Source organism: Actinomyces sp. HMSC065F11 (genome assembly GCF_001813085.1).
GTDB classification, from domain to species: Bacteria; Actinomycetota; Actinomycetes; order Actinomycetales; family Actinomycetaceae; genus Gleimia; species Gleimia europaea.
This window is the reverse complement of the sequence record NZ_KV811484.1, coordinates 364,530-422,200: the sequence shown is the minus strand read 5'-3', so window position 1 is coordinate 422,200 and position 57,671 is coordinate 364,530. Positions and strand designations below refer to the sequence as shown.

Genomic DNA, 57,671 nt, shown 5'->3' with positions numbered 1-57,671 from the left:
ATTACAGAAATCGCCTGCGCTGCTTCATCCGGATTTGCGCAAGAAGTGGTCACTCCGAAACCAGTTCCGGACATCGTTGTAATAGACGTGCCGTCAAATGCAGGCGGGGTGGTCAATCCGACCTCAAACGATACATTATCTCTCGCGTTGATCAACTGCCATGGGCCATCGATGACCATAGCAACATTGCCATTTCTCCACTGGTCTGCGGGCCAGTTTGATGCTCCAGTTGCTGGTGGAGCCGGAGCTACTTTTTCCTTAGTGACCAGGTCTGCCACAAAGGTGAAACCCTCCACGACCTTTGGGTTGGTAAGATCAGGCTTACCGTCCTTGTCCAGGTAGTTTCCACCGATAGAAAGTACATATGGGAGCCACATATCCGGAGTTCCGTCGACCGCGTAACCGTACTTGCCGTCCTTAGTAAGAGCGTGGGCAGCCTCAAGGAATTGCTCCTTGGTCCACCCTGGTTCGGGCGCATCTAGCCCAGCTTCGTTGAACATATCGACGTTATAGAAGATGACATAGGGCCCAAGGTCGTAGGGCACCGCAAGAAGATCTCCGTCTTTTCTGAGCCCCTCGACGATCGATGCCTCATAGTCTTCGATATCTACTAATCCTGTGAGCTTGTCATCGAGCGGGACGAACAACTCGCCCACGTCTGGAACACGTTGCGCCTGTAGGCCAGCGATACAGGGTAGATCATTTCCTGCTGCTTGAGTAGTCAGCTTGTTGTAATAATCCTTGTAGGCTGTGGTCTCCAGCTTGATCTTGATGTGCGGATACTCCTTGGTCACGCGGTCGGCTAGGTTCTGCCAGACGTCGACCTCCGCCTGAGAGTCAGCGGACATCGCCCAACGAAGTTCTACTTGCTCCGCGTTGCCCGAGGCACTGCCTGATTGATTTGTTGAATTTGGATCCTGTGTGTCTCCGCTTGAGCACCCGGCAAGGGCCAGGGCGGCAACGCCTAGGGCGGCCACGCCAGGTAGAATTCTTTTGAATTTCATCTGTCCTCCTAATGACAACGCTGTCAGTGTTCATAATACTATCTGCGCATGCGAGTGCGGTCAAGAGTGATGTAGGTCACAATTGAATTTGGGCTGCCAAGGTCCCTGCATCCCGACTATTAGTAATGTTTTACTCATTTTTTATGAGTTGATACCCGGGGCAGGTCGCGGATGTTACATTATCGATGAGGAAAGATATCGTTACGACTCTTGACAACGTAGTCAATTGTTGGATCAGCTGAGGGAGGCAAGCAATGGCCATAGAACGTCGCCAACCGACCATGATCGATGTAGCCAAAGAGGCGGGAGTCTCTTTGAAAACCGTCTCTCGTGTTGTTAATGCGGAACCCGGCACCTCTGTTAACACCCAAGAGCGGGTGAAGGCCGCAATCGAGACGCTTGGGTATCGGCGCAACAATGCTGCTTCTGAACTTCGATCTGGTCGGTCTGGACTGGTCGGTTTGGTAGTCGAAGACATTTCTGAACCTTTCCAGTCGGAGCTTGCAAGATCGATCGAAGAAGTTTTGGAACGAGAAGGCCTGCTGCTCTTATCTGCCTCCACGGGGGCAGACGTTGACCGCGGACACAAGGTCTTGACTGCCTTGGCCGAAAGGAGGGTTGACGGCTTGATCATTTTTCCTTCGTTCGATGACTACTCGTTCATGGAACCCCTCTTGGGTGATTTCACTCAAGTAGTTTTCGTTGACAGGCCCCCAAAAGGTTTGGCGGGAGGATCGGTGCGTTCAGATCACCGGGGGGGCGCTTTTGCGGCTACAAGCCGCCTAATAGATCTTGGACACACTCGAATTGCGTACTTGGGAGACCCGACGTCGCTGTATACCGGAGCGGAGCGGTTCGCTGGCTATATGGAGGCTCTAATCGATCACGAGCTTCCCTTCGACCCCGCCCTAGTCCACCTCCAGAATCCCGTGGGCGGGACAGTTGGAAACGCGTTCAAAGAGATAATGAGCCTAGAAGATCCCCCAACGGCCGTTTTCACTGGAAATTCGTTGACAACGATACATCTGCTACGTCATCCGGGGTTTGAGTCGGACAAAATTGCCCACATCGCATTCGATGACCTTCTCTTGGCGGATGTCCTTGCGGTCCCTCTCACCACTGTGTCTCAAGATGTCAGTATGATAGGCGCGACCGCGGCTAATATGATCCAAGAACGTATATTCGGCAATACAGGCGACTATGAAACAGTCGTGCTGCCCACACGACTAATATTGAGGGAATCCGACTTAATTAATCTGAGAAGTTGAGCAAATTGTGGCCATCATAAAGTCTGTTGATGTACCCACGCATCGCAGAATGGTGTCCCCAGAGTACCTAATCAACCTGGTCAATTAATAAGGTGCGGCGAAAATGAGGTGGCTATCGGGGTCACTCGTGGTATAGCTAAGCCTAGCACGTGCGGGCAGTCGATAATCAGCACGGTGACAGCAAGGACCAGGGCTTGGTCGGGATGGCCGATAAGGGTCCGGGTCACTGTCGTGATCACGGCGGCAACAACCGCGAGGTAGAACAGCAATCCAGCTGCCCGATCGGCCAGTGCTTGGGCTCGAGAGCGCGACTGTTGTGCCTCTTGGACGAGCCTGCCGATTCCGGCAACAGCAGTGTCATCACCGACCGCGGTGACACTGATTCGAATAGCTGAGGTGGCGGCAAGTCGGTCAGCGCGGTGGCCAGAATGTTCAATGTTTCACGACCGACAATCTACCGGGCTATCAAACGCACCAAGCTCGACGCCTGACCCGATATTCAGTCGTGAGCATTTGTTACGGCGGAAGCAGGTCGCAAGCTGGTGATCGGTTCGTTATTATTTTGGCCGCGCATAGCGCGGCGGGGATCACGCGGCGCGTGTGGCGGCCTGGCGTGTGGAAAACCGACACTCGCCTGGTGTCGTATGTTTATCACAAGCCATGCCAACTGGCTTGCACCCAAGTGTGGACGAACATGCCGCCCACAAATGTGCACAACCCCTATTGACCACGCAAAGCGTGGCACTCCGCGAAGCATCATGGCCGAGACCTGTGCTCCCGTAGTTGTGCCCTGTCACTGCGGCTAAATACACACACGGGATCTGGCGATGCAGACTCAAATACGACCTTCTCCATCACTGCCAAAGCATTACCGGCCAAGTCGAGGCAGAGTCCAGCTGCTTAAGCATCAAAGCTACCGCCATGCACAAGACCTGCGTTCAGTGAGAAAAGTAGTTGCGAGACTCTTGAATCGCCCGTATCATGCTATACAAGGAACGTGGTTAAGCAAGGAGCGGTTATGTCTGAGTCACAGTTACGCAAGGGCGCTGTTGAGCTGGTGGTCCTTGGCTTGCTTTCGTCTCGCCCTTCTTATGGCGGGCAGCTGGTAGAACGTTTTCGCGATGAAGCGGAGTTGGAAATTTCTACAGGCACGTTATACCCGCTGCTTGCGCGCCTACGTAAATCAGGGTTGGTAGTTACCACTTGGGAGGAGTCTCCGGTAGGGCCACCGAGGAAGATTTACACGCTCGCAGAATCTGGAAAAAATCGCTTATTGCAAATGCGCGCTGAGTGGGAGGCACTTGATTGTGCTGTGAAGCGAACAACACAGGAAGGAATACGGTAATGAAGTGGTTCGGTACGGATGCCGAAGGGCAGACGCGAATTTTGGGGGTACCTGTCTCCGAAATGTGGTCGGGGCGCTCTGATGCCGCGCTGGATGGTTTTGAACCAGAGAATCCCCGTTTATTAATTCCTCGAAAATACGGGCTGGGTTGGGACTTTAACCTGGGTGCGGTTGGAGTGCGATTAGGATTACTTCGGCCCGATGATTCCCTACCGGATTTGGCCGACTACGTCCCCACACGCCTCAAGCGTGGCATCAGGCTCACCACTATTGCCGGTGGTCTTGGGGTTGCATTCTTGGCGGTACTAGTCAGTCGTGAAGAACAGGTTTTTGTCCAGCGGTCAGCATTCGGAGCGTCTCGGAAAATTATTAGTGGCAAGCAGGCTGCTCTAGCCCCAGTAGCCCTAACGGTCGTTGCAGCACTAGCCCCGAAGGTCATTCGACGCGACGATCCGGAATCTGAAGATGCCGTAAACTTGGCCAATCAGGCTGATCTGATGGGCATAGAAGCCATGTCTATAGCCTGGTTAATAGCAATGCGACGCGCTACTGGCAAGCAGAAAATGACCCGCCGGTCGATGGTACCCATTGTTGCGTTATGGCCCCTCGTTGCAGGCGCTTGCCAACTCACGTATGTAAAAACCGCATTAGCCAAGGTAGAAACCCGGCTGCACAATTCAGGAGAAAATTAATGCCCCCTTTTGACAAATTGTTAGAGTTGCCGACGCCAGCTTTAATAGGAGTTTGCATCCTTATGAGCGCGCAGCTGATAGCGATGATCTGGTCCCTGATCTTCTTGCTGCGCGATAAGAGAAGCCACATTGCCGGTTTGAATCGTCTTGTGTGGCTCTTGGTCATCATCTTTGGCCAACTGATCGGCCCAATCGCCTTTTTAGTCGTGTACTTTCACGAACAAAGACAGCTTACAGCTCAGCATGAATATGAACAGGTATCTACAGCTAAACATCACCGAGTAGATACAAGTTCAGTGGTAAACAAGCTATATCCAAAGGAATGAACATGGATTTAGCGGTATCTACTAAAGATTTGTCCAAGACTTTCGGTAAGCAAAAAGTACTAAACAACATAAATCTACAAGTTCCTACAGGCTCCTGTTATGGGTTTGTGGGAGCGAATGGGGCTGGCAAAACCACCACTATGAGGATCCTTGCAGGTTTGGCTGGGGCCAGTAGCGGTAGCGCCACCGTGCTGGGAGCTAGCAGGGGCAAACTTCCGGTAAGACCAATTCCCGGTGTGTCTTACCTGACCGATGTTCCCCAGATTAGCCCCTGGCTTAGAGCCAAGGATGCGCTCATCACTCTCGCTCGTCTTGGTGGGATCACCCCAGATCTCGCAGCCGAGAGAAGCGAGGAACTACTCAATCTGGTCAACCTTGACAAAGCGCCCGGAAGAATCGGCTCCTTTTCCAGAGGAATGAAGCAACGGATGGGAATAGCCGCAGCACTCGTTACCGCTCCGAAACTACTACTGATAGACGAACCAACCAGCGCTCTCGACCCGATCGGCCGAGCAGATGTTCTGGCGTTACTACGTGAGTTAACCGGCCAGGTAACGATAGTATTTTCCTCCCACATTCTCACTGATGTTGCGAAAGTTTCTACTCACGCGGGGATCTTGCATCGCGGTAATCTGCTTGTTCAAGGGCAGCTAGACGAACTACTCAATCAGAAAGCTAAACACGTTACGCTTGATGTCACGGTGCGTTCTGACGTTGCCACAGCCGTGTCTGAGGCTATCTATACCCTCGACCCTGGCGCAAAGATCAACCCCACCTTGACCGGCTTAGACGAACTTTTCAGCAAACTAACTAAGGATGGCGGTAAACAATCGTGAACACATCGCGTTTCAGATTGATCTGGCGCTATCAAGCTGTCTGGCTATTACGCTCCTATGGCACATGGATTACAGCCGGGATATTCGTTATCCTCGCTCTCACTCAAGGACTATTTACCCAATACACGCCGCAGATCATCAAATTTCTGGCCGGATCAGAAGCAACAGCACTAATAGGGTCCCTACCAGAACCTTCCTGGCAGCAAGCTTACGCGGGATGGATAAAAAACCTTACCCAAATTCTGACCGTAATCCTTGTTGCAATGAGCGCTTTTCGTTGCAGTGTGATTACCGGTAATGGCGACATCCCTTTTATTTTTCCCGGTAGCGTGCAACGCTCACACTACCTCATCAGCTTTGCTATCAGCAGCTGGATATCAACTATCTTCCTTTCCTTTGTCAGCGCTACATTAGCTTGGGCAGGAACATTACTGCTTTTCCCAGGTGCTAGTCCCACCCCGATCATATTGGCTAGTTTGGTTTGGGCTCTACAGATCATTCTCATTCACGCACTCCAGACTGTCGCAGCCACCGTTAAACAAGGTATCGGCATGCCACTTGCGGTCGGATTCGGGGCCTACCTCCTAATAACGATGTCAGCGATATTCATCCAGGAGGGCAACAAAACCCCGCTTGGCCTTGTCCCCATGATCAACAATCTCGCGCAAGACACACTAGAGACACCTTGGGCATGGCCAATAACCAGCAGCCTACTGCTAATCATTGCGCTACTTTTCACCGCCACCCACATTTACAACAGGGCAGAACTCGCCTAAAAGAAAACGCGGGTGACGAAATAGATCCGATTCAAAATAGGAACAGCATCAAAATTACGAGCGCGAATGAGTGTAAATGTAAAAGGCTACTATTTTCTCGCTTATTATTGGGGAGGGTAAGGAGGGCACATGAGGTTAGATAAGGTGGCCGTGGACGTAGAGGCCTTACCTTCTACCGAACCTCTGCGTATTGTGGCAAGGCACGCGCACTCAGTGTTTGCACCATTACGTTACCCTGGGGGGAAGGCGAAACTCGCCGGATTTTTCGCCGATATACTCGCTCACAACCGGCATATTAGCCGATATGTCGAGCCTTACGCCGGTGGTGCGGGAGCTGGCCTAGCTCTCTTGTTGACAGGACAGATTACCCATCTACATATAAACGATCTTGACCCGGCCGTATATTCGTTTTGGCGCTTGCTAGTAACGGACCCACAACGGCTCGTTAACTTCATTGATTCTGTCCCTCTAACCGTGCAAGAGTGGCATTGTCAGCGAGCGATTTACAAGGCTGGCTCCTCGCCTTCTGCTGAACTGGGTTTAGCATTTTTTTACTTAAATAGGACAAACCGGTCAGGAATATTAAACGCGGGCGTGATTGGAGGGAAGACCCAAACAGGAAACTACAAGATGGATGCCAGATTCAACCGGGATACTCTTGTGAAACGTGTGGAAGCGTTGATTCCCCATTTAGGAAGAATGACTGTCACAAATGAAGACGGCCGTAGCGTGATCAACGACTATGGAAATGACAAACAGACCCTGTTGTATGTTGACCCCCCTTACGTTCAGGCTGGGAAACGCTTGTATTTAAATGCGTTTGAAGATTATGACCACAAAGGGCTAGCAGCCACAATTCATGATCACCCTGATGGGAACTGGATCTTGACTTACGACGACCACCCATTGGTGCGTGAATTGTACGAGGGGGATTATTGCATCCCCTTGTCCATCAATTATTCCGCGCACAAGAAAACAAAAGCGAAAGAGATCCTGGTCGCATCAGTGAACCTGGCGCCGGTAGTAAAGGAGATTGGCCGCAATAGTGTAACTTAGCTACCAGGTCTCACCAACTACCACCCCTCTTGTATACAGCGTATTGTTGACACAAAAGTGCAAAGAGCACGGCATCATTAAATGCGCTTTTCAACGTATCTTCAGATAGATTGCGGTAAGAACCATGAGAAGCTGTGTTGCCAACTATTGTTGCGGACCTGACAAAGTTGCAATTCGTGATGGTCGATTTGGCTGAATGGAACCCTCCTAGTTTTGGAAACTGCTCGGATAGGTACCTTATAAACTCGCTATCACAGAGCCTGTCTGTAACCTGCTGAACATCTTCTTTAAGTCGTGAACGACCCTGTTGTTCCAGCTGCAATCCTTCAATATTGGACGCTCTCAGACCAGCCATAGTAAGTTCGAAGATTGGTCTAAGTGCTGGGGCTAGGACGTAGAGCTTTGTCTGTCTGCTACAAGATCCCCGCTGTGGAAGGTCCCCGTGTTTAAGGATCCCGAGGACTAGGGCATTGGCGTCCATAAAATTATTGCTATCGTCGATTCGCAGTTCTAGATGTGCGAATTTATTTCCAACATGGTTGGTGTCGTCGCGTTTGGCACCCTTCAGGCTTTGTTTTAATTGCTGTTGCAAGTCTGCATCGGCATCTTCGGGAGTAACGTTGTGGAGCTCTTTATGGTCTGCGATGTCACTATTGTGGTCATCGGATTGTTGTACGCGCGTCTGCGGTTGCGGGACTTCAGTAAGCGATGACACGTTAGAAGAGGAAACAGGAGCGGGATGATGTGGAGCCGGTTCATTGATGACCGCGCTTGACTCACCTGTGTGAGCCTTGCCAGTTCCGATAGGCTTCTCGTCGCATTCGAGATATTGCAAAACGTCCTCTAGGGCGTTTCTATCTCCGTTTAACGCTGGGTGTCGCGTGTTTAGCTTCGGATCTGCATCTGTCATCAGCGTTGCTAATCGCAGGAGCGCTTTCAGATTATTATCAGTGAGTGTGTTAGCTATCTCTGCTGTTGTTCCCTCTGGGGATAGAAGCCCGCTTGGAGCGAACTCTATTCCAACTTTGGCACGTATTTCATCTACCTTTAAGGCGTATTCGAGTGGGGATGGCTTAATCGTTTTTAATCGTTTGACCGATTCTTCATCCAAACGTCGCGCTAGCTCTTCAACTAGATGAGAAAACGATGCGGTTTGTAATAGGCGCTTGAGGCGCGAGCCTATATTATATCGCTCTTTGAGTTGTGCGATCGTAGTGCCCGCCTCAATTTGTGCGTAATAAAACTGTGCTTGCTGTTCAGTGCTCCATTGCTTTTTCGATGTTTTTGTATGAAGACGGGCGATATGTGGCTGGAGTTCTTCCTCCGAGTCAGCGACCATTACTCGGATTTGCGATGGAATACTCGCGTACCTGTCCTGATATTTGTTTTTGAGACGCTTATACCGGTGGGACTTGTCTGGCCCATATTTTTCGATCAACGTCGGATCATTCAACAGTTTGAGTGCTGTAACCCGCCGGTTACCTTCAACAACTTTGAATCTAGATCCATCAGCTACCACAAGGGGGAATTCATTATCCAGATAACCGTATTTGACAATCTCCTCTGCTAGTTCGAGTATCTTCTCATTCTCCAACATATACAGCACGGCTTGACGCTCGTCGGTTACGCGTATCGGCAGACGATAATTACGTAGGTCAAGCTCTAGTTCCTCCAGAGCTACTAACTTCACAGGCAAGGGACACCGATGCATTATTCTCCTAACGTTGGACTAAGTCTAAGCAAAACCTGTACTTATTACGCGCACTATCACCAGACTCTGCCGCGCTCGACACGAACTTCACATGTTTCGAATATAGCTATAACAGCACCTACGGATATGCGACTTTGCTCAATCACACGATGAATACTTGTTTATGGTGTGGAAGCAATCCGGGCTCACGCCTGTAATACGAGCCTAGAATCATTTCGGCGACCTCGTTAGCGGAGTTGGTTTACATCTATCCACTCTCATAAGGGGCTATCTGTCACCTGTTCTACCGCAACAAGATGCGTAGCCCAGGACCTCGCGCACCGCTTTCCGGTTCTCATCTTGATTCATTAGTCAGGCCGCTGAATCGATTTGGTTCGACATTAAATTTGTTCCTTTCAATTCACGACAGCCAAGTGTTAATGGCTTCATAACCGAGGCAAGTTGTGCGCATTAACGCCAACAACCAACAGACCAAATCAAACCAACAATGCGGCCACGCAAGCGCGCATACAAACTACTAATCGCGTCTTGGCTCAAGACGTAGCTGCACGCCGTCACACTTCAACATCGCAACGCAGGTGCAGCCTCTCCACTCTGTGCCGCCCCAACGCGTTGCGCAAATGGCGCTGGCGCAACGCAAACAGCGGACAAGTCACATCCATGTAGCTTGCAACCCACGCCAATCACGCACCCAAAGTGCAATCACGCCATGCTCTAGCGCGCGCAACAGCGTGCGTTACAGCACCTGGGTAGCGAGCTAAACGACTTGGTGCCTACCCCTTACGGCGTGGGCGGCTGGATTCCTGCTCCATTTGTCCCTAGATATGCGAAAGCCCCTGCTCTCGCAGGGGCTTTCGGCGGGTGGGCCCACCGGGAATCGAACCCGGGACCCACGGATTAAAAGTCCGTTGCTCTGCCAATTGAGCTATAGGCCCGTGCAGATCATTTTAACGCCTAGCAGGGCAACTGCCAAAACCTAAACCCATAACCGCAGCAACAAAAGAGGAGGGAGCCAGCGGCTCCCTCCTCAACAATGCGAAAACTAGTTCTTCTTAGCCGCGAAGCTCAAGTACAGGCTAATCAAGCCCATCGCAACCAGAATCGAAATGACCCACTCAAGAACAGAGCCGACGCCAATCGCACCCGCGATCCAGCCGCCAATACCTGCACCAAGTGCGCCAAGAATAATCGTCCACACAATACCCAGCGGCTGCTCACCCTTCATGAACAAGCGAGCAAGCGCGCCAATAATCGCGCCAACAACGATGTACCAAATGATAGCTCCCATTATGGAAAACCCCTTCTCAATGTCTCAACAAGCCTCGCGTACGCCAGGCCTTACACTTTCCAACCTTTCAGAAAGCGCGCCAGACTTCACGCGCTAACCCCAAATGAGCGATGATTCGCACAAAAATAGGGCAACCAAGACTACAGAAGTAATGTTTTAACCAAGCCCTGGTCAGGTTTCCTTAATGCCTGGTGCTTTCTTTTGTCCGGGCGAAGGAGGCCTGGACGCCATCCACACGGCTACTGACACGAACAACAAACCCACAACCGCGGGCCACGCGGGAAACTGCCGCAACACCACAGCCCCCACAACCAAGGAGGTTGCTGGGAGCAATGCGTTTAACAACGCGAATGTTGGCGCATCGATCCAGCTCATAATGACCTGCTCAATGGAATACGGAACCACAGTAGACAAGAACGCTACGCCCACCACCGTCCAAAAGATTTGCGCAGACTCGAACGCCGATAAGAAGTCGCCTGCAACCACGGGGAAATACACCAGCGAACCCGTGGCCGTTGCAATCGAGAGCGAAGTGAGGCCCGACCTTGCCCTCGCGATCCGGCGCCCAATGAGGATATAGCCCGCCCACAAGCCGCCCGCCAACATCGCCCACAAGAACCCGGACACTCCAGCGGAGCTAGTCCTGTCAATACCGAATCCGGAGATCAGCACCACCCCTGCGAAAGCCACCAGGCCCGCAAGTTTACTCAGCCATCCTCGCCCAAAAATCACGGCAACCACCACGGGGCCGAGGAACTCCAGCGAAACTGCAACACCCAAATCTAAACGAGCCACAGCCTCATAAAACGCTATATTCATTCCGGACATGACCACGCCAAACAGAGCTGACGCGCCCACCTCACGAAGCGTCAAATGCTCCCGCCACGGCCTGCGCCACGCCAACAAAACCAGTGCAGCAATCGTGACTCGCCACCACGCCACCGTCGTAGGCGCCATAACCGAAAACAACACCACCGCAAACGCGGCACCCGTGTACTGGGTTGTCCCGGACGCAATAAACAGCGCCGGCGCTAACGCGCGCCTTCCCGAACTATTCACCCGCAGTATGCTCAAACGAAAGCGACACGGAGTTCATGCAGTAACGCTGCCCCGTAGGAGTCTGCGGCGCATCATCAAACAGGTGCCCCAAGTGCGAATCACAATTCGCGCAACGCACCTCGGTGCGCACCATTCCATGCGAAGTGTCCTCAACATACTTCACCGCGGCGTCCTCGGACTTATAAAACGAGGGCCAACCACAGCCGGCATCAAACTTCGTCTGCGAGCGGAACAACTGCGCGCCGCAAGCGCGGCAACGGTAAATCCCTTCGCGGTCCTCATTCAACAATTCGCCAGTGAAGGGACGCTCCGTGCCCGCCTCACGCAACACGTGGTATTCCATCGGATTCAAGACCTCACGCCACTGCGCCTGCGTACGAGCCGCCGCATTCACATCAACCTTAGGAGTTTCCATAACTATTCCTGCTCCTCATCTTGAATCCGCTTCATCTCCGCCTCCACCAACTGCCGGGCGGACTCATCGCCACCAAGCTTATTGACCGCGGATTCCTCAGAAATATCACCAAGGCGAAGCGCCCGCAAAGTCTGCGTCTCAACCCGCTTGCGCTGCATTTCCTCCGAGGGGCCCTCCAGTTTTTTCGACCGCGCCTCGGCCTCTTCACTTCCCGAATACAAACGATCCCCAACCGTTGACGTCACCGCGCTATCATCCGCGCCCCGGGCATCATCATTAGCGGGAACTTCCGGGCTCGTGTCCTGCTGGATCGCAAGGAGTTCTGCGGGCGACAACACGCGCGTAGGCTCCGGCTCGGCCAGCACTTTCGTGGTCACCTTGCGATCACGCAACCGCTTGCGACGCACCTTACTAGCCCGGTTCTTCGCCGCACGCATACGAGCCTCCTGCTTTGTTTGCGCCGGCGGCTCCTCAGGGTCAGGGCGCACCGCACTCTTCTCTCCCTCACGCTCGATATCGCGCAACTCGTTAGCGAGCTCCACAATCTCACGCTCGGAGCGATCCAGGTTAACTTCAACCACGTCCTCCTTTTGCACGCGAGTGCGAGTCAGAGCGTAAGGAGCATTTTGAACCACCCAATCGATCAAATGCTCGCGCATGTAACAACGCAAATCCCACAGGTCACCAGAGTTCCTGGCCGTGAGTGCAATGCGAACGAGCATCCACCCATCCGTTGCATCCGTAACCTGCACGCTAGAGCTGCGCCTATCCCACAGATCCGTTTCTTCAAGCAGACGCTCAACTTCCCTCCGGATCAAAGGCACGGGCGCACGCCAATCCAACTTCAGCTCCACAGTGCCGGCAAGCTTCGTATTAGCGCGCGTCCAGTTCTCAAACTTATTCTGCGTGAAATGGGTGGACGGAACAATGAAGCTCCGATCATCCCACGCCGCCAGCACGACGTAGGTCAGCGTGATCTCCTCAATCGTTCCGAACTGGTCATCAACCACCACCACGTCGCCCACACGAATCGCGTCTGTAAACGTGATCTGCAAACCCGCGAACGTATTCGACAGCGAATCTTGCGCCGCAATGCCTGCGACCAAAGAAATCACACCGGCCGACGCCAAAATCGAACCCATCGCTATTCGAGCCGATGGGAATGTCAAAATCACCGCTACCGCGCCCAAAATCACGACAACCAACTGCACGATTCGGCGCAGCATCTGAGCCTGAGTAGCAAGACGGCGCGAGCCCGTTGCCTCCTTACGATGCTTCGCGACGTCCTCAATGACGTACGCACCGGCGTAACACATCCAACTGACCATCACGATTGTGATAATCAGCAGCGTGTGCTGCAGGGGCGGAATCCATGTAGCCGCATCCGTTGGGAGCACCTGCACCATGTAATTCAGGCCAACCCACGCGCCTGCCACCAAGAACAGTGCGAAGAACGGGATCTTCACACGTCTTGCAAGCCAAGCGAAGTTATCGGACTTTCGCGATACCACCCGCAGCGCGGCCCACGCCAGCATCGCTATCACCAGCGAAACCAGCACACCAACTGCCACACCCGCGAATAGTTGGAGCAGGTTCAGCGCATCCTGTACAGCTTCTTCAGCGTTACCATCCATACTTAAAGAGTAGGGGCAGGAGCGGACATTTTCTTTTCGGCGCGGCATACCCACAACAACTTGAGCGCCGGTGAGAGGCTTCACAACTTCACGCTTTGCCAATATGAAGGTAAGTCGCGTAGACTTTGACGAGTCTGATCGCACGCATTGCGAGCAGAGGCCCCCATCGTCTAGCGGCCTAGGACACCGCCCTTTCACGGCGGCGGCACGGGTTCGAATCCCGTTGGGGGTACGTTGGCCCCGTAGCGCAGTTGGTTAGCGCGCCGCCCTGTCACGGCGGAGGTCGCCGGTTCGAGCCCGGTCGGGGTCGCCACTTCTACTAAGACCCGCAAGGGTCTTTTTCATACCAAAATCGTTCTTTCCGCACCCCTCCTGAACTGTTCAAAGCACGGGCGCTACCTTGACAATTAGGGAGAGCATGCTCACACGCATAAAGTAACGCACTAATTTGGCAAGGGTTCAAAAGGTCGGTAATATGATCTTCGCACCAAGGCCCCGTAGCGCAGTTGGTTAGCGCGCCGCCCTGTCACGGCGGAGGTCGCCGGTTCGAGCCCGGTCGGGGTCGCTCGGTCAAGGAAACTTGACCAGAGCCTCTGTAGCTCAGTTGGTAGAGCGTTCGACTGAAAATCGAAAGGTCACCGGATCGACGCCGGTCGGAGGCACAGGTAACCCTCGGAAATCCGAGGGTTTTTCTGTACCTAAGCCTCTAACGCTGGTACTAAATCAGAATCAGCGTTGGTGGACATTCGCGTGCACATCGCAAACCGCGACCATTTCAACGACAATAGACACATGAGTGTACTCCAGGCCCTAACCACCCCCACCGAGCCCGCCATCATTGCCCGCGGCCTCACCAAAACCTACGGCAAAGGCAGCACCGCCGTCACCGCCCTTAAATCCGTAGACGTCACCATCGGACGCGGCGAGTTCACCGCCATCATGGGCCCATCCGGATCAGGCAAATCCACACTCATGCACTGCCTAGCCGGCCTCGACTCCATCACAAGCGGGGACGTAACCCTGGACGGCAACACGATCTCGAACATGTCCGAGCGTAAACTCACCAAATTACGACGCGAACAAATCGGGTTCATCTTCCAATCCTTCAACCTCATCCCCACACTCACCGCGCGAGAAAACATCACTCTGCCAGCCGACATCGCCAAGAAGACCGTCTCCAAAGAACGCTTCGACACCATCGTTGACGCCGTTGGCCTGCGCGACCGCCTGACCCACCGGCCCGCCGAAATGTCTGGAGGACAACAGCAACGCGTTGCCTGTGCCCGCGCCCTCATCACCGAACCAACCGTTGTGTTCGCCGATGAACCAACCGGAAACCTAGACTCCAAATCTTCCACTCAGGTACTCAATTTCCTGCGCGAAGCCGTGGACGCCTTTGAGCAAACCGTCGTCATGGTCACCCACGACCCAACCGCCGCGTCACACGCCGATCGCATCCTCTTTCTTGTAGACGGACGCATCGTTGCCGAACTGCGCCAGCCCACACCTGACGCCGTTTTGGATGCCCTGCGCGAACTCGACACCCTGCGTGAAACCGACCCGCAAGACGAGGACAACCCTGGCGCGTACCCCGTGCCGAGCGAGGATTCCACCCCCGCGCCCGAGCCTGATCCCGGCGAGCACGAAGCGGTCCTCGAAAATCAAACCACGCCTGCCAAAACCGAAAGCTTTCAAGACGCCGAACGCCAACCCGGCGAAACCCTTGACGAAGCGCTACGGCGCATTGCGCCAACCGGTGAACTCGACGCCGAAACGCAAGACCTTCTAATCCGCGCGCAAAAGCTGCTGCATGACCTTCCCGGATCCGTCATTCCCGAGGACGACCTTGAACTGACCGGCCAAATCCCCATCGTCAAACGCGTTAAACCCGAACAAAACAACGCGCAAAACGGCAAGGAGCAGGCGTGATCAAAATAGCCCTGCGTGACGTCTGGGCGCACGCCCCCCGGTTCCTCATGACAATCTTGTCAGTGGTGCTCGGCGTTGCATTCCTCTCCGGCACACTCGCCCTGCGAACCAGCCTCGAAGACACCTTTGTGCAATCCTTTGCCTCCACAACATTCGGCACCATTCAGGTGGAAGGTAACCCCATCTCCGACGACTCGAGCCAGAGCGCGCGAATCGACGTTGGTGCGGCTGACACAATCCGCGGCATAAACGGCGTTAAAGACGCCCAGCCCGTGTACATGAGTCCCATCACCGTGCTTCAAGACGGATCACCCGCCACCGGCGTAGGCACCGTCACCCTTGCCACCGGCGCTCTCAGCGGCTTCACCCCCTGGACGATTGAAGGCAAAACCCCGCGCAATGAGAACGAAATCGCGTTCGAAGCGGCCGCCTTGAAACGCTACGAAATGGGCGTTGGCGACCGGATCGAATACATCGCCGGGGGCGAAAAGCACCACGCCCAAATCGTAGGCATCGTGCACCTGGCCGCGGAAGTCTCGCCCATCAACATCATTGCTTTCGACCAGGAGACCGCGCGTTCGCTCAGTCAAACGCCCGAGCTGGTGAACGCCATCGCAGTACAAACTGAAACCGACACGGACCTGGGCGCCGCCATTCGCGACATCAAGAACAACCTTGGAGTGGACTACACCGTCAGGTCCAGCGATGACGCGATCGAGGAGGCCGCCGACAACGTCAAAGACACCCTTGGATTCGTCACCACGTTCCTGCTCGTATTCGTTGTTCTTGCTCTCGGTGTCTCCACATTCATCATCGCCAATACATTCCACATGGCCGTTAAAGCTCGGCAAAAAGAGTTTGCCTACCTGCGTGCCGTTGGGGCCTCTCCCCTACAAATCTTCCTTCAAGTTGCCATTCAAGCCCTGGTTATCGGGATCGTTGGATCCGCGCTCGGACTCGCTGCCGGCACCGGCCTACTAGCCCTCGCATCATTCGGCCTCCTCAAAGCCGGAATGGTCACCTCCCTTATCACCGCGCTGCCCCGCGACGTCATCATTACCGCGCTGATTGTGGGCATCGCAGTAACCCTTGTTGGAGCGATCCTTCCCGCCCGCGCCGCCGCACACACCCCGCCAGTAGAAGCCATGCGGGAAGTCTCCGGCGTGCGTGAAGCACCGCTTTGGCCGCGCGCTCTCATGGGCGGCGCACTCATCGCAGGCGGAGCTGTAGGCGTCTACCTTGGCGCGAAACAGGTCGTTGACTGGGCGGGCACCTCCCTAGGACTTGGCGCCGGGGCTGTAGTCATTGGCGCGCTCATTGCCTCGCCAGCCCTCGCCAAGGGGATCCTCACCCTCCCTGCCCTCGCGTTGCGCGAAACCCGGCTCGTAGCGCTGCGCATCGGCACCAAGAACGCCGTTCGCAATCCGCGACGCACCGGCGCCACCGCCGGCGCCCTCATCATCGGCATGGGCCTCGTAACCCTTGGAACCGTACTGGCATCGTCCGTGCAGGCTTCCACCACCGAAGCCATCCAATCCGAGCTACACGCCGACCTCACCATCACCCCCATCAGCCCCGGGGAATCCATCACCGATGAGGCCATCGCCAAAATCCGAGCCACCAAGGGCGTGAAATCCGTAGGGGACTCCTACACCAGCGCATTCGCGCCCACCACCGTAGATGGCGAAACCTTCCCCCTTGCGCTCACCACCGTGGACACCACCCGCCTCACCACAGACTTCAAAGTACCCATGGCCAGCGGCACCCTCCCTAACATCAACCGCGGCCAAATCCTGCTATCCAAGAACAGCGCGCAAGCACTGGGACTAACCGCTGGCGACGAGCTCACCGTCCTTGGCAACCTTGGGCCAAAAACCATAACCATCGGCGGAATCCACGACTCCACAATCCTCACCACGACCTCCCTAGTCGCACCCAATACGCTTGAGGAACTGGGCCTGACCGCACTGGGGCGTTCCTTCGTCACCGTCTTCAAAACCGACCTGCCCCTAGACGAAGTGCAAGAAAATGTTCGCGCAGCTCTCGCTGACCAACCCACCATCGCCGTATACACCAAAACCGACCTGGTCTCCGAGATCGGTAACACCATCAACACGGTGCTTGCTATCCTCTACGCCCTACTAGGCCTCTCCATCGTCGTGGCAATCGTCGGCATCATCAACACACTCGGACTGGCCGTCAACGAGCGCACCACCGAGATCGCGCTCATGCGAGCCATCGGCACCGGCAAACTCCAAATCGCCGGGACGATCATCACCGAAGCGATCCTCACCTCCCTATACGGCACCATCATCGGCATCCTCATCGGGCTTGGCACAGGCATCGGCCTGGTAGCCTACACCAAAGAAGTAGGCATCTCCGTGCTCTCAGTCCCCTGGGCAACCCTGCTTGCGCTACTCGCCGGAACCATCATCATTGGGATCCTCGCCGCCGTCGGCCCCGCACGGCGCGCTGCACGTGCACCAATTCTCGAATCCATCGCCTCCGAATGAGCATGTGAGTTTTAGCTAGAAAGCACCGCTATTTCAAGCGACCAACACCGTTTCGTGACAAACTAGGAGCAGTGTGCCCTGCGCACAAGTATTCGCAGCCAACAAGGCCGCAACACAACCGACCCACTCGAGGAGTTCAAGATGGCAGTCGACAGGTCCAAACCGGCCACGCCAGTAATTGTGGAGACAACGCAGTCTCGCCCCAACACAAGCATCGGGCAGCTAGTCAACGAACTGTCCAACCAAATCACCACCCTGATCCGCGGCGAGATCGAACTAACCAAGGTCAAAGCAACCACGCTTGCCAAGAAAGCCGGCGTTGGCGGCGTCCTCCTCGCAGGTGCGGGCGTATTCGCCCTCTACCTACTCGGATGGATCTTCCGCACCATCGAGCTTGGCTTCGCAAACGTTGTAGCCCCCTGGCTTGCAGCCCTCATTACCGCGGGCATCCTCCTGCTCATCGTTATCATCCTGGCAGCAGTTGGAGCCCTCCTCCTCAAGAAAGGCCTGGCAGACAAGCCGAACCCGGGCGACAACATGAAGCTAAACGTCGCCGCAGCAAAGAAGGGATTGAAAAAGTGAGCGAAACCCCTCGCACCGTCGAAGAGATCGAAGCTGAAATCCTGCGCACGCGCCTTGCGATGCAGTCCACCGTCAATGAGCTCAGCAGCCGCCTTAACCCGCGCGAACAAGCCAAAGCTGTTGCCACGCGCGCCGGCGAAAAAGCCGCTCAGTTTGGTCAAGATACGGCAGATGAAGCCAAAGCTGCCCTCAAGGGCGATCCGCGCGCACTAGCCAAGTTTGCATCGGTTGGCGTAGCGCTCGGCCTACTCGCCGGACTCAAGAAACTGCGCAAATAGATCCACTATTTGAAATCCAAACGCCGAACAACCGCGGAAAACCCGCAGAAAATCCCCAAGACATTTCTAGACGTTAGGATAATCTGTCCGATTTTCGTTAGAATAGGCGCTTGAAAGACCATTAGACGCTCAGGATTCCCACGGGAATCCGCAAGACACTGTGGAGGGGGTCGACGCCAATGGGGCGCGGCCGTCAGAAGGCCAAGCAAACAAAGGTGGCTCGGAAGCTAAAGTACACTTCGCCCGAGACCGACTTTGACGCTCTGCAGCGTGAACTCGCTGCTGAGCGAGGCGAATCGAACGATCCGTACGGGGATATTCCCCCGGCGACCGACGAAGACAACTGGGATGACTACGACGACTACAAATGAGTCGTAAAACCCAATACAAATAGTCAAACGAAAATCGGGAGGGCAAGCGCCCTCCCGATTCGTTATGCTTGACTGGCCTATGACCGGGGCAGTTTCTAGAGTCGGTAGCTTCCCGTCAGTAGAGCCGCTCCCGCCTGCACTCCCTTAGCGCCCTGTACCAAGCGATCCGAATCCGCTACCTGCAGCGAAGATGAAGAGAGCTCGACGTCGCCCAGCACCCACGGCTCGCTGCCAATAGCCATCAAGAATCCCAGCGCTTCATCAGCTACGGCCTCATCCACAATCGCGACCATGCCAACGCCCAAGTTGAACGTCTGCTCCATCGCGGCCCAACTTACTGCGCCCAGCTTAGAAAGCGTTGAAAATACCGGCGGCATGGCCCAAGATGAACGATCCACTCGCGCAATAAAACCAGTAGGGATAACGCGCGAAATGTTCGCACCCAAACCGCCACCCGTAATGTGGGACAAAGCCTTCACCGCGCCGCGAGGAAGCGACTCGATCATCGCTAACATCTGCTTCGTGTACAAGCGCGTGGGCTCAAGAAGCTCCTCGCCGAGCGTGCGGCCAAACTCCGGCACTTCCCGATCAAGCTTCCACGTAGAATCAGCCACAATCTTGCGAACCAGCGAATAGCCATTCGAATGCAAGCCCGAAGACGAAATACCAATCAAGACATCGCCAACCGTCACGCGGTGAGCGCCAAGCATCTCGTCGGCATCAACCACGCCCGTTGCGGCTCCCGCAATGTCGTAGTCGTCCGGATCCATCAAACCGGGATGCTCCGCGGTCTCGCCACCAATCAAGGGGCAATCCACCTGCGCACAAGCCTGCGCCACGCCGCGCACAATATCTGCAATCTTCTGCGGCTCCACACGGCCCGTTGCAATGTAATCCGTCATCAGCAACGGCCTCGCACCCATCACCACCAGGTCATCCACAACCATCGCCACAAGATCCTGACCGATCGTGTCATGGATCCCCATTGCCTGCGCGATCGCGATCTTTGTTCCAACGCCGTCCGTAGACGAGGCGAGCAGGGGCCTCTTCATCCCCTTCAACGCCGACGCGTCGATCATCCCGGCGAAACCACCCGATTCTCCAAACACCGTGGCGTTATGCGACTTTGCAACAGCGGCCTTCATCAGCTCAACCGCGCGGTCACCCGCCTCAATATCAACACCCGCAGCAGCGTAATCAACCATCAAAACCTCACTTAGTCACGCCAGGTGTACCCGGAATCGGAGTTCCCGGCGGAACCGGCACCGGATACTGTCCATTAAAACAAGCTAAACACAAGCTATCGGCCGGCTGTCCCGACGCGGCAACCATGTCTTCCAGCGACAAATACCCTAAAGAATCCGCGCCGATCCACTCACAAATCGCGTCCACGTCCATAACCGAAGAAATCAGTTCCGCCCGCGTTGGGAAATCAATCCCAAAGAAACACGGCCAACCCACCGGCGGCGATGAAATACGCACGTGAATCTCACTTGCCCCGGCCTCGCGAAGCATCCTCACAATCTGCCTTTGCGTATTACCCCGCACAATCGAATCATCCACCACAACCAGGCGCTTGCCCTGCACAATGTCGCGCAACGGATTCAACTTGAGCCGAATACCGCGCTGGCGCAAACTCTGCGTAGGTTGAATAAACGTGCGGCCCACGTAACTGTTCTTCACAAAACCCTGCGCGTAGGGGATACCGGACTGTTGCGCGTAGCCAATCGCTGCAGGCGTGCCAGACTCTGGCGTTGCAATCACATAATCGGCATCCACAGGATGCTCACGAGCCAGCGCCGCGCCCATCTCTTGACGCGCCAAACTAATGGACCTGCCCGCAATCCTCGTATCCGGCCTAGCGATATACACGTACTCAAACACGCAGCCGTGCGGAGTAGCCTTACCGAACTTAAACGAGCGCATACCGTCCGAATCAATCGCGATCAGCTCACCCGGCTCCACCTCGCGAATAAACGACGCGCCCACAATATCGAGCGCAGCTGTCTCGGACGCAAGCACCCAACCCGTATCCAAACGGCCCAAAACCAGCGGGCGCAAACCGTGCGGATCACGCGCGCCATACAGCGTGCGCTCATCCATAAACACCATCGAGAAACCACCCTGAAGACGCGGCAACACGTTCTTCGCCGCCTCAATCAGCGAACCGCGTTCAGTTTGCAGCCCCTCCCCCAGATGCTGTTCACAGCCCTTCTCAGTGCCATAACCACCCAGTAGCGCCGTAATAATCTGCGTGCCCGTCGCGTCATCGTCAATCGGGCGATGCGAAACCTTATTTGCCAAATCGCGCAACTGGGACGCATTCGTCACGTTTCCGTTATTACCGAGCGCAATCGAACCCGTAGCAGTAGGCCCCAACATCGGCTGCGAATGCTTCCACTCAGCCGCCGCCTTCGTTGCGTACCGCACGTGCCCAATAGCCATATGCCCCTCAAGCGTTGAAAGAGCCTCGTCATTAAACACCTGCGAAACGAGCCCCATGTCCTTATAAACCATGATGCTCTTACCATCGGAAGCAGCAATACCCGCCGACTGCTGACCTCTATGCTGGAGGGCGTACAACCCGAAATACGTTAAGCGAGATACTTCCTCGCCCGGCGCCCACACCCCAAAAACGCCACATTCATCTTTAGGTTTATCCGAATCAGAAAAGTCTGCATCCAGCAGTTCATCTTCACGCACGCCCTCATCATTACACATTCACAAAACCAGTTGCGGGGCGCTTCAAAAAATGGACTCAACCGGCCTCAGTTGTGGACGAATCCAAATCTGGATAATCCTTTGGCCTAGCAAAACCATCGCGCGAACGCGGGTGCTTAATCGCGATTGCCTCCGCCTGCTCGTTATCAACCAGCAACTCATCAACCACCAGGTCAGCTGCCTCAAACTCCTGATTGCGATACGTTGCGCGCGCCATCAACTGCGCACCGATCGGCGACGACACCGTCTGCAACGCGACAATAAGCAAGGCTGCAGCAACCCACTGCCACGAACGCATAGACACAGCTGCACCCGTAGCCATCAAGAACACGCCCAACCACTGGGTTTTTGCCGAAGCGTGCATGCGTGAATACGTATCGCGCAAACGGAGCAACCCCACGCCGCTCACCAACATGAACGAAGCACCGCCGAGCAGAAGCAATGCGCCCAGCAGATCCCACACGGCCTCGAGACTAATCATGCTTCTCACTCGCCTTCTTCGACGCCTTCTTCGCGCGCTCGCCCGCATCGGCGATGCTCTTAGCCGACTGTTTCGAAGCCTGCGCCTCGCGGGCCGCCTTGATTGCCTCACGCTCCTCCGCGTGTAGCTCGCTTTGCGCCTCACGCATCAAACGCGCCTCCTGCGCGCGCAATTGCTCCGGCGTAGTAGCGGCGTCCGTAGTATCGCGCGGGCGCTCCGAAAAACGTCCCAGCGTTACCGAATACATGAATCCAACCATCGAGAACATGATGGCGAGCACCAGCACATCCGTGCGATCCGTTCGCACCGCAAGCACCAGCGTTATTCCTGCAGCCGCCACCGCAAGCACATCCGAGGCAACCGCCCGATCCATAATGCTCGGCCCCAATGTCAGCCGCACCAGAGTCATAAACGCGGTTGCAATCATCGCCATCAGAGCAACAAACAAAATCACCGTTATCAAAGTGCTCACAGCTTCACCCCCACGGTGTCCAACGTCTGCGCAGAAGCCAGTGCCTTCAACACGCGTTCCTCCTGCGCCAGCGAAGCCGCCCTCACGCCTTCAACGCCGCCCTGGGCCTCAAGATCGAACACGTGTAGGTAAATGATGCCCTCGCGACGCTTCAACTCAACCACGATTGTGCCCGGCACCAAATTGATCATCGCCGCGGTAACCGCCATCGTAATATCCGCGCTACTGCGCAAATCGATTCGCACAACCCCGCACTCATAATCGCGACCCGTCACAACTACGCTTGCAACGTGAACTGCCGCCTTCACCATGTCCACCAAGAACACGCCAGCAAGAATCAAACCCTGGCGAAGCCGAAAGTTTGCGAAAAACCGCGAGCGCGGCAAAGGGAAAATCAGCTGGATAAAGAGCGCTACCAGCAGGCCGCTCAGCAACACCAGTGGATCGAAATTCGCGAACAGTAGCGTCCACAAGACCAGCAACCATAGCGTCATAGAAAGCGACAGCCGCTTTGACGCGAAAGCTTTCACCCTACTCATTTGCCAGCCCCGTCCTCGGGAACGCCGCCGAATAATCTCGCGCCAACTTCATACCTAAAATGTGGCTCTGAATGTGCTCATTATTCTCGTCAAGAATGAACGGAGCATGCCACTGGTAACGCCATAGCTCCTGTCCGGTCTGGCGCTTCTCTGGCTCCAGCTCGCGCCCGTCACGGCTGTAATCCCGAATCAAATCCTCCTGCGCCGACTTCGCATAATCTTGCAAAATCTTTGGCGCATCCGCGGCGGCGAACTTCGACTTACCTGCCCCGCGGCCATCGTCTTGCAATACCGCGTGCAAGTAGGCGGAGCGCTCCATCTGATCAAGCGCAGCATTCGAAGCATACGCGTAGATCGGACCCGCCCCCGCAGTCATCGCAAACATAACCAAAATCAGCGAGGCCGCCGAAGCATACATCAAGCGCGTAACAGCCGACCCCTCCATCTCTCTTCGGGTACGAGAGTGGACCTGCATGCGGTCATCTGAATCCGCAATCCGCGAGATTGCCTCGGCAGCGCGTAGCGTTGCCCTCTGATACCTAGCCCCACGCACTTGAGCAAAATCAGTATCCGTCACGTGCGTATCAGACTTGGGCTGCCAAAACGCGAAATTCCACACCTTGATAAGCGCATACAGTGTCAGGAACGACGTGATAATTCCGGCGGCGAGGAGCGCGTAGCCTTCCCACTGGCCCTGCAACACCGACGACTGCGCAAGCCCCACCTTGCCAATGAAACCCGTAAACGGAGGAACACCAACGAGATTCAGCCCCGCAATCATGAACATGATCGCAAGCATCGGATGAGTTTTTGCCAAACCCCCAAGAGCGCGCAAAGACGTGGTGCCCTCGTGACGCTCAATCAGCCCAATAATCAAGAACAGCGTGGTCTGAACCAAAATGTGGTTAGCCGCGTAGAAGATCGCCGCCGCAAGCCCCACCTTGTTCACCACAGCAAGGCCCCAAATCATGAAGCCAATGTGAGAGACCAACACAAACGACAGCAAACGCCTCATATCGTGCTGCGCGATCGCACCCAAAATACCGACGATCATCGTCGCTATACCCACAACTGTTAGGAGTACCGACACGCCCTCGCCGGGGAACAACAACACCTGCAAACGAATCAGCGCGTAAATGCCGACCTTGGTTAGCAAACCCGCAAACACAGCGGTTACCGGCGCCGGAGCCGTCGGGTACGAATTGGGAAGCCAAGCAGCAAGCGGGAACACTGCCGCCTTAATTCCAAACGCCACCAGCAAAACCAGCTGGATAGTAAGTGCAACACTTGGATCAATCTCTCGAAGACGCGTGGAAAGCTGCGCCATATTAACAGTGCCCGTAGCCGCATACGTCAGGCCAATACCAATCAGGAACAGCACCGACGAAACCAGCGAAACCACCACGTAAACCGTGCCCGCACGAATACGACCTCGCGTACCACCAATCGTGATCAACACAAACGAGGCGGCAAGAAGAATCTCAAAACCCACGTACAGGTTGAAAAGATCACCCGTTAGGAACGAGTTTGAAACGCCCGCAATCAAAATCAAATACGTGGGGTGGTAGATCGCAACCGGCACATCCGGATCTTCATCCGCAAGATTCTGCGCCAGCGAATACACAAGCACCGCGAGCGTCACAATCTGCGAAACCACAAGCATCAGCGAGGACAACCGGTCTGCCACCAGCGTGATACCCACAGGCGCCGCCCACGAACCCACGTCGAGCACCACCGGACCGGAGTTTGCCGCTACCGCCAGCATGACGCCAACCACCAGCACCGTTGTCAGCGTCACCAGCGAAATCAGCTGCTGCAACTTCGGGCGGCGCACAAACACAAGGGCAAAGCCCGCCGCCAATAGCGGCAGCAGTACGGGGATAGGGAGCATCCAGTTCATCGGGCACCCTCCCCTCGGCTAGGCCCGTCCTCGGGCTCCGGCGCGGAATCCTCTACGGCCTCCGCATCGTAGAAGCGATGCGGATCTTCCTCACCGGTAACCTCATCTACCCCGTAGTCATCCACACGGTCCTTCGCCAACCTGCGCGCAAGCCGGCGATCCTCAACATCATCAACAACCTCGTCATGGCCAGACAAACGCCACGACCGGTACGCGAGCGCCATGCCAAACGCGGTAGTACCCAGGCCAATCACAATCGCGGTCAGCATCATCGCCTGCGGAAGCGGATCAGCCATGATCGTTGGATCCACGTCCTCACCAAGCAAAGCCGGACGCGCTGAACGGCCACTCGCCGCGAGGAACAGCACGTTCACGCCGTGCCCCATCAGCGCCAAACCAATCAGGATGCGCGTTAGCGTGCGCTCCATAACCAGGTAAGCGCCCACCGCAACCAGCACGCCCGCAAGAATCACCACAACCAGGGAAGGAGTACTCACTTTGGCTCCCTCCTCACGTCGCTAAGCGCGCCCGCAGGCATCTTGTTCTTCACCTGCGCCTGCTCGGCCTCCGCGCGATCCTTATCCACCTGGCCACCAAGGGCCGTCACCAAATCCAAAACAACCGCCACAACCAGTAGGTACACGCCCACGTCCACAATCAGTGCCGACGTGAAGTGGACATTGCCGAGCACGCCGAAACTGAGGTCAATCTCCGTAGACTCCAAAACCGTGTTTCCATATGCCAGCGGCATCACCGCACCAACCGTTGCAGTGAACAGGCCAAAGCCCAGCAGCGCACCTGGATTCACGCGGCTGGCCTCACGCAGCTCGAACCGGCCTCCTGCCATATAACGCAACGTGAACGCAATGCCCGCGAGGACACCGCCCGCAAAACCGCCACCCGGATTGTTGTGACCCACCCAGAGCAACCACAGGGAAGCAACCAGCATCGTGGGGAACAAAACCCGCGTGCCAACCTCAAGAAGCAGCGAGCGCGAACGCGCCGACAGCATCGAAATTGCCGGCAACCACGCGCCGGGCGTCTTAGGCCTCTCGCGCTCCAACGTTGAGCTACGACGCACCAGATAAATCATCGACGCCACGCCCGTAGCGGTCACTAGAAGGACCGAAAGCTCACCAACCGTATCCCACGCGCGCGTGTCCACCAAGATCACGTTCACCACGTTCTTACCTGCACCAAACGAGTAAGCTTCCGCAGGGATCAAGTTAGAAATAGGTTCCGCAACGCGAGCCTGAGTAGCCACGATAGTTGCGCCCGTGACCACGATTCCTAAAACGCCGGCCAAACCTATGCGCGCCCAACGGGAAATCGCGAACGAACGCACCGAGAAGTTCTGCGGCAAGGAACGCAACACCAGAACGAACACAACCAGGGAGACAACCTCGACCAGCATTTGCGTAAGCGCCAAATCCGGGGCGCCATACGTCATGTAAAGCAGCGAAATCGCGGTGCCCACCACGCCGAGCGCCAACACCGCGTTAATACGCGAACGCGACCTCGCCGCCACAAACGCAGCCACACCCGCGAGCGCCACAATTCCGACCTGCGTAGCCGAATCCCATAAACGCAGATTGAGTTCGGATTGGCCGACCTCGACCAGGCCAAAACCAACTGCCGCTGCGAATACAGCGAAGATCGTGGTTATATCCCACGGCAAAGAACCGCGGTGGAACAAAGAGGTGATGAGCGATGCGAAGTGTTCCAACTCCAGCATTAGCCACCTGTAGATTTCGCTAATATGCAGGTGTTTAGGAGCCAAACGCCTCTGAATACGCGCAATGCGGGGGCGCTGCCATGCCATCCACACACCTCCGGCCAGAATCACTGCCGTGATCAGTGCGGGCCCGGGCCCGGACCAGAGCGCGATGTGTGGCTCGCCCACTCCTCCCTCGGTAATGTACTCCGTCAAAGTTTGGAGCCACGCCGGCTGGATTGCGACGAAGGAAGCCACCGCCAACCCCACCACCGGGATCAGCGTGAGGGCGGGTAGCTGCGAGTTATCCATCTCAATCTTGATGCGTTTGCGTCCAAATGCTCCCCACCAGTAGCGCCACGAGTACGCGACAGTAAGCACCGAACCGAGCGTCAAAATCACCAAGGCAGTAACATCAAGGCTCGCTCCTGCCGAATGGGGTGCGATGCTCGCGGCCCAACCCGCACCAGTTCCCTCAAACAAACTGGTAATAAACGCCTCTTTACCCAAGAAACCCAGCAGAGGCGGCACGCCAGCCATTGAAAGCGCGAGCACCGCGGCGGACGTTGCCAGCACCGGCTGATGCTTGTACAGACAGTTAAGCTCACGCAAATCGCGCGTGCCCGTGGCCTTCTCTACCAAACCAACGCTCATGAACAACGCCGACTTAAATACGGCGTGCGCCACCAACATCGCAATGCCCGCCGCGTAAGTTGCGGCCGTGCCGTAAGCCATTGCCGCGCTCATCAAACCCAGCTGAGACACCGTGCCATAGGCCAGCACCAGCTTCAGATCGAACTGCCGCAACGCGCGATACGAGCCAAGGAGCATAGTGGCAAGACCGAGCGCCACTATTATCGGGGACCAGCCCGGCACATTTGTAAAGCCCGGCGTCAAACGCGCAATCAAATACACGCCGGCCTTCACCATCGCAGCCGCGTGCAAGTACGCAGACACAGGCGTGGGGGCTGCCATCGCGCCCGGGAGCCAAAAATGATGCGGCACCAATGCCGACTTGGTGCTCGCACCCAAAATGATCAGCAAGGCAGCCACAATCACCTGTGCCGAACCGACATCGAGCACACCAGTGCGAGCATTTTCTACCAGCACGTGAACCGCGTAAGAGCCACCCGGGGCCTCTGCCACCATCACAAAACCGGCAAACATCGCGAGGCCGCCAAAGCCGGTGACTTGAATAGATTGGCGGGCAGCCGCACGAGCGGGACGATTATCAAAATGGTGACCGATCAGCAGGTAAGAAAATACCGTGGTCAGTTCCCAAAACAAATAAATAATAAGCAAATGGTCAGCCGTCACAAGGCCGAGCATCGCCGCCGCGAACGCTGTGAAAATCGCAGAGAACCGGCCCAAACTAGCGGCATTAGAACTGAAATAGCGAGCCGCATACAGCATCACCAGCGTGCCAACGCCACTCACAATCAGCGTCATCAACCACGACAGTGGATCCAGCCTGAACACCACTGCCAAAGAGAGCTCGCCCACCCAATTCCACACAAACTGCGGAGGAGAAGTGAACACCTCCCTCGTGTACGAAAGCGCCCACACCACCGCACTAAGCGGCGCCAAAGCGGTTAGGAACAGGACATTTCGCCCCAACTTTCGCCCGAGCAACGGGGCAAGACAAGCCGCCAACGCATGAAGAAGCAAAATCGTGACCAAAACTGTCCTCACTCGCAACGAAAGCGGCTAACTGGCTTATAGCCAGAATCAGACTAGCGAATTTTTGAGACGGCGGCGCAATAAAGCGATAATACGGACATGCCCTAAACCGTGAAGGAGCGAAGGCCATGACCCCTGCAACCTTGCGCGTAACCCTTTTTGCGATCGCCGTCATCGCGACCATCGTCGCGATCTTGACCTTCGTTCGCGCCCTCATAGTCATGTACCAGCGCGTTGCCACCGGTCAGAGCGCACCCGGCCGTCTCCGCCCGATTGGCCCGCGCCTGTGGATGACCATCAAAACCGTGCTGAGCCACCGCGAGTTCCGTGGCCGGCCCGGCGTTCGCATCGCGCACTGGTTCGTCATGCTCTCCTTCCCTATCCTGGCGCTCACTCTTGCTACCGGCATGGGTAAACTTCGCGCGCCCTCATTCTCCTTGGGCTCAATCGACCATTTTCCCCTGTGGGAATGGATCGTTGAACTATTCGCATGGACCAGTCTCATTGGCATCATCGGCCTTATCACCTTGCGTCTTGTGTCCGGCTCCGGCCGTAACAACGAAGCAGAAGGTGAAACCCGCACCGGCCAAGCCACCTCACTAGCATCGAGGTTCCTTGGATCCACGCGCTGGCAGGCATACTTCGTTGAGTTCGTAGTGCTGACCGTGGTGCTCGCAGTGATTGGCCTGCGCGCCCTCGACTACGCGGCAGCAATCAACGGCGTAACCGACGAAGGCGGCCAACTAATCCTGAACCCCGCCTATGCCACGGCCCTGCACTACCCCACCACCGCATGGCTCGGAAACGCCCTGGCCGGCATGTCCAGCGCCGCCCTCCTCAACTCGATAGCCGTACTGTCATTCCTCAAAGTCATGATCTCCATGGCGTGGATGACCGTGGTTGGCGTGCAGACCAGCATGGGTGTGGCATGGCACCGCTTCCTCGCTCTCATCAATATTTATGCGCGCCGCAACGTCGACGGTTCCAAAACCCTGGGTGCGGCTTCGCCACTCACTGTGGAGGGGGCTCCGCTTCTGAGCGAAGAACAGCTTGATGAGCTAGATGATGACGCGACGCTCGGCACCGGCACTCTTGCAGACCTAACGTGGAAGCAGCGCCTAGACTTCATGACCTGCACCGAGTGCGGCCGCTGCCAAGAGCTTTGCCCCGCGTGGAATACCGGCAAACCCCTATCTCCGAAGCTTCTCACCCTGTCCCTGCGCGACCACGTGGCCGCCGTCGAACAGATGGAAGCCCTCGGAGACAAGGCCTACACCAAAGATAAGGAAGGCAACGTCCTCGTCGATTCAAATGTTCCTAACACCGCGCACACCCCCGACGTTTTAGAAGCCCTAATCGCGTCTGGAAACACGGGCGAAACCGGCGTTTCAATGGAAGCCGGCCCGCTGGTTGGCGACGTAGTTTGCGAGGACGCGCTGTGGGACTGCACGATGTGCGGCGCGTGCGTGGACCAGTGCCCCGTTGACATTGAGCACCTGGACACGATCTTGGGAATGCGTCGCCACCAGGTGCTGATGGAGTCCGCCTTCCCCCGCGAACTAGCGCGCCCGTTCCGTTCGCTGGAGACGAAGGCCAACCCGTACAACCAGGCGCCGCGCAAGCGCCTGGAATGGGCTAAGGACCTAGAGTTCGACGTGCCCGTCATAGGTGAGGACGTGGAGGACGCCAGCGAAGTTGACTGGGTGTTCTGGGTTGGTTGCGCGGGCGCCTACGACGATCAGGCGAAGAAAACAACGCGGGCAATCGCAGAGCTGCTGCACGTTGCGGGCGTGAAGTTCGCGGTGCTGGGTAACGCGGAGACGTGTACGGGCGATCCGGCGCGCAGGGCCGGCAACGAGCTGTTGTTCCAAATGCTCGCGCAGCAGGCTATCGAGACGCTGAACGAATCGAACGTGAAAAAAATCGTGGTCTCTTGCGCGCACTGCTTTAACACGATCGCTAACGAATACCCCGAACTTGGCGGCACATTCGAAGTTGTACACCACACGCAACTGTTGAACCGCCTGGTTCGCGAAGGCGCCCTCACTCCCATGCCGCCAAAGCCGGGCGAAGAAAGCCGCAAAATCACCTATCACGATCCATGCTTCTTGGGTCGCCACAACCAGATTTACGAGGCGCCGCGCACTCTGCTCGGCTCTGACCCCGCTCTTGAGGTTATAGAAATGCCGCGTTCGGGCGAGCGCGCAATGTGTTGCGGTGCGGGCGGCGCCAGGGCATGGATGGAAGAAACCCGGGGCGTGCGTATCTCGCAGGCGCGCGTGGACGAGGCCGGGCAGACGGGCGCAGAGGTTATTGCAACGGCATGCCCGTTCTGCTCACAAATGCTGGGCTCCACGCCCACTCCCGCAGGCGCGCAGCAGGGCATTGAGATCAAGGACGTTGCCGTACTGATGCTAGATGCCGTGCGCAGGGGCGAAACCGAAGAGGCGGCCAAGTAGCCTCGCCCGCGAGCGCCCCTATTCGTGAACGCCCCTACTCTGGGTCGGAGATCAAGAACTGGTCTTCGTCCAGCATGTATCCGGCAGTAGACCTTGCGATAAGGCTGGCGATCAGCTCAATCTGGTCTTTGACGCGGTTGCGTTCAAAGCGTAGCGCGCGGCCGGGCCGCATAAGTTTATCCCGGTAAACCTCGGGCATGATCCAGCGGACCCCGTACTCGATGGCGCTGCCCTGCGGCCACTGCTCGAAGCGCAGAACGGAGGGCGTGAAATCCGCGGGAGCAACGGTAATGTGCACTCGCGAGGTGTTCCCCACGGATGCGATCAGCGAGTAACCGCGCACAACAAATCCCTCGGCCGCAGCCTTCCTGTCGGCTTTCTGCGCGATTTCAGCGATGCGCACCAACTCGTCTTCAGGAATGTTGATCTTTTTCGCGATTTCTTCCCGCGTTTGCACGCGCTGCGCCGAATCGATGGGCGCCAGCTTCGCTTCTTCCAACCCGTTCACGATGTCGGGCAGATACGGACGTAGCAGCGCGGTGAGGTCTTCCTCATCCACCCACCTGGGCGCGTAAACCATCATGTCCACCGCACTGTCCGCGTCAGGTTCTATGTTGATTCGCGAGGGAGCGGCGTTCACAGCTCCGGCAAGGCGTCTGGCGATGCGGATAAGGCCGGCTAGAACTTCGAACTCTTTACCCGCCGGCATGCCGTCTGGGAAGGCGCGCGCGAGCGGGTCCGTGTGCATGAGGAAGTCCGGGGCAGCACTGGTGCGAACAGCGGGCACATCTACGATCCACGCCTGCTCCATGCGGGCGGGCGTGTTAAGCAGTGCGCGTTCTGTTTTGGTGATGCGCCAGGGGCCTGACAGGGTGGCACCTTCGGTGAGGCGGAGCAGGCCGGGCGCAAGCCAGCCGGCATCCTCGGAAATAGAAACGGCTAGGGCCTCAAGCTCGCGCGGGTCCACGTCATCCCCGGTGACCAGAAGGTGTTTGCCTTCCGCGTCTTTGGGGCTCAGGATTTTGGCGTCCTCGAACGTGATAACAGGCATGTCAACGGATGCGCCGTGTTCTACGGCGTTGAGCTCGCCCGCCGCCGTGACGGTTAGGGCGCGGGCCCGCGTGGCGTTCACTTGGGTGGCGAGGTCTGGCATTGCCTGCGTGGCAAGGGAATCCGCCGACGTGGGTGTGGTTTCGCGCGGAAGCGTGTTGGATTGGTTTAGTTGCGCGAGCCGCTCGGCGATTGGGACACGCTCAGACTTGCTCATAGAACCTGCACATCTCCTTCAATGTGAGGGCTTTGCGCAATCTGCACGCGTTCGAAGTTTTGATGCGACCGGGAGGCGGTGGGGCCGCGCTGGCCCTGGTAGCGTGATCCGCGCGCGCCCTTGCCGTATGGGGCTTCGGCCGGCGAAGACAGTTGGAAGAAGCAGAGTTGGCCAACCTTCATGCCCGGGTAGAGCAGGATCGGCATGGTTGCAGTGTTAGATAGTTCCAGGGTGACGTGCCCGGTGAAGCCGGGGTCGATGAACCCTGCTGTGGAGTGCGTTAGCAACCCCAGGCGGCCAAGTGATGATTTGCCTTCGAGACGTGCGGCGATGTCATCGGCAAGCGTGACCTGCTCGTAGGTTGCGCCAAGTACGAATTCTCCGGGGTGGAGCACAAAGGGCTCGTTACCCACGTCCACGAGGCTGGTGAGCTCCGATTGGTCTGCGGCCGGGTCGATTACCGGGTACTTGTGGTTGTTGAACAGCCTGAAGTAGCGGTCCAGCCGAACGTCGATGGAGGCTGGTTGCACCATGTTTGGATCCCACGGGTCGAGGGCAATTTTGCCGGCGTCAATGCGGGCTCGAATGTCACGATCACTTAGCAGCATGCCTTCATTTTCCCATGAAAACGAGGCGGCGTGGTAGCGCTTAGATCTTCTGCGTCTTTTACAGGGTGGAACTAAGATAGATGGTGTGTATTTCGTTACAGTCTGACTTGAAGGAAGGGGTAGACGATGACCGAGTACGCTGGCCAGTTTGATGATCAGGGCAAGAAGCCTTACGTGATCGATATTGAGAAGGAAACTCTTGATAATACGAATTTCCGCACAACCATGTGGACGGGTGAGCACATTCAGCTGACCGTCATGGAGATTCCGGTTGGCGGCGACATTGGCCTTGAGGTTCACGAGGACACGGACCAGTTCCTGCGTATCGAGCAGGGTAAGGGCCGCTGCGAGATGGGCCCGTCCAAGGATGACCTGAACTTCGTGAAGGAAGTTGAGGACGACTTCGCGATTTTTGTTCCGGCAGGAGCTTGGCACAACGTGACAAACATTGGCGAGGAGCCGTTGAAGCTGTACACCATTTATGGCCCGGCAGATCATTTGCCCGGTACGGTGCACAAGACGCAGGCGGATGCCGAGGCGGATCCGCACGAGCACTGAGCCGAGGCGCTTGCTAGAGCGGCTACTAGCCAAAACGGTGAGGGGCTTTAGGCAGGCGCTTAACTAAACAAATAGTGGGTGCGATGGGCATTTGCCCATCGCACCCACTATTTGACCGGTGTTAGTGCGTTCTGCGCACCACCACGATTCCAGCTGCTAGCAACACCAGCGCGGCAATGCCGAGCGGCAACGTAGCATTTGAAACGCCCGTCTTAGACAGTCCAGTTCCTGGTTTACCAGTGGTTCGCGAGGGCGAGCTAGGCGGCGTTGTCTTACCCGGCTCACTGGGCTCACTTGGTTCACTTGGCTCAGACGGCTTGGTAGGCTCTTCTGGCTTGACCTCATTTGGAACCTCGAACGGATTGTCGAATGACCCCTCACCCTTTACCTGTGTCAAACCAGATTCCACTGTGTAGGGTTTTTCTACAATCCCAATAACGATAGGTTGTGAAAGCTTCACAAAACCTTCGGGAGCTTTCAGCTCCGTGATCTCAACGGTCTTTTCTGGCAGGTTCACTGCATAGACCATACCGTCACCATCACTGACCGTTGTAACGGTGTTGCCCTCCGCATCCTCGTAGCTGAATACTGCTCCAGAGAGAGCGGTGCCCTTGTTGTCCACCTTCTTCAAAGCGACGTATGGCATGCCTTTCAAAGTGGCAAACGCAGCATACTTTTGCGCGTCAATACTGCCTTCGCCGCTTGCTTCCGGCGTGACGTTGCTTGCCAACGCCTTCACCTTGTTCACAATCTTCTCTGCGTCCGGGTTTACTATGCGCAACATGGTTGGGTATTCAACCTTGTAGGCATACGGCTTAGTTTCAGCCGGCGTGTTCGGTAGCTTGAAGAGGATCTTATGCGTGGCGGCATCATACGAAATTCCGACCTCGCCATCCTTAGGATCTCCCTTGACAAGCTTCACAACGGCCGAGTCCTCTTTGCCGTCCTCTGCCTTGGTCAAGTTCTTGTAGTCGCCGTTTTCTAGCAACTCGTTTGACCTTCTCACCTTGAAATCATCAAGATTCGGCTGGCCCTCCTCGTCAAGCGAGATCGCGATGTTCTTATCGAGCTCATCTTCGATTACAACATCCTTGAAATCTTGATCAAACGGCTTGTAAGTGAACGTCCAATCTAGCTTAGAACCGTTCACCTTCGGATCTTCCTTAGTGAGCAAATACGGTTTGATCTTCAAATCAGCACCATCATTGGCCAGGTTCTTGTCATCAGCCTTGAGAGAAACCTTATTCCGGTATGTTTCAAACTTAGACTGTGCGGCATTCTTAACAAGCGTGCTAAAGACTTCCTCATTCATCTGCGCCTTGACGATAATGAAATAAGGAGTGCCGTCATATTCAGAGAAGTTCCAAGTGAGTTTGTCTTTATCAAACGTCACTTTCGCTTCGTCTGCCGTCACCTTCTTTTTAGCCCTAGCCGATGGCATAAAGGTTACAAAATCAGTGCTATCAGCTACCGTTACGCCACCGTGGTCGATGAAGCCAGGGGTAATCGGATCTGCCTCGTAGATCGCGAAATAATCTGACCCACCCTTAGTCAGTGGCACAAGTGACAAGCCCTCAGGCAACACGTCTGTGACCGACCAGTTCTTTGAAACCCATTTGTCTGAGGCTCCCACCGATTTTGCATACTCGGAGAACTTGAGGCCCGTCGGGTTAACATCGATCCGGAACAGCGCGGTCCGATCTTTGTAGTTAAAGGTCTTTGTCTCATCAACCAATGGAATACCGGTTATATAGTCACGATAGCTGCTGTTCCAACCGTTCTTGGAAACGTTATCTATGTTGTTCAGATCCGTATCGGACTCAATCGTGTACTTATCAAGTAGCCGACCTTCAAGCTCGTACTTGGCCGAAGACTTCAAAGCCTTCAAAGAATCACCCTTGCCGGTTACCAAAGCAGCGGTGTTCTTGTACGTCTTTGAATAGGAGCCGGATTCACCCATTAGGTCCAGCAAATCACGCACGTGGGTTTTTAGCTTGAAGGTGTACGACTTCACCTCGGTGAAACCACTGATTTGAACCAGCTCGCCAATCTGCTTCCCGCCTTCATTCAAGAGTGGGAACGTCTTTGCCGCTAGGTTATCGCCCTCCCCGGGTTCGAGTGAACCGTCCAGATAACTCTGGTTGAAGTTAACGAAAGGCTCTCCCTTATCACCCTTCAAGAGCGCCTCTAGAGTTCCCTCTGGCAGAGCAACGTCTTTAACGTTTAACCCTGTTTCATTCTTATAATCTTTTTCTGAGCCGTAGTAGAACAGCTCATAGACGTAGCGGTGTTCAGACGGGAATATCTTGGAGAAGTCGGTCGTGATACTCCAAGGAATATTCCCCTGGTTCAAGACATCATTCTCGTACGTCTTCAACGCTTTCTTGGTGATAGTTGCTTCACCGCTGTAAACCGGCGGGGTCACCGGGAAGATCACGTCACCACAGGTATGAATCTCCGCGTCGTTTTGAAGCTTTCCGACCTCATCGTCCTTATCAAAAATAAGTTTTACCGTAAAACGGTACTGCCCATTAAGGTCTTTAACGAACATCCAGTGGTTTTGCAGCTCTTTATACTTTGACTCTGGGGTAGCTTCTCGGGTTCCTGCATGCCAGCCAAGACCGAGATCGTACACTTCGTTTGTGTATTTTGACGTGTCAGGACAGGGCGCATTCTTGTCAGCAGGAAAACCTGGGAAATCCTTGGCGGCGTCCTCGCTCAAAGTTTCGATGTTCTCCTTGGGCACAGTCTTCCATTCGCTATCTTTGCCGGAAAGGCTGTGCTCGACCGTTAGCTCTTGACGTATCGGAGCTTTCTGGCTGTCTAACTCCGTACTGAGGATATCGCCAATCCATGCTGGCCCGTAGTCGAAGTACGGCGTTCCGGCCAGAATAGTCCAGATCATCGCCTTCTCGCCCGTGTCTTTATTTACCTCAACTCCCGAAAAACTCTTGGAGATTTTTGGTTTTTGGTAGACCGGGACCTTTGCTTCAGCGGTCTTCAAATCTTCGTGCGAGTAGGAAAGGTTAGCCAAGTTTTTGACTTCAGGAGTCTTAGGGTCTGCAACCTTAGTCTTAAATGTTACGGTCGCCTTGGGCTGGCCAAAATCTTCAGGGAACTCGTAGGTAAGAGTCTTCGCCTCAAAGACGGGAGCCTGTTTCGCCCCGTTTACTGTGAACGAGTCCTGGACGTACTCGCCAACTTCGCTTAAATCGTCGGTGAACTTCTCGCCAGCGAGGTTCTTGCCAGTGTTCGACTTCTTGTTTACCTCAACCGTCCAAAGGATTTCATCGCGTTTGGCCGGATCTACTATTCCGCCCTTCTTAGTGAAGTCGTAGCTGATCTCTTCAACAACCTTGGGAAGCTTGTATTCCTTGTCGAAAATTTTCACTACATCCTGCTGCGAGCCCGGCTCACTTCCTTCACCAGCGGCAGCTGAAAACTCGCCCGTAAAGGTGACGGCAACGTCTCTGCGGCCGTCCGTTTCATAATTGAACTCGTCGCTGTGGAAATCCATCCTAGCGGTGACACTCCGGTCACTACCCTGGGTGAGAGTAATAGTGCCGATTTGTTTTTCGTCATCTTCAGTGCCCGGCGCCTTAATACGAACGGGAACTTTCGTTCCGGAGGGATCTTTCGGCTTAAAGTTCTTGCCCAGGTTGAAAACTGCAAAGTCACCGTCGTCGATTTGCGTGTCTTCGGTAAGTCCGTTCGCAAGCGCCGGAGTATTGAGTTGCTCATTTTTTATGACGGAGAATTTGAAATCCATCTGGATTTCAAAAGGTTTCTCAGGATCAATGGTGTCACCCAGCTCCTTGCCGTCTTGCGTAACGACTTTGCTAGTCACCGTAACGGCACTGGTCTTATCCTTTCCGTCTGCTGCATTAGCCATCGAGGATCCAGGGATAAGAAGCCCCGACAACCCCAGCAATATAGACATAACGATAAAACCCAATAAGATTCTGGATCGGCGTAACAACATGTCTCCTCCACACCGCCAATAGCGTCCTGGCGTCAGAATATGCACCTTCGCGTAGTCTATTCCTCATTCTTTTTGCGCGGGGCAAAATGCGCGACATTGGTCCTAAATTACTCACCTTTTGGAAACGAACGTTTAACTCGCGTGGCTCCTCCGGCATTTCGCCACTATCTACCGGTGAACTAACGCCTCTGCGACCACAAACCGCGCTGGTAAACTCAAGCGCAAGATAACGAGATGGCCCGGTTCTGGCTTTGAAAGGCAGATCATGACAAACGAAATCCTCTCGCAAACTTCCACTAGAGCATCGGGCGATGGAGCCGGTCTGAATCCGAAACTCGCTGAACTCGCTGGAATAGCGGCAGCCAAAGGAGCCACGCTCCTGCGTAACAACGCAGTTTTGCCCTTGGAGGAAGGCAAGCCGCTGGCAGTTTTTGGGCGCGTGGCCCGCGATTGGATTGCGGTGGGCTACGGCTCAGGCGGCGACGTGAACCCACCCTACGTTACGAATCTGACGGACTCGCTGCGCGAACTCGGAGTTGCTGTGGATGCTGACCTGGCCGGCCAGTATGAGCAGTGGTGCGCGGCAAACCCCGTAGATCCGGGCGAAGAGTGGGGGAAGTGGCCGCTCTCGTTTGACGAGATGCCCATGCCGGATACGGACATTGAGGCCGCCGCATCGCGCTGCGACACGGCCCTGGTGGTTATAGGGCGCGCAGCCGGTGAGGACTGCGACTCTTTGCTACAGGAGGGCTCCTACTACCTCACTAATGACGAGAGATCCCTACTAGAGCGGGTGAATAAGGCGTTCGCTCGTACCGTTGCAATCGTCGTGACCGGCAACGTCATGGACTTGGCGTGGGCGGAAGAGCAAGACGTTGATGGCCTGCTACTGGCGTGGGCTGGCGGGCAAGAAGGGGCGCGCGCAATCGCGAGAATCTTGGTTGGCGAGCTGGAGCCGGCCGGGCGCCTAACCGACACGATCGCATACCGCTACGAGGACTACCCCAGCCACGAACACTTTGGCGATCTGGATGCGAACACCTACGTTGAGGACATTTACGTTGGCTACCGCTACTTTGAAACGTTTGCCAAAGAAAAAGTGCAGTACCCGTTTGGATTCGGCCTGGGTTATTCAACGCATGAGTATTCCGGCCAAACCATTCAGATTTGCGACGAGGGCGTGAGCGTATCCGCAACCGTTACGAACACTGGATCAGCGAGGTCCTGTGCGGTGGCGCAACTGTACGTGCGCAAACCGGGCCTATTGAACGGGGCGCCCGAGCGGGAACTCGTAGGATTTTGGCGCTCCCCTGACCTCGCTCCGGGCGAGAGCGCGCAGTTCACCATCACCGCGGCGCTACGCAACCTCACGGTTTACGATGACCAGGCGGACCGGGACACCAGCCACTGTTGGGTTTTGGAGGAAGGCAACTACGCCCTCTTCCTCGGAAATGATGTGCGTGAGGCGCGCGAGATCGGCAACGTGCAGTTTGACCGAAACGTTTTGGAGCGGTTGGAGCAGGCCGCGGCTCCCGTCGTTGCGTTTGACCGCTACGTTCGCGAGGCGGGCTCGGATTCTGTGAAGCTCGCGCCTGTTCCGATGAGCGAAGTTGATTTGGCCGGGCGCGTCACGCAGCGTTTACCGAAGTCCTCTGGCAATCCCGCGAGCGCCGAAAATGCGCGTTTCGAAGACGTCTTGGCCGGGCGCGTTTCTACCGCTGCTTTTGCGGCGTCGCTGTCTAATCGAGACCTCGCTGATCTGACTTACGGTGACGTGACCATGAACTCGCCGCTGGGAGCGCCGGGCAACGCGGGGGCTTTAGGCGGAGTGACGCAGGCTTTGCGCGCTAAGGGGGTTCCTCCCGCAATCACCACGGACGGCCCGTCCGGGCTGCGTTTGAATGCGGCCGCCACGCTTCTTCCATGCGGGACGGCACTGGCCTCCACTTGGGATCCGCAGCTGATTGAGCAAATGGCGGCTTTGCATGGGGAAGAAATGGCTCGGCTGGGCTCCGACATCATTTTGAGCCCAGGTATGAACATTCACCGCGATCCGCTGTGCGGGCGAAACTTTGAATACTATTCGGAAGACCCACTGATCACGGGCAGCTTTGGCGCCGCGATTGTGCGGGGTATCCAAAGTCGGGGACGCAGCGCATGTCCGAAGCATTTTGCGGTCAATAACCAAGAAACTAACCGCATTTACAACGATTCGCGCGTGTCCGAACGCGCGCTGCGCGAAATCTATTTGCGCGGTTTTGAGATGGTGGTGAAGGACGCCAGCCCGCATTTCATCATGACGTCCTACAACAAGATCAATGGGGTGTGGGGCCACTACCACTACGACCTGGTGCAGACCGTACTTTTCGGCGAATGGGGTTACCGCGGTGCGGTGATGACGGACTGGTGGATGCGGATGGCTCCGGACCCGAACTTTGCGGGCGTGTACGATTCGGCGTATCGCGTGCGGGCGGGCGTGGACGTGCTGATGCCTGGAGGCGACGTGCACCAAGGCACCACTCGGGAAGACTCCGTATTCGAATGCTTGGAGACCGGCACCTTGACGCGCGGCGAGGCTGAACGTAGCGCGGTGCGAGTGCTCGACTTCCTCAAAATGCGATACGCAACCCTGAGCGCAAAATAGAAAACGTTGTGCCGGCCCCCGGAAGTAGGGCCGGCACAACGTTTATACGTGTTACGTCAACACGTAAACACTAGCGTTCAAGCATTTTGCGTAGAGTCCCCACGGTAACAAGTTGCTCATCGAGAATTTCGGGAGAACCCTTAAGAAGTTTTGCGGGCTCTTCCTTACTTCCCAAGCAGGACACAATCGCGGTTGCACCTTCGAAATCCTCGTTATGAGAGTAGTGCGATGGTGTAATAAGCACCTTGCAGCCCGCTCGAGTGCCAGCCAGGCAACCAATCCTCGTGTCTTCGACAACCACCACGTCTTCTGGGTTGAGTCCCAACTCGCCAAGTGCGTACAAGTACAACTCAGGATCAGGCTTAGAATTCGTGACATGCTCACCGCCGAACACCCGAATTTTTGCAGCCATCTCTTCGCCTACAACGTGTAGCAGAACCTTCTCTACGGATGCCACAGCCGAAGATGACACCACAGCCACCGTAAGATCGTTCTCAAGTGCTTCTTGAATCAGTCGCCTAACACCTGGGCGGGCAGGCAGCTTCCCAGAATCTACTATTTCGATAAACGACTCGGACTTGGACTTATGCAAAGAATTTACATAGTCCTGTCGCTCAGCTTCAGACTCCGGCAGGTCAGGGAAATCCCAATCTCGCTGATCCAGATAGTTGCGAATGCGGTTCTTTCCACCCCCGATTTTCACATACTCAGCGTATTCTTCAGGCTGCCACCTAAATGGAAGCCCGAATTTCTCAAACGTGTTGTTAAACGCAACCCGGTGTCCATCGCGTTCTGTCTCGGCTAGAACACCGTCGCAGTCAAACAAAATTCCTTTAAGCGTAGCCATCACGCACGTCCTTTAGATTGAAAGATCCTCATATACCGTTTAGCCATGTCTCTAACCGCATCGTGTTGCGCCTGAATCAAGGCCAAAGGTTCCTTAGATTTCCAACTATCGATGCCGATCGACCCACAACTAGGATCAAAATTCTCGGTTACAAACCTCTGAACTGCCTCAATGTAAGCAACCTTCAAATCTGTTGAAATGTTGATCTTAGAAACACCGGCCTCAATAAACGTGGCGAAATCTGCGTCACTAAGCCCAGTGCCCCCGTGCAAAACGATCGGAATATCAGTACGAGCTGCAAATTCTCCCGCGCGCTCAGGCTGGAGTACCGGATCGGACTTATACAGCCCGTGAGCCGTACCCAACTGCGGAGCGAGCAGATCGGCTCCAGTGCGTTTTGCAATATCAACTAGTTCATCGACTGTGCATGAGCGGAGCACCTCATCAGTGCCCACGCCGTCCTCGACACCTAGGATGTTCTCGACTTCAATCTCTACCGTTGCACCGCGTTCATGAGCATAAGAACAGATTTCACTCAAAACCGGTTCCACTTGCTCATCGGGAAGAGCAGAGACATCCATCAACACTGACGACCATCCGGCATCAATTACCTCTTTGCAAAGGTCAATATCCGGACAATGATCTAGATGCAAAACCACCGGAACCGATACTCCAGCAGAAGCATTTTCAGCTGCGCTCGTTATCTGTTGCAAGCCCCACTGCCGAACTGTCTTTACCGACAATTGCAGAATAACCGCCGATTTACACTCTTGCGCCGCGTCAACGACAGCGCGGAGAGAATTCTCATCAACCACGTTAATAGCAGGAACTGCGTAGCCGCCTTCGCGCGCCGAGTTACACACCTCGAGCAGTGATGAAAACTTCACAACAAACCTCCTTGTTTGACGCCTCTCAAGCGAGGCTCCTCCTAAAACAGATTACCGTCCAGGGAGTCGTAGCATTCAACAAATTTTTCGAATGCCTTATCGTACTCAGCGGCAACATCAGGGTTCGGCTCATAGCGCGCCGAAACCTTAACAGCACGTTCCGCAGCATCCTCGCAATCCTCATATGCGCCCACGCCCACGCCGGCGTACATAGCAGCACCGAGGCAACCCGCTTGATTCGAACTCAGAATCTCGATCGGATGCCCCAACGAGTCTGCAAGCATCTGGCTCCAGAATTCTGAGTTTGCAGCACCACCGACCAGGCGAATAGTGCCCACTTCAACTCCAGCAGCTTCCTGCGCGTTCAGGATGTCTCTCATCTCGAAACAAATTCCCTCTAGGACCGCGCGCGCAATGTCGTTCTTATTCGTCGAAAGCGACATACCAAATAGGTTGGCGCGAGCATCAGAGTTCTGACGAGCACCTGCCGCACCCGCAAGGTACGGGAGGAACGTAACGCCGGACGCGCCAATAGGCGAGCGCGACGCCTCACGAGTCAACAGGTCATACGGATCAATTCCAACAACCTGACCAGAAGCGGTCTCAAGCTGACAGAAAGTATCCCTGTACCAGCGGAACGCCGAGGCAGAAGTGTTAGAGAACGCTTCAATTGTCCAGTTCGGCATACCGTGGTTGGGCTTCACAATGAGTTTGCGCTTTGGATCGCGCATTGGCTTGTCCATCACCACGTAACAAGAGCCAAACGTTCCCATAACCATGGCGGTGTCCCCGCCCTTGATGGCACCAGCTCCGAAAGTACAGCAGTTTTGGTCGTGCCCGCCTACACACAGGGCTACCCCGTCGGGCAATCCTGCCCTAAGCGCAATGTCACCGGTAACAGTGCCTACGACTTGTCCTGGAACCTTGGATAGCTTCGCACGCTTCTCTAGGGGAATTCCCACCAAATCGTGAATAGGCTTTGACCACTCAGCCTCATTCACATCCAGCATGCCTTCGCGCGATGCGGATGACAGGTCCGTCCAGTAATCCTCAGCACCCCAAATTTTGAGCAAGTACTCTTGCTCTGATAGAAGCCAGCGGGCGCGCTCAAAGTTCTCCGGCTCGTTATCCCTCAGCCAAGCCCATTTAGGCGCAGCAGAGTTCGTGTTGAGCGGGTCACCAGTCTCCTGGTAGTACTTTTCGCTTCCATAGGCCTCGCGCAACTCCTTAATGTACGGCGCTCCGCGTAGATCTTGCCAGGACACGAAGTCCCTCATCAAGAAGCCTTCTTCATCAAGCATCGTCAGAAGTGGGGCTTGCGAGGAGAATGCCACTGCAGCGATGCGCTCACGTTTGACTCCCGATTTTTTGATCGCAACACGACAGGAATCTACAAGTGGCGGAATAATGTCGTCGTATGTTTGCTCTACCCACCCCTCTTTCGGGAATCGAGAGGGGTACTCCCGATAGTCAGAGCCCAAGGCATTGCCGTCAAGATCGAATACAACGGTCTTACATCCCGTTGTTCCTGCATCTATTCCAACAAGATACGTTTCGGCCACTTCTAGTACCCCCTCTTGAGGTATTCCTCGTATTCTTTAACGAGGCGTGCGGCGCTACGCGTACCGATCAACGAGACGCCGAGCTTCTCAATCATCCATAGTGTGGCCGGCATGGTGAAGGTCCTCGGAACGCCCGAAACCTTCAGTTTTGTCTTGTCTCCAGAGAGGTTCTCCTTCATGATCCGAATCTGGTGCTCGGACGGGAAAGCCTCGGAACCCGTAGCCGTCTTCACATAGTCAATGCCAACTTCGCAGCACAACTTAGTTAGATCGGCGATCTGTTCATCGGTAAGGAACCCAACTTCAAAAATAAGCTTTGTAATTGCCTTGTCTTTACAGCGATCCACAAGACCAACGAGTTCTTTTTCGACCAATGAGTAATTGCCGTCATGAACTGCGCCAATGTTGACCACCATGTCAACGGCGGTCGCGCCTAGCTCAAGGCCTTCCTCAATTTCCGCAAACTTCATTGCGGTTGACGTGCAGCCGTACGGGAAGGAAATAGCGGTGCCGACTCGCACATCGCTACCCTTCAGAACATCCGCGACCACGGGAGTCCAGAATGAGTTCGTGTAGCATGCTGCCACTCCCGCGTCCCTCGCGGTTTGCGCATGCTTCCTAATGTCATCTTCGGTGGAACTTTGCAGATGCAAAGCCATGTCAAAGTGTTTCGCGTATTGGGGAACTGTTAGCTCCATGATCTTCTCCCTTGAAGTCCAAAAACGCACCGAAAGGAGGTGCTATACCTGACTATACCTGTACATACAAGTGTGGGCAAGGGTTCCAGAAAGATCAGCTAAAAAGCGATTAGAATGCCTTGGTTTCTCCCGAGAAATTGAAGCGCACCTTCATGTGGCCACCGTGCAGCAAGAGCTTTGTATACTCAAACGCCCGGCCTCGCTCGTCGTACAGCGTATCTTCGAGAAGTAGCAGAGGCACGCCTTCTCCACACTCGAGAATCTCACCTTCCACTTCAGACGCCGCAACAGCCTCTAAAGTCTCGTGAGTTTCGGTTGCCCTAAGTCCAAACTCATCACCGAGCACCGTACATAGCTGTTCATCCACCACATCGCACTCAAGCAATGAGGGGGCAAATTTAGCCGGAATCCAAGACCTGTGGAGGCTTACCGGCTGATCTTCAATCTTTCGAAGGCGCACGATTTCAAAAACGCTCTCATCGGCAGCAACTTCCAATGCATCTTGAGCAAACCGAGGCGGCAGAACCTTTTCGAATTTTAGGAGCTCAGTCTGGGTTTTATACCCCATCCGCTCCAACTGCTCGCGAATCCCTCTATACATCGGTGAACTTGCAGTTATCTTGGCCTGCGCAACAAACGTCCCCTTACCAGGAACCCTCTGCAACAACCCCTCATCCACCAAGGAGGAGACCACTCCACGTACTGTCATTCGGGATACGTTGAAACTCTCCTGCAATTCAGATTCTGACGGAATCCTCTCTCCAGGCTTCCACACACCTCTCGACAACCCATCTCGAATGATGTCGCCAATCTGAACATACAGAGGCGTAATCGAATCCCTATCGAGCTCGTACTGCATACGACGCACCCTCACAAACCTAATCAGCAGGCATGCGTACAGCACGCGCCCACAAAGCCAATGCCTGTCATAACCCTACTAGCACAAGGCGAGCCATACGCGGTCCAACAACCTTGCGCGACCAATCCCACAATTACCGGAGGGAGGGAGAAAACCTCCCTCCCTCCAGCAGCAATCTTTAAGACTGCCCGGAAGCGGCCTTCATAAAGCGTCGCTGATAACTAACAACCTGATTTGTTGAGGTAAACCGAGCCAGATACTGCGGCTCAGCGGTGACGACGACCCTATCGGCCATGTCGCGGAACTCATCCTCCATCAACAATCGATCAATGTCCGGGTAGTTCATTGGGCCCTCCATCGAACAAATGATCAGCCTGGTGTCATCCAGGTTCGAGTTACGAAGAGCCCGTAGATTGTGGCGAACACCGTCTAGGCCATCGAAGCTAGCGGTATCAACATCGACGCCCCGGTATGTGAGGAAGGTTTGCGCCATATTAATTAGCGCAAGATCATCCGGATTGTCGTTTGCGCCAATGTAGTCATTTGCAACCATGTAATCTCTGAGCTGCGTCAGGAAATACGAATCATGACTTAGCTCGTAAGCCTTGAGCAAGCCGATCATTCGCTCAGTCTGCATCTTCCGGTGGCGAATAAATGAATTAATGAAGTACGGCCTTGCCTGCAGCGCCATTTGCGTCTGGAACGGTTCAAACATCAGGGTGAAGTTAACCCTATACCCTTCCTCATGAAGGCGTAGCGCAAGCTCATGTCCACGTAGTGCATCGGCCGTGGACCCCTTATCAAAGCCCAGTCCCAGACGTCCGTCGCCCTCGAGCAGCTCCTTGTAGTTTTCGTGATTAACCGGTCCCGTGTGAGGAACCTTCACCACGAGACGCCAAGGAGACAAAATTTCTTCGAAGCGCTTAACTTCTTCAAGAATTTTCGAGAAATCCTGCTCAAAAGGATTGTTTAGCTCTACCGAAATATCGGAGCCAGGTCCAAGAATGTCGCCGATAGAAGTCATGACCTCGTCGCGATCCTTGTACTTGTTACCCACGTTAGCCTTTGGGTTATTTAAGAACAGGTCATAAATAATTCCGGGGTTACAAGTCAAGTTTGCAAGCAGGGGGGCAACCGGGGCAACCTCGTACGGGTTGGCCGAGTCCGCCGAGTACAGCACCTTTGTGGGTCGCTCTTTCCCGTCCTTGTCCTTGGAAATATCGCGGACCAGATCAACTTCGAGAACGCCTCCCTTCTTTAGGTGCAACTCGCGCCTAAAACCGGCAGGCGTCCCGCCCTGCGCATCTCGGAAGTAGTCAACTACCTTTCGCAGCTCTTCGCCCGCTTCAAGACTCTGAGCCCGCTTTGACAACCAAGCAAAGGTATCTAGATCAAGGGGCGTATCCAAGATCCGCTGGATATATTCCTCCTGATCCCTGTTTGCCTTAAGACCAAGGTCTTCTACCGTCACGGAGACGTTCGCTCCTAAAGTAAAATCACGCATCGAAACTCCTTCGTTCCATATCGACTATACCAGACTATACCGGTACAGCCGAGCGTGTCTACCTCATCTTAAATTTGCCTCCGTACGCGAACCCTCAGAACATGGCGTCTGGTCAAAAGACTACATTCGCGCATTGAAATTGCAGCCTCACAACCCCTCGGCTACCAATCTGCGTGCAGAAGCGGCGGCCTCTTCGATGGAATCGAACAGGTAGGTGGGCGAGCTTAGCGCATCGATTATGCCCACGCTTTGCGCGGCCTTCAGATGCTCGGGGCGCAGGCCCTTGATCATCGTTATGATGCCGCGTTCATTGAGCTCCACGAACACGTCCGCAAGTTGTTTTGCGCCCGACGCGTCCAAAATCCCCACGTGCGACATTGACAAGATCACCACTCCGGTGGAGCGGTGAACGTCGGAAAGCTCAGTGACGATGCGCTCTGCCGCGCCAAAGAACATTGAGCCGTCCAAACGGAAGTACGCGATCTTGTCATCGGTTTGCTGGCGTTCGCCCGGCAGCGGCAACTCCACTACGCCCGACAGGCGGGACAGGTGGTAGACCGCCCACAACACGGCGATCGCAACGCCCAAACCGATTGCAACAACCAAGTCGAACACGACCGTGATCAGTGCAGTAATCCAAAATACGAGGCCATCGCCGCGCGTTGAGCCCAAAATCTTGCACACACTAGATGTTGAAACCATGCGGAATGCGGTTACGAACAGGACTCCGGCTAGGGCCGCGAGCGGAATATGGCTCACGAGGCCAGCCGCGAGGTATACCACCGCGCCCAGGATTATCGCATGCACGATTGCGGACACGCGGCTGGTAGCTCCCGACTTCACATTCACTGCCGTACGCGCAATCGCGCCCGTTGCCGGCATTCCTCCAAAAATACCCGAGCCGATTGACGCCAGCCCCTGGCCCACCAGCTCCCGGTCCGGCTGATACGATCCCTGCCCCGGCATTCCAGCCGCAACACGTGCCGACAGTAGCGACTCGATTGCCGCCAGCATTGCCACCGCGAACGCGGCAGGCAGCAACTGCCTCATCAATGAAAAATCAACATATGGAAGGCTTGGCGCCGGAAGGGAACTGGGGAGCTGGCCAATAGTTGGCACCGCAAGATTGCCAAAGAACGCCGCCAGTGACACCACGACCACTGCGACGAGTGAGGCCGGGAACGTTGTTGATATGCGTGAGGTTCCCACAATCACCAACACAGTAACTAGGACAATGCCCAGAGTGAATGCAGAAACCGCCCAGTCCGCTGCCTGCACGGCCAAGAAAGCGCCATGCAGCGAATTCACGCCCGCCGGGATTTCTACCCCCATCGCCATCGGCACCTGCTGAAGCGCGATTAACGTGGCGATTCCCAGCGTGAAACCCTCCACCACGGACCAAGGGATCAGGGAGATAGCCTTGCCCAGGCCCAACAATCCGAACGCAAACACCATCAGGCCTGCCATCACCGACAGCAACATGATCGAACTTGCCCCATGCTGCGCAACTATTGGCGCCAGGATCACAACCATCGCGCCCGTTGGCCCCGACACCTGCACGTGTGAGCCGCCAAAAACCGCTGCAATCAGGCCCGCAACTATTGCCGTTACCAAACCGGCGGCTGCGCCCACTCCAGACGAAACCCCAAATGCCAACGCCAACGGCAGTGCAACAATACCCACCGTCACGCCTGCAACCAGGTCGCGGCGCCAATTCGCCTCGCGATAATCATCTGCGGACGGTAACAAAAACTTCAAGTGATCAGCTATCGAAGAAGACAACCGCACGTATTTATCCCAACCCGTTCAAGCCAAGAATTTTCATCAACACGCGCGAAATACAAGGAAAAACTAAACGGCGCGTGGACTCACCATGGTATCACGGCACAGAATTGATCTGAGGATACAATCCGGTTCGTATTCCGCACTGGTGAACAGGTGAGTATGGCCTTGAAAGGGTGATGCTCGTATCGGTTTACATGCACGGTTAGGTACATCTTCCAGAATTTAGATAAGGTTAGGCTTGCCTAATAAGGATGGTGTTTGCATGGACGATAGTGCAATGGATCAGGTTGTTGACGGCGAGTATGGGTCCGCGAAGGAAAAATCTGTCGCTGGCCAGAACGCGATCCGTCAACTATCGCAGCCAGTGAAAGGCAAGCTGTTCGTCGCGCAGGTTTTGGCTTTTCTCTCTGGCGTGTTGGCTATTGCCCCGTATGTGGCTCTGGTGGAGCTTGGCAGAGAACTTATGCAAGACCAGGTGGACCCGGCGCGGGTGAACTGGATCGTCATACTCCTCGTCAGCGCATACATGGCCCGGTTGAGCTTATATTTTGTTGCATTGGGCGTGACGCATTTTATTGACCTGTCGTTGCGTAACCAGATGCGTCGGCAAATTGCCGCCCGAATGTCGGCTGCTCCGCTGTCGTGGTTTACCCGCGAGGGTGAGGGGAAGATCCGCAAGACCATTCAGGATGATACGGCCACGGTGCACACAGTAATCGCGCACGGGCCGATAGAGAAACTGAACGCGATCGTATCCCCGCTCGCCTTGTTGATGTATGCGTTTGTGGTGGATTGGCGACTCGCGTTGCTGTCGATTGCGACGATCCCGCTCTATGTGGGCATGTATGGCATGTCGATGCGTGGGATGAATGAGAAGACCGCGCAAATGGATACCAAGCTCGCTCAGGTTTCGGCAACGATGGCCGAGTTCGTTGCCGGTATCTCAGTGGTGAAAGCATTCGGCAAGGTCGGCCAAGCACATAAAGCCTATTTAGATGCAGCTAACGAGTTTTCTAAGTTCTACCGAGCGTGGTGTATGCCGCTGGTGTCGATGTCGGTCGCCTCATTTTCGTGGGTGTCGATCCCGGTGTTGTTGATCGTGAACCTTGGCGGTGGCGCGTTGATGATGAACGCCGGTTGGGTGAGCATCTACGAGGTGATAACGACGACGTTGATCGCCTTGGTGCTGCCGGGAGCGTTGATGACAGTCGCAACCATCGCCTGGTCTTACCAGCTTGCGGGATCGGCTGCGGTGCGCCTCGTTGCGGTGATGGAGCTACCGGCATTGAGCCAACCCGATGCACCACAGACACCACACGGTCATGATATCGAGATTCGGGGTGTGTCGTATGCCTATGACGACACCCAGGCATTAGACGAGGTAAGCCTGAGCATTCCGGCAGGCACGGTGACCGCGCTGGTTGGCCCGTCGGGTGCGGGGAAGTCGACGTTGGCGAGTTTGATGGCCCGCTTTGATGACCCGGACGCTGGCACGATCACCATCGGCGGGGTTGATCTAAAGAGCATTTCCCAGGACGTGTTGTATTCGACGGTCGCATTCGTCCTGCAAGATGCACAGCTTATTCGCGACACCATCCACAACAACATTGCCCTGGGCGCGCCAGACGCAACCTTAGATCAGGTGCGGCAGGCGGCGAGAGCAGCGCAGATCGACGAGTTCATCATGAGCCTGCCAGATGGTTACGACACCGTGTTGGGGGAGGACACCCACGTTTCGGGCGGACAGGCAGCCCGTATCGCGATCGCCCGCGCGCTCATGGTTGATGCCCCAGTGTTGGTGCTGGACGAGGCGACGGCGATGGCGGACCCGGAATCGGAATCGAAAATCCAACAAGCTCTCTCGACTCTTGCCAAAGGCAGAACCGTGATTGTGATCGCCCACCGACTGGCCTCGATCAGAGGGGCAGACCAAATCGTCGTCATGGAACGCGGGCGCATTGCTGTGGTCGGTAAACACGACGAGCTGTTGGGTAATGCGCACTATCAGGCACTTCTTACCCAAGGTGCATGCGAGGAGATGACACAATGAATCAACTATTGTTGCCACGCTTTAAGCGTTTGATGGAACCCGCCTCGTGGCGAGACCTCTCGGTCGGTCAAGCGTGGGGTGCGGTATCAGGACTGTGTCACGGCTTTGCCCTGCTGACTCTGCTTCCCGCCGCAAGTGCCCTAGCAACCGGAATGCCGGTGTGGGGGCTGTCGTTTTCGGGCTGGCTCATCGCCTTGGCGGTGATCGCGGTGCTGGGCGTGGGCACGGAGTTTTATGGCATGCGCACCGGCTATATCGGCGCGCTCGGATTCATTCACGACGTCCATCAAGCGGTCGGCAACAAGGTAGCCCGCCTACCGTTGGGAGTGTTCGATTCGGGTAGCTCTGGACGGCTGTCGCGCATGGTCACCCAGGAAATGATGAACTTGGGCGAGTCGGCGGCACATTTCATTTTCTCTCTCGTCCAAAAACTCTCGGCCGTGCTGGTGATCACTGTGGGAACCTGGTTCTGGGATTGGCGACTGGGACTGACCTTGACGATCGCGTTCCCGATCATGCTTGCCTTCCTCCATATTTCCCGTGTGCTTCTTGATAAAGGTAAGCAGGTTTCCGAACCAGCCGAATCGGAGCTGGCGGCTCGCATGGTCGAATTCGCCACCTGCCAAGGCGCGCTGCGCTCCTGCCATGTCGCCGACGACTACCCGGCCCTTGATCAGGCTTTCGACCAGGCTGACCGCAAGGGTCGCAAAGCATTGTGGATCGAAACATTAGCGAACCTGATTAATGGGATGTTCGTTCAAGCGCTCATTGTGGTGATGATCTGGCTGACCGCCCAACTCGCCCTCGGCGGGCAGGTGAGCGCGTTGAACGCTGTGGTCACCATCGGCATGTGTCTGCGGTTCACCACTATGCTCCAAGACATCGGCGGATGTATGTCTGGGCTGGAAGAACGCCGCCAGCAGATGAACCACGTCGACAAGGTCATGGATGCCCCCGAACTGTCCGAACCCGATGCCTCTACACCGATAAACGCCCCTGGTGATGTTCGTTTCGAGGACGTCACCTTCGGCTACGATCCGGACACCCCGGTTCTCCGTGATATTTCCTTCCATGTCCCGCAAGGTGACATGTGTGCCCTGGTTGGTCCATCTGGGTGCGGGAAGACGACGATCGCCCGGTTGGTTGCACGTTTCTGGGATGTGCAGTCCGGCAGCGTGCGCGTTGGCGGAGTGGACGTGCGCGAGCAGACCACCGAAGATTTGATGCGCCAGGTGTCTCTTGTCTTCCAAGACGTCTACTTATTCAACGACACTCTCGAAGCCAACATTCGCCTTGGCAACCCAGAAGCCACCGATGAAGAAATCAGGTGGGCCGCTGACCTGTCGGGCGTGACGGAAATCGTCAACCGCCTCCCAGACGGCTGGAATTCATTGGCGGGTTCTGGCGGGCGTGCACTGTCGGGTGGGGAACGGCAACGCGTCTCTATCGCCCGCGCTTTGGTGAAGAAGGCCCCGATCGTGCTTTTCGATGAGGCCACTAGCGCGTTGGACGCGGAAAATGAAGCCAATATTGTTGCGGCGATGAATGAGCTACGCAAACACTCCACACTGATTGTCATCGCCCACAAACTTGAAACCATTCGACAAGCTGACCAAATCATTGTGCTCTCCCACGGTGGGCGTATCGCTCAGCGCGGGTGCCACGACGAGCTGGTCAACCAGCCAGGTCAATACCGCGATTTCTGGCAAGAACGCATCAACGCAGCCGGATGGCAACTCGTCTAAAACACAGCACGTATAAGCACATGAAAGGAAAAACTATGTCCACACCCACATCCTCGCGCCTCAACGCGCGCGACTTCATCAACATTGGCGTCTTCACCGCCTTGATGTTCGTCATCGTGTTTGCATTCGGAATGCTCGGGTTCATCCCCGCCGCCATGTATGCCGGTTTCCTGCTTTCTATCCTCGTTAACGGCATCGTCTTTGCGCTGTTCACAGCACGCACTCCGAAGATGGGGGCGTTGACAATCATGCTGATTATCATCGAAATCCTCTTTTTCGTGACCGGCCACTGGGTGGGAGGCATCGCGGTGGCCGCTGTATTCGGCCTGCTCGCCGACCTAGTCATCACCAAGGGACCGAAGAACGTTAAGGTTCGCGTTCCGCTGGCATACGCACTGTTTATTCTGCCGATCTACGTGTCACCGTGGATGCCGCTATTTATGAACCAAGACGCATATATGTCGCAAATCGCCGAACAAATGGGTGCCGAGTATGCCGCCAAGATGGCACAGGTCGTCACGATTCCGATTCTGCTGGGCTTCTTCGGCGTGATGCTCATCGTGGGCTGGCTTGCTGGTCTGTTGGGAACCAGGGTCGCGCGCAAACACTTTGAACGGGCCGGTCTTGTCTAAACTTCCCGACCCGCGCACCATTATCGCAGCGCTCGTCATCGTCTCCACCACGATCTACAGTGCCTACTCGCCGTGGTTCGTGTGTACTCTGGGCGGATTCGCCGCCGTGATGCTGACGAGCGCTGCGATCAACCCCAACACGCTCGTGCGCCCGAGCTGGGTGGCCGTCTACCTGGCCACGTTTGCGGTCCTCAGCGGGCTCGTCTTCGTGATACCACTGGTCTGGAAATCAACAGCCAGCGCGTTCCTCGTGCTGTTTCTGCAGTGGATGTGGCGATTCAGCGTCAGCGCAGGAATGGGAGCCTACGCGATCGGCGTAATCCGACCCGCCACCTTGCAAAAAGCACTCGCCAGCTCACGGATCCCGACCTGTTTCACGATCCCAATCTCGGTTGCCTTACGTGTGCTGCCCGTGATCGGCCACGAAGTTAAAGCGATCTCAGATGCCATGAAACTACGCGGCATGTCCGCGCTTTCCCTGCGTGCGGCGCAATACTTCACAATCCCGCTGCTATCGACCGTGGTACGCAGCGGGGACGAACTGGCATCGGCTGCCCTCGTGCGCGGACTGGGCGGAACCGCAAAGCCCACCTCAGTCACGGTCGTGAAATTCCGTGTGATCGACGCAGTCATTCTGCTCGTCGTTATCGGCTTCGCGATATGGAGAATCGTCCTATGACAATAGCCCAAGCAACTGGGGTCACCTTCACCTATCGAGGAGCAGACCACCCCTCAATCAATGGCGCCAACCTCACTATTTCGCAGGGAACTGTCACCTTGCTGTGTGGCGCGTCAGGGTCAGGAAAAACCACCGCACTACGGCTATTTAACGGGCTCATCCCGCACTTCCACGACGGCGACCTTACCGGAAACGTCACAGTCGACGACATTGACGTGGCACGAGTAGATCTATCAGAGCTTGCCCACCACTGTTCGACAGTGTTTCAAAACCCGCGCACCCAGTTCTACACCACCCACGTGCGCCAAGAACTCGCCTTCGGCCCAGAAAATCTCGGCCGCGACCCGCAGGAGATCTGTGCCCGCATTGACGAGGTTGCAGCCGAGTTAGGTATCGCCGACCTGTTGGAATCCCGCGTCACACAACTGTCGGGTGGGCAGATGCAACGCGTGGCCTGCGCCGTCGCCATGTGCAACAACACGTCGATGATCGTCTTTGACGAGCCAACCGCGAACTTGTCCGCTGACGTTATCGACCAACTCGCCACACTCATCGCCAGGCTCAAAGCTGATGGACACACCATCATCATTGCTGAACACCGGCTAAGTTTCCTTTCCGGGATCGCTGACCGTGTCTACTGTTTCGACAAAGGCAAGATAGCCCTCACCGCAACCGGCGAAGAGTTCTACGCCACGCCAGAGGCGGAACGCAAACACCTTGGACTACGGTCCCTTGTTCCCGTGCCCATTCCACAACTCCCGCCACCGGCAGGGAACGGGCTCACGATCGACAACCTCACCTTTGCCTACCGTCATGGAAACACAGTCCTCAATATTAACCACGTGTTGTTTCCGGCGGGGAAAATCACGGCGCTCCTCGGCCCGTGCGGTTCAGGGAAATCAACTCTGGCACGCATTGTTTGCGGACTAGAAAAAGCCAAACATGCATCCATCACACTCGGCGGACAAAAATTCGCCAGCCGAGACGCATATCTCGTCATGCAAGACCCCACCCGACAGTTGTTCTCAGATACCGTCATCGACGAAGTCACGCTCGGCACGACCAAAGCCGAAAAGCAACACATCGATGCCCACGCGATCCTTGAAGAACTCGACCTTGCCGACCACGAGGCTGATCATCCGCAAGCACTCTCTGGCGGGCAACGTCAACGTCTGGTTATTGCTACAGCGCTTGCTGCGAACAAGAAAGTTTACATCTTCGACGAGCCCACGTCCGGTGTTGGCTACAAACACCTTGTCGCGATTTCCCGAGTAATGCGTAAACTCGCTGACACTGGTGCCGTCGTCATTGTCATTACCCACGACGCTGAACTCGTTACCGAGGTCGCCGACCATGGCGTCCGCCTTGACCAAATCAACGCCTGCTCAGACATGTGTCTACAGGAGTGAACGAGGGATTCACGAGCCGAGTTTCTAGAAGGGGGTCATCATGAGCGAGCATCACCACGATCATGGGCCAAGCGCGCAAGAAGCCGCCACAGATTCACACCTGCGAAAAAAGCTCGCCATCGCATTCGGACTCGTGTTTAGCATCGTTTTGGTGCAAGCTATCGGCGCGTTTATGACGGGAAGCTTGGCACTCCCCTGGTCGATGTTGTCCACTCGTTGGCTGATTCTCTTTCCCACTGCGGCTTCTTTTTGTCATGATCGCGTAAGCGCTCAACAAAGTTTTCTATCTTGCCGATGTAACACTAGGTATTCTCAATAGCTTCAGGGTCATTACCAAGAAGAATATACACACCATTACAAGCGATTGAGCTGAATGACCTCGTGTTTGCATGGGGTTTTTGAGACGTTTGAGTTTGTTTGAATCTCGTAGCGACTAGACATCATAGTTCTGCTGAAGTCAATACCGCTTTAGCAGGGATTTTTATGGTTTTTGCTTCTAATCATAAAGAGATTATTTGCGGAACTCGGGATGGTAAAAACTCAGCAAAACTGCCGCAGCTATCAGGACTGCGCAACATGTCATTGGTAGCCACGGAGAGAGTCCGTAAAGTGCGGTGGAGGCTATCGGTGCCACTACATAGGCTGCACCATTGTTAGCATTAATCAACCCGGCTAGCCCACCTTGTTCTTCGGGCTTCATTTGCAAAGTAGGCGCCGTGTTGTAGCCAGGCATCGCCAGGCCTAGACCAAAGCCTGTCAAGATGCTGGCCACGATGAACAGTCCAAGATTTAGTGGATAAACCAAGAGTAGTAACCCGAGAAGAACGATTATTAATCCTCTTCTAAAGAGTTTTTTAGCACCCCAGTTTAACCTTGGAGCCACCAAGGCCTGCGCAAGTATCATGACCAAACCCATTATTGACATGCACAAAGCGGTGAGCCCTGCTGTGGCGCCGGCCGCTAGATTCAAAACATCCTGCAGTAAAAAGCCGAAAAGTGTAGCCACGGTAGAAAAAGCGGTAAACATTAGGAAACCGCAAGCCAGGAACACGAATACTCTTGAATCAAAATAGGAAACTTTTGCCGGTTGAGCGACTTTTTCTTCGCTACCTGTGGGTTTGAATGTTAGCAGTAAAACGGCAACGCCTAAAAGCATGACCAGAGGCATCACCAGCAGGGGCATCATGAAACCTCCTATAGCTGCAAGGCTGCCGCCCAATAAGGCTCCAAGAATAGACGAGAATCCTTGTGCAGCGCCCAAGACTCCCAGACCTTTTACCCGTTGCGTCTCATTGTAGGTATGAGTCACAACGTAGGTTTGCGCGGCTGGGGAAACTGATGCGATGGCACCGCCGTACAGCACGCCCCTAGTTATGACTACTCCTATGATCAACGCTATGCCGGTGAGCAGACCCTTAAATCCTAGCCACACCACCATAGCGAATCCGCTTAGAGCCAGGATTCCGGCAAGCATGCCAATAAGCAAGATACGCCGAGATCCCCATCGCAATGAGACCCGTCCCCACCTGGTGGAGGTAAGAGAAAACATTATGGCTGCTAACGAAATGGTGGCGCCAATGTGCCATTCCTTCAGCCCGATTTCGCGCGATAGTGGAGCCAGAATTGGATTAAGAATCATCTGCCCCATATATGCCAGTAGCACCGTCAAAAACAGGGGAAACAGTCCCGTTATTTTTGATTCGACTTTCTCGTTTCGTTCATTAGTGGCGCACATTAAAACATCCTTTCCAAAGTGAGCTACCAATCAAGCTGAGACAATACTAGAACAATGTTCTAGTATTGTCGAGGTTGAGGGTATGCTGTTTTCGTGGGGAATAAAGACAAGCGGGTAAACACGGGTAGACGCGCCTGGCTGACGCAGGAAAAGATCATGTACACCGCAATGGAACTGACCCGAGAGTGCGGTCTAGAAAAATGGTCGATTCGTGACCTTGCGCAGCGTCTGGGAGTAGTTCCCTCTGTCATCTACCACCATTACCAAAACCGTGACGCCATTACCGCTTCTGTAATAGGCGAGATCACTAGCACCATCGAACTACCGGACGAGCAGCTGGAATGGAAAGATTGGTTCATCTCCCTAGCAGAAAATGTCAGGCCTGTCTTTCTTGAATTCCCCGGAGTCACCGACAAACTGATGTATGGACATATGAACGCCGCGTTGATACCAATCTTGGAGGTGGCTTACGAAAAACTACGGGATGCTGGTTTTAGCAAGTACATTCACATCGCATACTCAATTATCATCAACACGATGCTGTGGAGCATTACTGCTCGCAACTTGCGCAGCCCAACCAAGCAGGAACAGCGCCACGACCTAGGCCAAATGATTACCCAACTTCAGCCCCTAGCTGTCTGCTCCACAACGCTGGCTGACATCATCCAGGGCTACTTAATTCCGCTAGCCAACCCGAAAAATGAAGACCGCATGAGTCAGGAATACTTTGAAATCATCATGGAAGTCGTACTCGCCGGTTTAGAGATAGCGATTTTGCCTCGCGAAAACGCCTAACGAACCCGTGAACAAGAGAAATCATCAATACTCATAAAATATTGCCCAAAATCGCAAGGCATCCAGCTAAGAACAGAGCCTTTCAGCCTCTCACTCTATTTCCTGCGATTTTCCAATAAACACAAGAAAATCCACTATATCCAGAGCTTCCCAAACAACTGGTACGACTACATCAAATACGTCACCATCAATGAACTAAATATCGCTCTTCACAGCACGCAGGCTTCTCCCAGGAATCCGCAGCCTATACCGAAGCCTAAGCCCAGCCTATTGCGTATGGACGAAGAGGAAACCTCCATCTCGACGTGCAGAAATAGCGTTTGGTGTTTTATATGAGGGTGTTTTGCATGTGGAAGACTTACTGGCGCGCCGCACC

At 55.3% G+C, this 57,671-nt stretch carries 47 protein-coding genes, 5 tRNA genes and 1 pseudogene (1 of these 53 only partly in view); 26 read left to right on the top strand and 27 right to left on the bottom strand.

Annotated elements, in window-relative coordinates:
* Positions 1 to 1,004: the 5' portion of an ABC transporter substrate-binding protein gene (locus HMPREF2891_RS09235; protein WP_070665195.1), read on the bottom strand. The gene continues 268 nt to the left of window position 1, outside the view; the window shows 1,004 of its 1,272 coding nt (coding positions 1-1,004); its start codon is at positions 1,002 to 1,004; its stop codon lies beyond the left edge, outside the window.
* Positions 1,005 to 1,285: 281 nt separating this feature from the next.
* Between HMPREF2891_RS09235 and HMPREF2891_RS09230 the strand changes: the two genes are divergently transcribed.
* Positions 1,286 to 2,272, top strand: a complete 987-nt coding sequence (locus HMPREF2891_RS09230) for a LacI family DNA-binding transcriptional regulator (RefSeq protein WP_186822329.1) — start codon at positions 1,286 to 1,288, stop codon at positions 2,270 to 2,272.
* Between the two features lie 80 nt (positions 2,273 to 2,352).
* On the opposite strand, the gene HMPREF2891_RS09485 is transcribed toward HMPREF2891_RS09230, so the two are convergent.
* Entirely contained in the window at positions 2,353 to 2,655 is a 303-nt protein-coding gene (locus tag HMPREF2891_RS09485) for a P-type ATPase actuator domain-containing protein (protein WP_261666870.1), read from the bottom strand.
* Positions 2,656 to 2,673: 18 nt separating this feature from the next.
* Here HMPREF2891_RS09485 and HMPREF2891_RS09990 point away from each other — a divergent pair.
* From HMPREF2891_RS09990 to HMPREF2891_RS09200, 7 genes and pseudogenes are all read left to right on the top strand, one after another.
* Positions 2,674 to 2,763 (top strand): annotated as a pseudogene (locus HMPREF2891_RS09990) (helix-turn-helix domain-containing protein); the annotation flags it as partial.
* 527 nt (positions 2,764 to 3,290) lie between these two features.
* Complete coding sequence (locus tag HMPREF2891_RS09225; protein ID WP_070665191.1) at positions 3,291 to 3,617, top strand: PadR family transcriptional regulator; 327 nt, start codon at positions 3,291 to 3,293, stop codon at positions 3,615 to 3,617.
* Positions 3,617 to 4,309 carry a DUF5808 domain-containing protein gene (locus tag HMPREF2891_RS09220; protein WP_070665189.1) on the top strand — a complete coding sequence of 231 codons (693 nt, stop codon included), beginning with the start codon at positions 3,617 to 3,619 and terminating at the stop codon, positions 4,307 to 4,309. The genes HMPREF2891_RS09225 and HMPREF2891_RS09220 overlap by 1 nt, the downstream gene beginning before the upstream one ends.
* Entirely contained in the window at positions 4,309 to 4,635 is a 327-nt protein-coding gene (locus HMPREF2891_RS09215) for a PLD nuclease N-terminal domain-containing protein (RefSeq protein WP_070665187.1), read from the top strand. The genes HMPREF2891_RS09220 and HMPREF2891_RS09215 overlap by 1 nt, the downstream gene beginning before the upstream one ends.
* Positions 4,636 to 4,637: 2 nt before the next feature.
* A complete protein-coding gene (locus HMPREF2891_RS09210) occupies positions 4,638 to 5,471 on the top strand; it encodes an ABC transporter ATP-binding protein (protein WP_070665185.1) in 834 nt (277 codons plus the stop codon).
* Positions 5,468 to 6,247 (top strand): ABC transporter permease, encoded by a 780-nt coding sequence (locus HMPREF2891_RS09205; protein WP_070665183.1) that lies wholly within the window; start codon positions 5,468 to 5,470, stop codon positions 6,245 to 6,247. The genes HMPREF2891_RS09210 and HMPREF2891_RS09205 overlap by 4 nt, the downstream gene beginning before the upstream one ends.
* A gap of 129 nt (positions 6,248 to 6,376) precedes the next feature.
* On the top strand, positions 6,377 to 7,303 hold the full coding sequence (locus tag HMPREF2891_RS09200) for a DNA adenine methylase (protein WP_083311334.1): 927 nt from the start codon (positions 6,377 to 6,379) through the stop codon (positions 7,301 to 7,303).
* A gap of 10 nt (positions 7,304 to 7,313) precedes the next feature.
* On the opposite strand, the gene HMPREF2891_RS09195 is transcribed toward HMPREF2891_RS09200, so the two are convergent.
* The 6 genes from HMPREF2891_RS09195 to HMPREF2891_RS09170 form a co-directional block, all read right to left on the bottom strand.
* Positions 7,314 to 8,993, bottom strand: a complete 1,680-nt coding sequence (locus tag HMPREF2891_RS09195) for a ParB N-terminal domain-containing protein (RefSeq protein WP_070665181.1) — start codon at positions 8,991 to 8,993, stop codon at positions 7,314 to 7,316.
* A gap of 883 nt (positions 8,994 to 9,876) precedes the next feature.
* A tRNA-Lys gene (locus HMPREF2891_RS09190) sits at positions 9,877 to 9,949 on the bottom strand.
* Between the two features lie 107 nt (positions 9,950 to 10,056).
* Positions 10,057 to 10,302 carry a GlsB/YeaQ/YmgE family stress response membrane protein gene (locus HMPREF2891_RS09185; RefSeq protein WP_034507270.1) on the bottom strand — a complete coding sequence of 82 codons (246 nt, stop codon included), beginning with the start codon at positions 10,300 to 10,302 and terminating at the stop codon, positions 10,057 to 10,059.
* A gap of 171 nt (positions 10,303 to 10,473) precedes the next feature.
* Positions 10,474 to 11,376, bottom strand: coding sequence for an EamA family transporter (locus HMPREF2891_RS09180; RefSeq protein WP_261666866.1), 903 nt, complete (start codon positions 11,374 to 11,376; stop codon positions 10,474 to 10,476).
* Positions 11,354 to 11,776 (bottom strand): peptide-methionine (R)-S-oxide reductase MsrB, encoded by a 423-nt coding sequence (gene msrB, locus HMPREF2891_RS09175; protein ID WP_070618448.1) that lies wholly within the window; start codon positions 11,774 to 11,776, stop codon positions 11,354 to 11,356. Before msrB ends, HMPREF2891_RS09180 begins: the two co-directional genes overlap by 23 nt.
* Before the next feature lie 2 nt (positions 11,777 to 11,778).
* Positions 11,779 to 13,494, bottom strand: coding sequence for a mechanosensitive ion channel family protein (locus tag HMPREF2891_RS09170; protein WP_261666865.1), 1,716 nt, complete (start codon positions 13,492 to 13,494; stop codon positions 11,779 to 11,781).
* Positions 13,495 to 13,569: 75 nt separating this feature from the next.
* Here HMPREF2891_RS09170 and HMPREF2891_RS09165 point away from each other — a divergent pair.
* The 9 genes from HMPREF2891_RS09165 (at position 13,570) to HMPREF2891_RS09125 (ending at position 19,083) form a co-directional block, all read left to right on the top strand.
* A tRNA-Glu gene (locus HMPREF2891_RS09165) sits at positions 13,570 to 13,642 on the top strand.
* Between the two features lie 4 nt (positions 13,643 to 13,646).
* Positions 13,647 to 13,723: transfer RNA gene (locus tag HMPREF2891_RS09160), tRNA-Asp, on the top strand.
* A 178-nt stretch (positions 13,724 to 13,901) separates the two neighbouring features.
* A tRNA-Asp gene (locus tag HMPREF2891_RS09155) sits at positions 13,902 to 13,975 on the top strand.
* A 24-nt stretch (positions 13,976 to 13,999) separates the two neighbouring features.
* Positions 14,000 to 14,072: transfer RNA gene (locus HMPREF2891_RS09150), tRNA-Phe, on the top strand.
* A gap of 130 nt (positions 14,073 to 14,202) precedes the next feature.
* Positions 14,203 to 15,339 carry an ABC transporter ATP-binding protein gene (locus HMPREF2891_RS09145; protein ID WP_083311349.1) on the top strand — a complete coding sequence of 379 codons (1,137 nt, stop codon included), beginning with the start codon at positions 14,203 to 14,205 and terminating at the stop codon, positions 15,337 to 15,339.
* Entirely contained in the window at positions 15,336 to 17,852 is a 2,517-nt protein-coding gene (locus tag HMPREF2891_RS09140) for an ABC transporter permease (protein WP_070665172.1), read from the top strand. The genes HMPREF2891_RS09145 and HMPREF2891_RS09140 overlap by 4 nt, the downstream gene beginning before the upstream one ends.
* Positions 17,853 to 17,993: 141 nt before the next feature.
* Positions 17,994 to 18,434, top strand: a complete 441-nt coding sequence (locus HMPREF2891_RS09135) for a phage holin family protein (protein WP_070665168.1) — start codon at positions 17,994 to 17,996, stop codon at positions 18,432 to 18,434.
* Positions 18,431 to 18,712 carry a DUF3618 domain-containing protein gene (locus HMPREF2891_RS09720; protein ID WP_034507275.1) on the top strand — a complete coding sequence of 94 codons (282 nt, stop codon included), beginning with the start codon at positions 18,431 to 18,433 and terminating at the stop codon, positions 18,710 to 18,712. The genes HMPREF2891_RS09135 and HMPREF2891_RS09720 overlap by 4 nt, the downstream gene beginning before the upstream one ends.
* A 179-nt stretch (positions 18,713 to 18,891) precedes the next feature.
* Complete coding sequence (locus HMPREF2891_RS09125) at positions 18,892 to 19,083, top strand: DUF3073 domain-containing protein (protein ID WP_070665166.1); 192 nt, start codon at positions 18,892 to 18,894, stop codon at positions 19,081 to 19,083.
* A gap of 95 nt (positions 19,084 to 19,178) precedes the next feature.
* Here HMPREF2891_RS09125 and purM read toward each other — a convergent pair whose 3' ends face one another.
* Genes purM through HMPREF2891_RS09085 form a run of 8 tightly spaced genes read right to left on the bottom strand, consistent with a single transcriptional unit; the run spans position 19,179 to position 28,602 of the window.
* Entirely contained in the window at positions 19,179 to 20,288 is a 1,110-nt protein-coding gene (gene purM, locus HMPREF2891_RS09120; RefSeq protein ID WP_070665164.1) for a phosphoribosylformylglycinamidine cyclo-ligase, read from the bottom strand.
* Positions 20,289 to 20,295: 7 nt separating this feature from the next.
* Positions 20,296 to 21,804 carry an amidophosphoribosyltransferase gene (gene purF, locus HMPREF2891_RS09115; protein ID WP_070665162.1) on the bottom strand — a complete coding sequence of 503 codons (1,509 nt, stop codon included), beginning with the start codon at positions 21,802 to 21,804 and terminating at the stop codon, positions 20,296 to 20,298.
* 37 nt (positions 21,805 to 21,841) lie between these two features.
* Positions 21,842 to 22,285 carry a monovalent cation/H(+) antiporter subunit G gene (gene mnhG, locus HMPREF2891_RS09110; protein WP_070665159.1) on the bottom strand — a complete coding sequence of 148 codons (444 nt, stop codon included), beginning with the start codon at positions 22,283 to 22,285 and terminating at the stop codon, positions 21,842 to 21,844.
* Positions 22,278 to 22,757 (bottom strand): MrpF/PhaF family protein, encoded by a 480-nt coding sequence (locus HMPREF2891_RS09105; RefSeq protein ID WP_052038778.1) that lies wholly within the window; start codon positions 22,755 to 22,757, stop codon positions 22,278 to 22,280. The genes mnhG and HMPREF2891_RS09105 overlap by 8 nt, the downstream gene beginning before the upstream one ends.
* Positions 22,754 to 23,296, bottom strand: a complete 543-nt coding sequence (locus HMPREF2891_RS09100; RefSeq protein WP_083311331.1) for a Na+/H+ antiporter subunit E — start codon at positions 23,294 to 23,296, stop codon at positions 22,754 to 22,756. The genes HMPREF2891_RS09105 and HMPREF2891_RS09100 overlap by 4 nt, the downstream gene beginning before the upstream one ends.
* Positions 23,289 to 25,196 carry a Na+/H+ antiporter subunit D gene (locus tag HMPREF2891_RS09095; RefSeq protein WP_070665155.1) on the bottom strand — a complete coding sequence of 636 codons (1,908 nt, stop codon included), beginning with the start codon at positions 25,194 to 25,196 and terminating at the stop codon, positions 23,289 to 23,291. Before HMPREF2891_RS09095 ends, HMPREF2891_RS09100 begins: the two co-directional genes overlap by 8 nt.
* Positions 25,193 to 25,693 carry a Na(+)/H(+) antiporter subunit C gene (locus tag HMPREF2891_RS09090; RefSeq protein WP_070665153.1) on the bottom strand — a complete coding sequence of 167 codons (501 nt, stop codon included), beginning with the start codon at positions 25,691 to 25,693 and terminating at the stop codon, positions 25,193 to 25,195. Before HMPREF2891_RS09090 ends, HMPREF2891_RS09095 begins: the two co-directional genes overlap by 4 nt.
* Complete coding sequence (locus tag HMPREF2891_RS09085; RefSeq protein ID WP_261666864.1) at positions 25,690 to 28,602, bottom strand: Na+/H+ antiporter subunit A; 2,913 nt, start codon at positions 28,600 to 28,602, stop codon at positions 25,690 to 25,692. Before HMPREF2891_RS09085 ends, HMPREF2891_RS09090 begins: the two co-directional genes overlap by 4 nt.
* A 116-nt stretch (positions 28,603 to 28,718) precedes the next feature.
* On the opposite strand from HMPREF2891_RS09085, the gene HMPREF2891_RS09080 reads away from it, so the two are divergent.
* Positions 28,719 to 31,049 (top strand): (Fe-S)-binding protein, encoded by a 2,331-nt coding sequence (locus tag HMPREF2891_RS09080; RefSeq protein ID WP_070665149.1) that lies wholly within the window; start codon positions 28,719 to 28,721, stop codon positions 31,047 to 31,049.
* Between the two features lie 34 nt (positions 31,050 to 31,083).
* On the opposite strand, the gene HMPREF2891_RS09075 is transcribed toward HMPREF2891_RS09080, so the two are convergent.
* Both HMPREF2891_RS09075 and dcd read right to left on the bottom strand, forming a co-directional pair.
* Positions 31,084 to 32,316, bottom strand: a complete 1,233-nt coding sequence (locus HMPREF2891_RS09075; RefSeq protein ID WP_070665147.1) for a hypothetical protein — start codon at positions 32,314 to 32,316, stop codon at positions 31,084 to 31,086.
* Positions 32,313 to 32,924, bottom strand: coding sequence for a dCTP deaminase (dcd, locus tag HMPREF2891_RS09070; protein WP_070665145.1), 612 nt, complete (start codon positions 32,922 to 32,924; stop codon positions 32,313 to 32,315). Before dcd ends, HMPREF2891_RS09075 begins: the two co-directional genes overlap by 4 nt.
* Positions 32,925 to 33,050: 126 nt before the next feature.
* On the opposite strand from dcd, the gene HMPREF2891_RS09065 reads away from it, so the two are divergent.
* On the top strand, positions 33,051 to 33,482 hold the full coding sequence (locus HMPREF2891_RS09065) for a cupin domain-containing protein (protein WP_070665143.1): 432 nt from the start codon (positions 33,051 to 33,053) through the stop codon (positions 33,480 to 33,482).
* Positions 33,483 to 33,603: 121 nt separating this feature from the next.
* Here HMPREF2891_RS09065 and HMPREF2891_RS09060 read toward each other — a convergent pair whose 3' ends face one another.
* A complete protein-coding gene (locus HMPREF2891_RS09060) occupies positions 33,604 to 37,374 on the bottom strand; it encodes a prealbumin-like fold domain-containing protein (protein WP_070665141.1) in 3,771 nt (1,256 codons plus the stop codon).
* A 355-nt stretch (positions 37,375 to 37,729) separates the two neighbouring features.
* On the opposite strand from HMPREF2891_RS09060, the gene HMPREF2891_RS09055 reads away from it, so the two are divergent.
* Positions 37,730 to 40,108 (top strand): glycoside hydrolase family 3 protein, encoded by a 2,379-nt coding sequence (locus HMPREF2891_RS09055; RefSeq protein WP_070665139.1) that lies wholly within the window; start codon positions 37,730 to 37,732, stop codon positions 40,106 to 40,108.
* Between the two features lie 70 nt (positions 40,109 to 40,178).
* Here the strand turns inward: HMPREF2891_RS09055 and HMPREF2891_RS09050 are convergent, their stop codons facing one another.
* The 7 genes from HMPREF2891_RS09050 to HMPREF2891_RS09020 all read right to left on the bottom strand — a co-directional run bounded on the left by HMPREF2891_RS09050 (position 40,179) and on the right by HMPREF2891_RS09020 (position 48,253).
* Positions 40,179 to 40,955 carry an HAD-IA family hydrolase gene (locus tag HMPREF2891_RS09050; protein WP_070618512.1) on the bottom strand — a complete coding sequence of 259 codons (777 nt, stop codon included), beginning with the start codon at positions 40,953 to 40,955 and terminating at the stop codon, positions 40,179 to 40,181.
* Positions 40,955 to 41,842 carry a class II fructose-bisphosphate aldolase gene (locus HMPREF2891_RS09045; protein ID WP_070665137.1) on the bottom strand — a complete coding sequence of 296 codons (888 nt, stop codon included), beginning with the start codon at positions 41,840 to 41,842 and terminating at the stop codon, positions 40,955 to 40,957. The genes HMPREF2891_RS09050 and HMPREF2891_RS09045 overlap by 1 nt, the downstream gene beginning before the upstream one ends.
* Before the next feature lie 41 nt (positions 41,843 to 41,883).
* Complete coding sequence (locus HMPREF2891_RS09040; RefSeq protein WP_070665135.1) at positions 41,884 to 43,404, bottom strand: xylulokinase; 1,521 nt, start codon at positions 43,402 to 43,404, stop codon at positions 41,884 to 41,886.
* A gap of 2 nt (positions 43,405 to 43,406) precedes the next feature.
* Complete coding sequence (gene deoC / locus HMPREF2891_RS09035; protein WP_070618520.1) at positions 43,407 to 44,102, bottom strand: deoxyribose-phosphate aldolase; 696 nt, start codon at positions 44,100 to 44,102, stop codon at positions 43,407 to 43,409.
* Between the two features lie 109 nt (positions 44,103 to 44,211).
* Entirely contained in the window at positions 44,212 to 44,961 is a 750-nt protein-coding gene (locus tag HMPREF2891_RS09030) for a GntR family transcriptional regulator (RefSeq protein WP_070665133.1), read from the bottom strand.
* A gap of 178 nt (positions 44,962 to 45,139) precedes the next feature.
* Complete coding sequence (locus HMPREF2891_RS09025) at positions 45,140 to 46,465, bottom strand: transaldolase family protein (protein WP_070665131.1); 1,326 nt, start codon at positions 46,463 to 46,465, stop codon at positions 45,140 to 45,142.
* A 147-nt stretch (positions 46,466 to 46,612) separates the two neighbouring features.
* Positions 46,613 to 48,253: a SulP family inorganic anion transporter gene (locus HMPREF2891_RS09020; protein WP_148131763.1), complete on the bottom strand. Its 1,641-nt coding sequence runs from the start codon at positions 48,251 to 48,253 to the stop codon at positions 46,613 to 46,615.
* A gap of 259 nt (positions 48,254 to 48,512) precedes the next feature.
* Here HMPREF2891_RS09020 and HMPREF2891_RS09015 point away from each other — a divergent pair, with 259 nt between their 5' ends.
* Genes HMPREF2891_RS09015 through HMPREF2891_RS08995 form a run of 5 tightly spaced genes read left to right on the top strand, consistent with a single transcriptional unit; the run spans position 48,513 to position 54,765 of the window.
* Positions 48,513 to 50,300, top strand: coding sequence for an ABC transporter ATP-binding protein (locus HMPREF2891_RS09015; RefSeq protein WP_070665129.1), 1,788 nt, complete (start codon positions 48,513 to 48,515; stop codon positions 50,298 to 50,300).
* Positions 50,297 to 52,045, top strand: coding sequence for an ABC transporter ATP-binding protein (locus HMPREF2891_RS09010; RefSeq protein WP_070665127.1), 1,749 nt, complete (start codon positions 50,297 to 50,299; stop codon positions 52,043 to 52,045). Before HMPREF2891_RS09015 ends, HMPREF2891_RS09010 begins: the two co-directional genes overlap by 4 nt.
* 35 nt (positions 52,046 to 52,080) lie before the next feature.
* A complete protein-coding gene (locus HMPREF2891_RS09005; protein WP_016444300.1) occupies positions 52,081 to 52,677 on the top strand; it encodes an MptD family putative ECF transporter S component in 597 nt (198 codons plus the stop codon).
* Positions 52,655 to 53,356 (top strand): energy-coupling factor transporter transmembrane component T family protein, encoded by a 702-nt coding sequence (locus HMPREF2891_RS09000; protein ID WP_232217595.1) that lies wholly within the window; start codon positions 52,655 to 52,657, stop codon positions 53,354 to 53,356. Before HMPREF2891_RS09005 ends, HMPREF2891_RS09000 begins: the two co-directional genes overlap by 23 nt.
* Entirely contained in the window at positions 53,353 to 54,765 is a 1,413-nt protein-coding gene (locus tag HMPREF2891_RS08995; protein WP_070665125.1) for an ABC transporter ATP-binding protein, read from the top strand. Before HMPREF2891_RS09000 ends, HMPREF2891_RS08995 begins: the two co-directional genes overlap by 4 nt.
* 511 nt (positions 54,766 to 55,276) lie before the next feature.
* On the opposite strand, the gene HMPREF2891_RS08990 is transcribed toward HMPREF2891_RS08995, so the two are convergent.
* Positions 55,277 to 56,500 carry an MFS transporter gene (locus HMPREF2891_RS08990; protein ID WP_070618544.1) on the bottom strand — a complete coding sequence of 408 codons (1,224 nt, stop codon included), beginning with the start codon at positions 56,498 to 56,500 and terminating at the stop codon, positions 55,277 to 55,279.
* A 93-nt stretch (positions 56,501 to 56,593) separates the two neighbouring features.
* Here HMPREF2891_RS08990 and HMPREF2891_RS08985 point away from each other — a divergent pair, with 93 nt between their 5' ends.
* Positions 56,594 to 57,295 (top strand): TetR/AcrR family transcriptional regulator, encoded by a 702-nt coding sequence (locus HMPREF2891_RS08985; protein WP_070618547.1) that lies wholly within the window; start codon positions 56,594 to 56,596, stop codon positions 57,293 to 57,295.
* Positions 57,296 to 57,671 lie beyond the last annotated feature (376 nt).

Bases quoted from the DNA above. Each gene is read 5' to 3' on its own strand.
- HMPREF2891_RS09230 (WP_186822329.1), top strand. From the start codon at position 1,286: ATGATCGATGTAGCCAAAGAGGCGGGAGTCTCTTTGAAAACCGTCTCT.
- HMPREF2891_RS09225 (WP_070665191.1), top strand. From the start codon at position 3,291: ATGTCTGAGTCACAGTTACGCAAGGGCGCTGTTGAGCTGGTGGTCCTT.
- HMPREF2891_RS09220 (WP_070665189.1), top strand. From the start codon at position 3,617: ATGAAGTGGTTCGGTACGGATGCCGAAGGGCAGACGCGAATTTTGGGG.
- HMPREF2891_RS09215 (WP_070665187.1), top strand. From the start codon at position 4,309: ATGCCCCCTTTTGACAAATTGTTAGAGTTGCCGACGCCAGCTTTAATA.
- HMPREF2891_RS09210 (WP_070665185.1), top strand. From the start codon at position 4,638: ATGGATTTAGCGGTATCTACTAAAGATTTGTCCAAGACTTTCGGTAAG.
- HMPREF2891_RS09200 (WP_083311334.1), top strand. From the start codon at position 6,377: ATGAGGTTAGATAAGGTGGCCGTGGACGTAGAGGCCTTACCTTCTACC.
- HMPREF2891_RS09185 (WP_034507270.1), bottom strand. From the start codon at position 10,302: ATGGGAGCTATCATTTGGTACATCGTTGTTGGCGCGATTATTGGCGCG.
- msrB (WP_070618448.1), bottom strand. From the start codon at position 11,776: ATGGAAACTCCTAAGGTTGATGTGAATGCGGCGGCTCGTACGCAGGCG.
- HMPREF2891_RS09145 (WP_083311349.1), top strand. From the start codon at position 14,203: ATGAGTGTACTCCAGGCCCTAACCACCCCCACCGAGCCCGCCATCATT.
- HMPREF2891_RS09135 (WP_070665168.1), top strand. From the start codon at position 17,994: ATGGCAGTCGACAGGTCCAAACCGGCCACGCCAGTAATTGTGGAGACA.
- HMPREF2891_RS09125 (WP_070665166.1), top strand. From the start codon at position 18,892: ATGGGGCGCGGCCGTCAGAAGGCCAAGCAAACAAAGGTGGCTCGGAAG.
- purM (WP_070665164.1), bottom strand. From the start codon at position 20,288: ATGGTTGATTACGCTGCTGCGGGTGTTGATATTGAGGCGGGTGACCGC.
- purF (WP_070665162.1), bottom strand. From the start codon at position 21,804: ATGTGTAATGATGAGGGCGTGCGTGAAGATGAACTGCTGGATGCAGAC.
- mnhG (WP_070665159.1), bottom strand. From the start codon at position 22,285: ATGATTAGTCTCGAGGCCGTGTGGGATCTGCTGGGCGCATTGCTTCTG.
- HMPREF2891_RS09100 (WP_083311331.1), bottom strand. From the start codon at position 23,296: ATGAGTAGGGTGAAAGCTTTCGCGTCAAAGCGGCTGTCGCTTTCTATG.
- HMPREF2891_RS09095 (WP_070665155.1), bottom strand. From the start codon at position 25,196: ATGAACTGGATGCTCCCTATCCCCGTACTGCTGCCGCTATTGGCGGCG.
- HMPREF2891_RS09080 (WP_070665149.1), top strand. From the start codon at position 28,719: ATGACCCCTGCAACCTTGCGCGTAACCCTTTTTGCGATCGCCGTCATC.
- HMPREF2891_RS09075 (WP_070665147.1), bottom strand. From the start codon at position 32,316: ATGAGCAAGTCTGAGCGTGTCCCAATCGCCGAGCGGCTCGCGCAACTA.
- dcd (WP_070665145.1), bottom strand. From the start codon at position 32,924: ATGCTGCTAAGTGATCGTGACATTCGAGCCCGCATTGACGCCGGCAAA.
- HMPREF2891_RS09065 (WP_070665143.1), top strand. From the start codon at position 33,051: ATGACCGAGTACGCTGGCCAGTTTGATGATCAGGGCAAGAAGCCTTAC.
- HMPREF2891_RS09060 (WP_070665141.1), bottom strand. From the start codon at position 37,374: ATGGCTAATGCAGCAGACGGAAAGGATAAGACCAGTGCCGTTACGGTG.
- HMPREF2891_RS09055 (WP_070665139.1), top strand. From the start codon at position 37,730: ATGACAAACGAAATCCTCTCGCAAACTTCCACTAGAGCATCGGGCGAT.
- HMPREF2891_RS09050 (WP_070618512.1), bottom strand. From the start codon at position 40,955: ATGGCTACGCTTAAAGGAATTTTGTTTGACTGCGACGGTGTTCTAGCC.
- deoC (WP_070618520.1), bottom strand. From the start codon at position 44,102: ATGGAGCTAACAGTTCCCCAATACGCGAAACACTTTGACATGGCTTTG.
- HMPREF2891_RS09030 (WP_070665133.1), bottom strand. From the start codon at position 44,961: ATGCAGTACGAGCTCGATAGGGATTCGATTACGCCTCTGTATGTTCAG.
- HMPREF2891_RS09025 (WP_070665131.1), bottom strand. From the start codon at position 46,465: ATGCGTGATTTTACTTTAGGAGCGAACGTCTCCGTGACGGTAGAAGAC.
- HMPREF2891_RS09015 (WP_070665129.1), top strand. From the start codon at position 48,513: ATGGACGATAGTGCAATGGATCAGGTTGTTGACGGCGAGTATGGGTCC.
- HMPREF2891_RS09010 (WP_070665127.1), top strand. From the start codon at position 50,297: ATGAATCAACTATTGTTGCCACGCTTTAAGCGTTTGATGGAACCCGCC.
- HMPREF2891_RS09005 (WP_016444300.1), top strand. From the start codon at position 52,081: ATGTCCACACCCACATCCTCGCGCCTCAACGCGCGCGACTTCATCAAC.
- HMPREF2891_RS08995 (WP_070665125.1), top strand. From the start codon at position 53,353: ATGACAATAGCCCAAGCAACTGGGGTCACCTTCACCTATCGAGGAGCA.
- HMPREF2891_RS08990 (WP_070618544.1), bottom strand. From the start codon at position 56,500: ATGTGCGCCACTAATGAACGAAACGAGAAAGTCGAATCAAAAATAACG.